General features: G+C 71.5%; 34 protein-coding genes. 16 read left to right on the plus strand and 18 right to left on the minus strand.

The window, feature by feature from the left end; genetic code table 11:
* Nucleotides 1-69: 69 nt before the first annotated feature.
* On the minus strand, nucleotides 70-609 hold the full coding sequence (locus tag Ade02nite_RS05515; protein WP_239168548.1) for a DUF4240 domain-containing protein: 540 nt from the start codon (nucleotides 607-609) through the stop codon (nucleotides 70-72).
* A 344-nt stretch (nucleotides 610-953) separates the two neighbouring features.
* On the minus strand, nucleotides 954-2,144 hold the full coding sequence (locus tag Ade02nite_RS49065) for a PucR family transcriptional regulator (RefSeq protein ID WP_239168549.1): 1,191 nt from the start codon (nucleotides 2,142-2,144) through the stop codon (nucleotides 954-956).
* A gap of 130 nt (nucleotides 2,145-2,274) precedes the next feature.
* Between Ade02nite_RS49065 and Ade02nite_RS05525 the strand changes: the two genes are divergently transcribed.
* Nucleotides 2,275-3,516, plus strand: coding sequence for a YncE family protein (locus Ade02nite_RS05525; protein WP_203760417.1), 1,242 nt, complete (start codon nucleotides 2,275-2,277; stop codon nucleotides 3,514-3,516).
* A 114-nt stretch (nucleotides 3,517-3,630) separates the two neighbouring features.
* Here the strand turns inward: Ade02nite_RS05525 and Ade02nite_RS05530 are convergent, their stop codons facing one another.
* Together Ade02nite_RS05530 and Ade02nite_RS05535 are read right to left on the minus strand one after the other, a co-directional pair.
* Nucleotides 3,631-4,332 carry an SDR family NAD(P)-dependent oxidoreductase gene (locus Ade02nite_RS05530; protein ID WP_203760418.1) on the minus strand — a complete coding sequence of 234 codons (702 nt, stop codon included), beginning with the start codon at nucleotides 4,330-4,332 and terminating at the stop codon, nucleotides 3,631-3,633.
* Between the two features lie 171 nt (nucleotides 4,333-4,503).
* Nucleotides 4,504-6,708, minus strand: a complete 2,205-nt coding sequence (locus tag Ade02nite_RS05535; RefSeq protein WP_203760419.1) for an MMPL family transporter — start codon at nucleotides 6,706-6,708, stop codon at nucleotides 4,504-4,506.
* A gap of 230 nt (nucleotides 6,709-6,938) precedes the next feature.
* On the opposite strand from Ade02nite_RS05535, the gene Ade02nite_RS05540 reads away from it, so the two are divergent.
* The 6 genes from Ade02nite_RS05540 (at nucleotide 6,939) to Ade02nite_RS05565 (ending at nucleotide 16,871) form a co-directional block, all read left to right on the plus strand.
* Nucleotides 6,939-7,694 (plus strand): S1 family peptidase, encoded by a 756-nt coding sequence (locus Ade02nite_RS05540; protein WP_239168551.1) that lies wholly within the window; start codon nucleotides 6,939-6,941, stop codon nucleotides 7,692-7,694.
* Nucleotides 7,695-7,809: 115 nt separating this feature from the next.
* Nucleotides 7,810-8,370 (plus strand): TetR/AcrR family transcriptional regulator, encoded by a 561-nt coding sequence (locus tag Ade02nite_RS05545; protein ID WP_203760420.1) that lies wholly within the window; start codon nucleotides 7,810-7,812, stop codon nucleotides 8,368-8,370.
* Nucleotides 8,371-8,384: 14 nt separating this feature from the next.
* Nucleotides 8,385-10,562: an MMPL family transporter gene (locus Ade02nite_RS05550; RefSeq protein WP_203760421.1), complete on the plus strand. Its 2,178-nt coding sequence runs from the start codon at nucleotides 8,385-8,387 to the stop codon at nucleotides 10,560-10,562.
* A 373-nt stretch (nucleotides 10,563-10,935) separates the two neighbouring features.
* Nucleotides 10,936-11,133, plus strand: a complete 198-nt coding sequence (locus tag Ade02nite_RS05555) for a helix-turn-helix transcriptional regulator (RefSeq protein WP_239168552.1) — start codon at nucleotides 10,936-10,938, stop codon at nucleotides 11,131-11,133.
* An 86-nt stretch (nucleotides 11,134-11,219) separates the two neighbouring features.
* Nucleotides 11,220-16,004: a PDDEXK-like endonuclease domain-containing protein gene (locus tag Ade02nite_RS05560; RefSeq protein ID WP_203760422.1), complete on the plus strand. Its 4,785-nt coding sequence runs from the start codon at nucleotides 11,220-11,222 to the stop codon at nucleotides 16,002-16,004.
* A gap of 48 nt (nucleotides 16,005-16,052) precedes the next feature.
* Entirely contained in the window at nucleotides 16,053-16,871 is an 819-nt protein-coding gene (locus Ade02nite_RS05565) for an ATP-binding protein (RefSeq protein ID WP_203760423.1), read from the plus strand.
* A 5-nt stretch (nucleotides 16,872-16,876) separates the two neighbouring features.
* Here the strand turns inward: Ade02nite_RS05565 and Ade02nite_RS05570 are convergent, their stop codons facing one another.
* From Ade02nite_RS05570 to Ade02nite_RS05595, 6 genes are all read right to left on the minus strand, one after another.
* Nucleotides 16,877-18,304 carry an NAD(P)/FAD-dependent oxidoreductase gene (locus Ade02nite_RS05570; protein WP_203760424.1) on the minus strand — a complete coding sequence of 476 codons (1,428 nt, stop codon included), beginning with the start codon at nucleotides 18,302-18,304 and terminating at the stop codon, nucleotides 16,877-16,879.
* Nucleotides 18,305-18,421: 117 nt separating this feature from the next.
* Nucleotides 18,422-19,513 (minus strand): glycoside hydrolase family 53 protein, encoded by a 1,092-nt coding sequence (locus Ade02nite_RS05575; RefSeq protein WP_203760425.1) that lies wholly within the window; start codon nucleotides 19,511-19,513, stop codon nucleotides 18,422-18,424.
* 84 nt (nucleotides 19,514-19,597) lie between these two features.
* Nucleotides 19,598-20,617 carry a LacI family DNA-binding transcriptional regulator gene (locus Ade02nite_RS05580; RefSeq protein ID WP_239168553.1) on the minus strand — a complete coding sequence of 340 codons (1,020 nt, stop codon included), beginning with the start codon at nucleotides 20,615-20,617 and terminating at the stop codon, nucleotides 19,598-19,600.
* A gap of 14 nt (nucleotides 20,618-20,631) precedes the next feature.
* Complete coding sequence (locus tag Ade02nite_RS05585; protein ID WP_203760427.1) at nucleotides 20,632-21,531, minus strand: carbohydrate ABC transporter permease; 900 nt, start codon at nucleotides 21,529-21,531, stop codon at nucleotides 20,632-20,634.
* Between the two features lie 2 nt (nucleotides 21,532-21,533).
* Nucleotides 21,534-22,445 carry a carbohydrate ABC transporter permease gene (locus tag Ade02nite_RS05590; RefSeq protein ID WP_203760428.1) on the minus strand — a complete coding sequence of 304 codons (912 nt, stop codon included), beginning with the start codon at nucleotides 22,443-22,445 and terminating at the stop codon, nucleotides 21,534-21,536.
* A 50-nt stretch (nucleotides 22,446-22,495) separates the two neighbouring features.
* Nucleotides 22,496-23,800 carry an ABC transporter substrate-binding protein gene (locus Ade02nite_RS05595; protein ID WP_203760429.1) on the minus strand — a complete coding sequence of 435 codons (1,305 nt, stop codon included), beginning with the start codon at nucleotides 23,798-23,800 and terminating at the stop codon, nucleotides 22,496-22,498.
* 175 nt (nucleotides 23,801-23,975) lie between these two features.
* Here Ade02nite_RS05595 and Ade02nite_RS05600 point away from each other — a divergent pair, with 175 nt between their 5' ends.
* Both Ade02nite_RS05600 and Ade02nite_RS05605 read left to right on the plus strand, forming a co-directional pair.
* Nucleotides 23,976-26,177 carry a beta-galactosidase gene (locus Ade02nite_RS05600; RefSeq protein WP_239168554.1) on the plus strand — a complete coding sequence of 734 codons (2,202 nt, stop codon included), beginning with the start codon at nucleotides 23,976-23,978 and terminating at the stop codon, nucleotides 26,175-26,177.
* Between the two features lie 93 nt (nucleotides 26,178-26,270).
* On the plus strand, nucleotides 26,271-26,861 hold the full coding sequence (locus Ade02nite_RS05605; RefSeq protein ID WP_203760430.1) for a winged helix-turn-helix domain-containing protein: 591 nt from the start codon (nucleotides 26,271-26,273) through the stop codon (nucleotides 26,859-26,861).
* Between the two features lie 358 nt (nucleotides 26,862-27,219).
* Here the strand turns inward: Ade02nite_RS05605 and Ade02nite_RS05610 are convergent, their stop codons facing one another.
* Nucleotides 27,220-27,540, minus strand: coding sequence for a putative quinol monooxygenase (locus tag Ade02nite_RS05610; protein WP_203760431.1), 321 nt, complete (start codon nucleotides 27,538-27,540; stop codon nucleotides 27,220-27,222).
* 86 nt (nucleotides 27,541-27,626) lie between these two features.
* Here Ade02nite_RS05610 and Ade02nite_RS05615 point away from each other — a divergent pair, with 86 nt between their 5' ends.
* The 3 genes from Ade02nite_RS05615 (at nucleotide 27,627) to Ade02nite_RS05625 (ending at nucleotide 35,372) form a co-directional block, all read left to right on the plus strand.
* A complete protein-coding gene (locus tag Ade02nite_RS05615) occupies nucleotides 27,627-28,718 on the plus strand; it encodes a DUF3500 domain-containing protein (protein WP_203760432.1) in 1,092 nt (363 codons plus the stop codon).
* A 116-nt stretch (nucleotides 28,719-28,834) separates the two neighbouring features.
* Nucleotides 28,835-34,825: an RHS repeat-associated core domain-containing protein gene (locus tag Ade02nite_RS05620; RefSeq protein WP_203760433.1), complete on the plus strand. Its 5,991-nt coding sequence runs from the start codon at nucleotides 28,835-28,837 to the stop codon at nucleotides 34,823-34,825.
* A 55-nt stretch (nucleotides 34,826-34,880) separates the two neighbouring features.
* A complete protein-coding gene (locus tag Ade02nite_RS05625; RefSeq protein WP_203760434.1) occupies nucleotides 34,881-35,372 on the plus strand; it encodes an SMI1/KNR4 family protein in 492 nt (163 codons plus the stop codon).
* Nucleotides 35,373-35,390: 18 nt separating this feature from the next.
* On the opposite strand, the gene Ade02nite_RS05630 is transcribed toward Ade02nite_RS05625, so the two are convergent.
* The gene (locus Ade02nite_RS05630) at nucleotides 35,391-35,720 is read right to left on the minus strand and encodes a nucleoside triphosphate pyrophosphohydrolase family protein (RefSeq protein ID WP_203760435.1); all 330 of its coding nucleotides are present in this window, start codon (nucleotides 35,718-35,720) and stop codon (nucleotides 35,391-35,393) included.
* 238 nt (nucleotides 35,721-35,958) lie between these two features.
* Between Ade02nite_RS05630 and Ade02nite_RS05635 the strand changes: the two genes are divergently transcribed.
* Complete coding sequence (locus Ade02nite_RS05635) at nucleotides 35,959-36,207, plus strand: hypothetical protein (RefSeq protein ID WP_203760436.1); 249 nt, start codon at nucleotides 35,959-35,961, stop codon at nucleotides 36,205-36,207.
* Between the two features lie 49 nt (nucleotides 36,208-36,256).
* On the opposite strand, the gene Ade02nite_RS05640 is transcribed toward Ade02nite_RS05635, so the two are convergent.
* On the minus strand, nucleotides 36,257-36,916 hold the full coding sequence (locus Ade02nite_RS05640; RefSeq protein ID WP_203760437.1) for a Bax inhibitor-1/YccA family protein: 660 nt from the start codon (nucleotides 36,914-36,916) through the stop codon (nucleotides 36,257-36,259).
* Between the two features lie 58 nt (nucleotides 36,917-36,974).
* A complete protein-coding gene (locus Ade02nite_RS05645; protein WP_203760438.1) occupies nucleotides 36,975-37,343 on the minus strand; it encodes a VOC family protein in 369 nt (122 codons plus the stop codon).
* A gap of 20 nt (nucleotides 37,344-37,363) precedes the next feature.
* Here Ade02nite_RS05645 and Ade02nite_RS05650 point away from each other — a divergent pair, with 20 nt between their 5' ends.
* Nucleotides 37,364-38,530 (plus strand): TetR/AcrR family transcriptional regulator, encoded by a 1,167-nt coding sequence (locus Ade02nite_RS05650; RefSeq protein ID WP_239168555.1) that lies wholly within the window; start codon nucleotides 37,364-37,366, stop codon nucleotides 38,528-38,530.
* Between the two features lie 6 nt (nucleotides 38,531-38,536).
* On the opposite strand, the gene Ade02nite_RS05655 is transcribed toward Ade02nite_RS05650, so the two are convergent.
* Nucleotides 38,537-39,751, minus strand: coding sequence for an oxygenase MpaB family protein (locus Ade02nite_RS05655; protein ID WP_203760439.1), 1,215 nt, complete (start codon nucleotides 39,749-39,751; stop codon nucleotides 38,537-38,539).
* A 211-nt stretch (nucleotides 39,752-39,962) separates the two neighbouring features.
* Here Ade02nite_RS05655 and Ade02nite_RS05660 point away from each other — a divergent pair, with 211 nt between their 5' ends.
* Nucleotides 39,963-45,275: a GH92 family glycosyl hydrolase gene (locus Ade02nite_RS05660; protein ID WP_203760440.1), complete on the plus strand. Its 5,313-nt coding sequence runs from the start codon at nucleotides 39,963-39,965 to the stop codon at nucleotides 45,273-45,275.
* Between the two features lie 72 nt (nucleotides 45,276-45,347).
* On the opposite strand, the gene Ade02nite_RS49070 is transcribed toward Ade02nite_RS05660, so the two are convergent.
* Nucleotides 45,348-45,713, minus strand: a complete 366-nt coding sequence (locus tag Ade02nite_RS49070) for a hypothetical protein (protein WP_239168556.1) — start codon at nucleotides 45,711-45,713, stop codon at nucleotides 45,348-45,350.
* Nucleotides 45,714-45,729: 16 nt separating this feature from the next.
* On the opposite strand from Ade02nite_RS49070, the gene Ade02nite_RS05670 reads away from it, so the two are divergent.
* Nucleotides 45,730-46,710 (plus strand): GntR family transcriptional regulator, encoded by a 981-nt coding sequence (locus tag Ade02nite_RS05670; protein WP_203760441.1) that lies wholly within the window; start codon nucleotides 45,730-45,732, stop codon nucleotides 46,708-46,710.
* On the opposite strand, the gene Ade02nite_RS05675 is transcribed toward Ade02nite_RS05670, so the two are convergent.
* Nucleotides 46,608-47,528 carry a sensor histidine kinase gene (locus Ade02nite_RS05675; RefSeq protein ID WP_203760442.1) on the minus strand — a complete coding sequence of 307 codons (921 nt, stop codon included), beginning with the start codon at nucleotides 47,526-47,528 and terminating at the stop codon, nucleotides 46,608-46,610. The two genes, Ade02nite_RS05670 and Ade02nite_RS05675, sit on opposite strands and share 103 nt — an antisense overlap.
* A 73-nt stretch (nucleotides 47,529-47,601) precedes the next feature.
* On the minus strand, nucleotides 47,602-48,029 hold a 428-nt coding region (locus Ade02nite_RS05680), incomplete at its 5' end, for a hypothetical protein (protein ID WP_203760443.1).

Here is a 48,029-nt window from a genome sequence, read left to right on the forward strand (position 1 = left end):
CAGCCGGGGATGCGGGGTCAGCGCGGTTCTGCGCAGGGACCGGCCGGCGCGAGCATCAGGAGGAGCCGGTCAGGGGGTCCAGCCGGCCAGGTTGTTGCCGGTCTCGCGGGAGATGGCGGAGCCGGTCTCGGGCCACGCGTTGAAGCGGGCCTCGTGCAGGTGGGCGAAGAAGTAGCACATCTCCTCGCAGTCGGCGTCCAGGACGGCTACCGCGGGGTCGTGGCGGACGGCCTCGTAGAAGTCGCGGCCCAGGGCGACGATGAAGCCGCGGGCGTAGAGGAAGCCGTCGTCGGAGCCGTCGGTCACCTCGTGGATGTCGGCGCGGTCGATGTCGTGGAGCTTGCGTTCGAGGACGCGGTCGAGGGCGGTCAGGTCGGCGCTGTTCAGGTCGGTGGTGAGAGCGGTGAGCTCGCGCAGGAAGGCTTCCAGCCAGCCGTCGATGGCGTAGAGCTCGAAGTCCTCGTCGGCGGGGTCGCGCTCGAGCAGGGCCCGGCGCAGGGCGAGCGGCTCGGGGCCCAGGCGCTGCCAGGCGGTCTCTATCAGGCTCCAGAAACGATCCTCGTCCGCCGCCGTCGGCACGCGGCCCGGCTTGTTCAGCGTCTCGTCCACGCGCGGGATGGTAGCGGCCGTCCAATGAGGACGCACAGCGGGTGCCCCGGGGTTGCCGTGCTCAGGGTGTGGAGGGCAGGGCGGAGGTGGCGCGGGAGGTGTGAATGGCGCGGGCCGAGCGGTGGGCGAGTGCGCCCGAGGACGGCGCGGTTGGTGGCGTGCGGCCGGGATTGGTGGGTGGCGGGCGAGGGCGAGGTGGGTGGCGGCAGGCACTGGCGGTGACGGGCGTGGGGGAGGTGGGCGGCGGCAGGCACTGGCGGTGAGGGGCGTGGGGGAGGTGGTGGCGGCGGGCGGTGGCGGGCCGCCGGCGAGGTGGGTGGCGGGTGTGGAGCAGGGCCGCGGTGTCAGGGACGGGGGCGGCTCCAGGTGTGCAGGGCCCACCACCAGCGGACGGTCTCGGGGACGGAAGGGGACTCGGCGAAGCCGGTGAGTTCGGTGAGGCGGCGCAGGCGGTAGCGGACCGTGTTCGGGTGGAGGTGCAGCGCCGTGGCGGTCAGGTCCAGGCGGTGGCTGTGGTCGAGGTAGGCGAGCGCGGTGGTGACCAGCTGACGGTGGAACTCGTCGGCCGGGTCCAGGGCGCTGAGCAGGTCCGCGCCGAGCATGGTGGCCAGGAGGGGCTGGGCGGTCAAGGCTGTCTCGGTGGCCACGTCGGTCACGCGGCACACGCCGGTGGCTCCGCGGGAGCGGGCGGCGCGCAGGGCCTCGGTGCAGAGCCGGTGGGCGGCCGGTGCGTCGGCGAGCGTCACGGGGGGTGTGACGACGATCAGGACCGGGGGGCCGACGGCGCGGCCGGCCGGTAGGCGGGGTGTCAGGCCGGCGATCTGGCCGTTCACGGGGGCGAGCACGCCGCCGGTGCGGGAGACGGCCTCCTCACAGGCGCGCACCCGGGCGGGGTCGGCGACGTCCGAGACCAGGCAGTGGTAGAGGCCGTCCGGGCGCAGGCCGAAGCGGGCCGGGTCGTCCTGAGAGGAGGGGTCGCCGAGCAGGAGCCGGCGCAGGACCCGCATCCGGGTGGCGCGGTCGTCGCGGTCCAGGGTGCGCTCCGCCGTGCGGTGGCCGTCGATGACGTGCTGTTCGAGCGCTCGGCCGTACCGCTCCAGTTTGAGAAGGCCGTGCAGGAGGGCGTCGTCGGGGATGCCCGCCGCCCGGCCCCGGTCCACCGCGATCTCCAGCAGGCGACTGCGGCCGGCGTGCACCCCGGCCAGGAGCCGCACCACCGGTACGCCGAGCGCCGCCTGCTCGGCGCCGAAACGCGCGGCCTGGCTGAAGTCCACCGGAAAGCCGAACTCGGAGTCCACCGTGCCAGAGCCGGCGGTGACGGGCGGAGAGCCGGCGGCGCCGTGTGGGCCCACCGCGTCCGCGGCCCGCAGAAAGGCGTCGAACCCCGCGGCCAGCACGGCCGCCACCTGGCTGCGGGTCGCCGCGCCGGCGTCCGGGGCGCCGGCCTCCACGGTGCCGGCGTTCAAGGCGGCGCGCAGCACCTCGTCCACGAGGTCGTCGTCGGCGGCCAGGTCGCTCACCAACCGCGCGAGCATCGCGACCTCCCTCGGGCCGGTTGTGTGCCGGCCACAACGTGGCCGGTCCGGCTTGGCTGTCGTCCCCTATCGATGCCAGAGATTGTCTTGTTTCGATGTGGTTACCGCAAGGTAACCCCGGGAGGCAGGCATGTTGGCAGGGAGAGCAGCCAGGGCGGCCGCCGCCGTCCTGCTCGGCGCCGTCGCGGTGACGGCAGTGGCGACGCGAGCGGCGGCGCGTGAGGTGGCGGCACCGCAGCAGGTCATGTTCGTCGGCAACAACTGGGAGGGAACCGTCGACGTCATCCGGCCCAGCGGCGACTACGCCAAGCTCGGCCGGCTCGACGTCGTGCCGGACCGGGACCAGCGGATGGCCGAGATCGCGCTCAACCCGGTGCGCCTGGCCTTCTTCCTCGGCATCCGGCTCGGCCCGGGGGAGGGGCACGACCAGCTCGTCGACGACATGTACACGACGCCCGACGGCACCGCCCTCGTCGCCTCGCGGCCCAGCTTCGCCGACGTCGTCTCGATCGACCTGGCGACCGGCGCGATCCGCTGGCGTTTCCCGGTGTCCGGCTATCGCAGCGACCACATGGCCGTGTCGCCGGACGGCCGTTCCGTGGCGGTCTCCGCGTCCACCTCCAACACCGTGCACGTGCTGGACATCGTCACCGGCCGGCAGCTCGGCTCGTTCACGACCGGCGACAAGCCGCACGAGAACATCTACACCGACGGCGGGCGCTATCTCTGGAACTCGTCGATCGGCGAGGTCAACACGTCGCTCGACGACCCCTGGCTCGACTTCACCAAGGGCGACCGGCGCATCACCATCGCCGACACGAGGACCTTCCAAGTGGTACGGACGATCGACATGCGCCAGCGGCTGGACGCGTTCGGGCGGCGTGACCTCTCCGACGCCGTACGGCCCGCCGTTCTCACCCCGGACGAGTCGAAGCTGTACTTCCAGGTCTCGTTCTTCGCGGGCCTGATCGAATACGACGTCGCGAGCGACCGGATCACCCGGGTCAAGCCGCTGCCGCTCAACCCGGCCACCAGCACCGACCGTACGACGTGGGTCAACGACTCCCGCCACCACGGCCTGTCGATCAGCCCCGACGGCGCGAAGCTCTGCGCCGCCGGCACCATGGACGACTACGTGACGGTCGTCGACCGGGCCACCCTGGCCGAGGGCCCGCTGGTCGAGGCGTCCAAGCCCTATTGGGCCACGGTCAGCGCCGACGGCCGCGACTGCGTCATCTCGGAGTCGGGCGCCGACCGGGTCAGCGCCATCAGCTTCGCCACGGGCCGCCGCGTCGCCTCGGTCGCGGTCGGCGACCACCCCCAGCGCGTACGCGTCGGACAGCTCCCCGCGGGCTGGCGGCCCCCGGCTTAGGATCGCGCCCCCGCGTGCCGCCCTCCACGGGATGCCGAGCCGCGGGATGCCGAGCCGCGGGATGCCGAGCCGCGGGATGCCGAGCCGCGGGATGCCGAGCGACTGGACGCCGAGCTATTGAACGCCGAGCAGGCGGTGGCCGACGGCGATGGACTCGCCGGAGATGGCGGCGGCGGGGCCCGAGCAGAGGAACGTCACCAGGGCGGCCACCTGTTCGGGGGTCGACTCGCCGCCGGTCGCGGGCGCGATCGCCGACGACGGCGCGGCCGTGACGACGCCGGGGTTGACGACGTTGACGGTGACGCCGGAACCGGCGTACGCGTCGGCGAGGACCTTGGCGGCGGTGATGACGGCCTGGTTGCGGACGGCGCCGGCGACCGACAGGGTCAGGTGGGCGCCCTGGCCGCTGATGTTGACCACGCGGCCGAAGCCCCGGTCGCGCATGCCGGGCAGGACGGCGTTCATGACGCGCAGATACCCCATGGCCTTGGCGTCGACGGCGGCGAGAACCTCCTGGGGTTCCCCCTGCCGGGCGGGGTCCAGGGTCTGTGCGGGTGGGGCGGCGGCGTTGACCACGATGTCCACTGTGCCGGCTCGCTCGACGGCGGCTTTCACGGACGCCTCGTCGAGTGTGTCGACGATGAGGCAGGCGACGTCGCCGCCGACGCTCTCCGCCGCTTCGGCCAGGCGTGACCGGTCCCGTGCGGCGAGTATCACGCGGACGTCCTCGGCGATCAGGGCGGTGGCCACGGCCCGGCCGAGGAGGCCGCTGCCGCCGATGATGAGGGCGGTGCGGCCGGCGATTCCGAGTTTCATACGAGGGCCTTCTTTCCGGATCGTTCGGTCATGGTGTCGGACAACGTGTCCGATCTTGCCGTAGATGGTGCGGCGGTTGCCAAGTGACGTCCGGCACCTGGGCGACGAGGGAGGGAAAGGGCGAGGCCCCCGGCGCGGTGCCGGGGGCCTCGGGTGGAGCGCCGGTGCGGGTCAGTGGCGGCCGACCAGCTCCGGGGTCGGTGCGGCCGGCGAGACCGGTGCCGCGTGGCGGCCGCGGGGGCGCATGAAGCGGGGCGCCCACCAGTTCTTCGCGCCCAGCAGGGTCATCAGGGACGGCAGGACCACCGCCCGGATGATCGTCGCGTCGAGCAGGATGGCGGCGGCCAGGCCGATGCCGAGCTGCTTCATGTCGATGGTGCTCAGCGTCGCGAAGATGGAGAACACGGCGACCATGACGATCGCGGCGCTGCTCACCGTGCCCGCCGAGCCGGTGATGCCCTCGGCCACCGCCTCGCGGGTCGGCACGCCCCGCTGCACGGCCTCGCGGATGCGGCTCACCACGAAGACGTGGTAGTCCATCGACAGGCCGAAGAGGACCACGAACAGGAACAGCGGCAGCCAGGTGACGATCGCGCCCATCGAGGTGAAGCCGAGCAGCCCCTCGGCCCAGTCGCCCTGGAAGACCAGGACCAGCAGGCCGTACGCGGCGCCGGCGGAGAGCAGGTTGAGCGCGATCGACGTCAGCGCCACCACCACCGAGCGGAACGTCCACGCCATCACCAGGAACGTCAGCACCAGCACGAAGCCGGCCACCAGCGGCAGCGTCCGCCAGACGTGCGCCGCGTAGTCCTCGCTCTCGGCCACGCCGCCGCCCACGGCGTAGGTGGCGCCGGGGATGCCGGAGAGGGCCGCGGGCACCAGGGTCTCCCGGAGCTCGTGCAGCGAGTCGGCGGCCTCGTCGCTGCGGGACGCGTACGGCGTCGCCACGTCCAGGACGGTGATCGTCTTGTCGGCGGAGACCTTGATGTCCGGTCCGGTCTCCTCGATCGGCGCGAACAGCTTGTTGCCCTGCGTGCTCTCGGACAGGCGGGTCAGCGCGGCCTTGACGTCGGCCGCCGCGGACGCGGGCGCCGAGACGACCACGTCGTGCGTCGTGCCGTTGCTGGGATAGGCGGCGGTGAGGCGGTCGTACGCCTGCATGGCCGGGGTGGTGCGGGGCAGGTCCTCGGTGCCGGGGAACTTGAGCTTCATGCCGAGCGCGGGAGCCGCCAGCGCGAGCAGCGCCAGCACGCTGACCAGCAGCGTGGCGGCCGGCCAGCGCAGCGCCGGGCTCAGGATGCGCCGCCACACGCGGCCCTCGGACGACCGGTTGGTGAGGCGCCACAGGAACGGCACCCGCGGGCGGTCGACCCAGCGGCCCAGCTTGGCGAGCAGCGCCGGCAGCACGGTCAGCGAGCCGATCACGGCGACCGCGACCACGAGGATCGAGCCGACGGCGAGCGAGGAGAACACCGCGTCGCGGGCCAGGAAGAGGCCGGCCATGGCGATGATGACGGCGGTGCCGGAGACGACCACCGCGTGCCCGGAGGTCTCGGCGGCGATCTCGACCGCGTCGACGTGGCCGCGGCCCTTGGCGCGTTCCTCGCGTTCGCGGCGGACGTAGAACAGCGAGTAGTCGATGCCGACGGCCATGCCGATCAGCAGGATGACGCTGTTGGTGGTGTCGGTGGACGGGATCAGGTGGGACGCCAGCGTGGACAGGCCCATCGCGGCGGCCACCGACATGAGGGCCAGCAGCACCGGCACGCCGGCGGCGATCAGCGCGCCGAAGACCAGGATCAGGATCGCCAGGGTGACCGGCAGGCTGAGCAGCTCGGCGCGCTGGAAGTCCTTGCCGAGCGTGTCGTCGAGCGCCTTGCCGATGGTCGGGCCGCCGACGGACTCGACGCGCAGCTCCGGGTGCTTGTCCTGCACCGAGGCGACCGCCGTGTGCAGCGGCTCGACCCGGTCGGAGGCGGTGTCGGGGTCGCCGCTCATGGTGATCGGCACGAGCAGCGCCGAGCCGTCGCGCGCCGGGATCGGCTCGCCGACGGCGGAGACGCCGGTCGTGGTGCGCAGGGCCGCGGCGGCGTCGGCGGCCGCGGCGTCGGCGGCCGCCTTGTCGAGCGCGCCGGACCGGGCCGTGATGAGGACGTTGTCCTCGGCGGGCGCCTCGTTGAACTTGCCGCGGTCGATCATCACGTACGCGCGGCCGGCCTCGCCGATCGCGCTGTCCTCGGCGGTCGCCTCCTTGGTGCCGGCGGCGTTGCCGGCCATGAAGCACACCGCCACGAATGCCACCCACAGCGCGATCGCACGCCACGGATGCTCGGCGCTCCACCGCGCCACGCGTACCGTTATCGGCCGCTTGCCCATCGAGATCCCCCTGGAAAAGTTTTCTGTGTCGAAGCTGAAATTAGGCAGCGGGAGAGCTGGGAACATCCGGGCCGAACCCCCGTCGTACCCGGATGGGGCCGGCCCGGGAAAGTGTCGGATGAGCAGCACAGACGGCCCGCCAAAGGTGCCGAATCGGGCGCCGCGCCCGGAAAAGCCTCAGGGCTTTCCCCGGAATGCCCCTGAGGCGGAGATCGGCTACCGTCGGCCGGATGAGACAGCGAATATGGTCGATGGTCGTTGCGGCGGCAACGATCGGCGGTGTCCTCTTCGGACTTTCAGGGCCCGCGAACGCCGTCGCGAACGGCGAGCCCGTGCCCATCGGCAAGTACGCCTTCGCGGTCAAGCTCACCATGACCGGCATCCCGACGGCCGACGGCGGCAAGCGCAACAGCGCCTGCTCCGGCGCCCTGATCTCGGCCCGCTGGGTGATCACCGCGGGCCACTGCTTCCGCGACGCGAACAACGTGCGCGTGGAGTATCCGGTCGCCGACCTGACCACCGCCACGGTCGGCCGCACCGATCTGACGGACACCACCCGCGGTCACGAGATCGAGATCGTGGCCGTGCGCCAGTCGCCCACCGCCGACGTCGCGCTCGCCCGGCTGGCGGAGCCGGTGCGCGACATCCGCCCGCTGCGGGTCGGCCGGACGGCGCCCGAGATCGGCGCGATCGTGCGGCTCACCGGCTACGGCTCCACCACCAGCGTCAACCCGGCGCCGGTCACCCGCCTCCAGACGGGTCAGCTCGAGGTGGTCGAGCTGCGCGACAACGTGACGGGCCTGCGGGGGTACGCTCCCGCGCCGGACACCACGCCGTGCCCGTACGACTCCGGAGCGCCCTTCTTCACCAAGCGCGGCGAGCTCGTGGCCGTGGTGAGCACCGGCCCGTCCTGCCCGCACACGGGGGTCGAGACCGCCGCCCGTACCGACAACATCGCCTCCTGGATCAAGCAGATCGCCCGATAGGCAAGGGTTCGCCGGCCGGTTACGGGGAATGACCCCGTAGCCGGCCTTCGTCATGTGAGGACCACCACGGTCGGTTACCGACCAAGGTGGTCCCTAACCGACTACTCTGGTCCCCATGCCTCGGCCGACGAAGCAGCAGATCGACGACGAGATCCTCGAAGCAGCCGCCTCCCTCTTCGCGCGGCACGGCTTCCGGGAGACGTCCGTGCAGCGCATCGCCGACGCGGTGGGCTACTCCAAGACCGGGCTGCTGCACCGCTATCCGACCAAGGAGGCGCTCCAGCAGGCCGTCATCGACAAGGCCCTGAGCGCCGTGCGCGAGATCGCCGACCAGGTCGAGGGCATGCCGGCCGGTCCCGAGCGCGACCGCGCGGTCCTCACCGAGACCGCCCGCCTCGCCATGAGCCTGCCCGGCACCCTCGCGCTGCTGCTCTCCGCCCTGCAGAGCGAGCCCGACTCCGACGTCGGCCAGGCGCTCACCGAGCTCGGCCACGGCATCTTCGCCGCCTTCGCGCTCGACCCCGAGCGCGACAACGCGCGGGCGATCCGCGTGGTCGGCGCGCTGGGCGCGCTCGTCCTGCTCGGCATCACCATGCGTGACAAGCCCCTGGTCGTCACCCTCGACGACCTCATCGCCGTCAGCTACGACGCGCTCGGCCACAGAAACGCCCACTAATCAAGGGAACCCTCATGGCAACGTTGCTGCATCGCCTAGGACTGGGCTCGGTACGACACAAGGCGATCGTCATGGTCGTCTGGCTGGTGGCGCTGATAGGTCTCGGCGTCGGCGCGGCCACCCTGTCCGGCACAACCGTGAACACGTTCGAGATCCCGGGCCAGGAGTCGACCGTCGCGCTCAAGCTGCTGCGCGAGCGGTTCGGCGCGGCCTCGGCGGGCGCGTCCGCGCAGGTGGTCTTCGAGGCGCCGGCCGGCGGCAAGATCACTGACCAGGCGAACGCGGCACAGGTCGCCGCCACGGTCGAGAAGCTGGGCAAGCTGCCGGGCGTGCTGTCCGCGACCAACCCGCTCAACCCGCAGGCGCCGACGGTCTCGCGCGACCAGAGCACCGCGTACAGCACGGTCAGCTACGGCGTGCAAAACTCCGAGATCACCGTGGAGGAGCGGGAGGCGCTCACCGCGGTCGTCGAGGAGGCCCGGTCCGGCGGGCTGACCGTCGAGGCGCGCGGCGACGCGACCCAGGAGTCCGGGGCGGACATCGGCGGCACCGGCGAGATCCTCGGTGTGGTCGTGGCGCTCGTCGTGCTCGCCGTCACGTACGGCTCCCTGGTCCTCGCCGGGATGAACCTGCTGACGGCCCTGGTGGGCGTGGCCATCGGCGCGCTCGGCATCACGACCCTGAGCGGATTCGTCGACCTCCAGTCGACCACCCCGATCCTCGCGGTCATGCTCGGCCTCGCGGTCGGCATCGACTACGCGCTGTTCATCGTCACCCGGCACCGGCAGGAGCTCAGGCGCGGCCTGCCCCCGGCGGAAGCGGCGGCGCTCGCGGTCGGCACGGCCGGCTCCGCCGTCGTCACCGCCGGCCTGACCGTGGTCATCGCGCTGGCCGGCCTCTCGGTCGCCGGCATCCCGTTCCTCACCGAGATGGGCCTCGCCGCCGCGGCCACCATCGTGGTCGCCGTCCTCGTGGCGATCACCCTGCTCCCGGCGTTCCTGGGCGCGCTCGGCATGCGCGCGCTGCCGAAGAAGGCCCGCTCCCACCCGGCCGGGGCGCCGGTGCGCGACCGCGGCTTCTTCCGCGGCTGGGCCGGCATGGTCACCGGCCGGCGGGTGATCAGCCTGGCCCTCGCGGTGATCGCGCTCGCGGTGATCGCCATCCCGTTCTTCTCGCTGCGCACCACGCTCATCCAGAAGGCCGCCGACGGCAGCAGCGCGGCCAAGGCCGACGCGATCATCGCCGAGCGCTTCGGGCCGGGCTTCGCCGGACCGCTGCTGGTGCTGGTGGACGGCTCCGGCGCCCCGGCGTACGCGGCGACCGTACAGCAAAAGGTCCAGACGCTGCCGGGAGTCGCGGTCGTGGCCGCACCCCAGCCCAACCAGGCGCAGAACGCCGCCCTCATCACCATCATCCCGACGTCGGGCCCGGAGGACGCGGCGACGCTCGACCTGGTCCACTCGATCCGCGACGACGTGGCGGACGGGCCGGACGCCAAGGTGTACGTGACCGGCACGACGGCGGTCAGCATCGACGTGTCGGAGAAGCTCGACCAGGCCCTGCCGCGCTACCTGATCCTCGTGGTCGGCCTCGCGTTCATCCTGCTGGTGCTGGTCTTCCGGTCGCTGCTCGTGCCGGTCGTCGGCGTGCTCGGCTTCCTGCTCACCATCGGCGCGGCGCTCGGCGCGACGGTCGCGGTCTTCCAGTGGGGCTGGCTCTCCGCCCTGGTCAACGCGCAGACCACCGGCCCGCTGCTGAGCCTGGCACCGATCATCATCGTCGGCATCCTGTTCGGCCTGGCGATGGACTACCAGGTCTTCCTGGTCTCGCGCATGCACGAGGCCCACGCGCACGGCGCCGCCCCACGCGACGCGGTGGTCACCGGCTTCAAGCAGGCGGCCCCGGTGGTGGTCGCGGCGGCCACGATCATGTTCTCGGTCTTCGCCGGCTTCGTCCCCGAGGGCAACGACACGATCAAGCCGATCGCCTTCGCCCTGGCCATCGGCATCCTCTTCGACGCCATCGTGGTCCGCATGATCCTCGTCCCGGCCGCGATCGCCCTGCTCGGCCGCTCGGCGTGGTGGCTGCCCCGCTGGCTCGGCTGGCTCCCGGTCGTCGACGTCGAGGGCGCGGCCCTGGAGCGCGAGGCCCCGGCCAGGCGCGACACCCCGGACACCGTCCACGCCTCCTGAGGGCGATTCCCACCCACGTGCCGTCACCCGAGGCCCCCGGCTCCGCGCCGGGGGCCTCGCCCTGCCTGCGGCGTTCGCCCGCCGCGCTCCGGGGCGCGCCGTTCACCCGGTAGGCGCGACAACCGAGGTCTCGAGGATGGCGGCGTCGAGCAATGCGCTGCATCGGGTCGCGGCTCTGGATGCCTGACAAGGTGACCTCCTGCAAGTGGCGCCTGGCTCGCAAGGCGCAAGGTGGGTCGCCACGTGTCGGGCCGGACTGCCGTCCGCGTTGCCCGAACCGAGAGCGTCGTGAGAACGGCGCATGGGGTCGTCTACTAGACAAACCTCCCGGATTGTCAGATCGACAATGCCTGTGATCGGAGTATCGACGTCGATGGACGAAATCATGGCCGCCGCGGAGATCGCTGATTATCTTGGCGTTAGTCGGCAACGTGTGGCTGTGCTGGTGGATCGGGCGGACTTCCCGGAGCCGATCGCGCATCTGTCGGTGGGGCGGATCTGGCGAACCTCCGAGGTGCGGGAGTGGGCGGCTCGGCGGCCGAACCGGATCCAGGAGGACGAGAAGCGGTAGGTGAGCGCCCGACCGATATCGTAAATATCCGAACTAAGCGGCCAAATCTCCAGCGTGACCGCCGTCCGGTTGCTGGAATTGAGGGCATGTGGCCGGATTCTGAAGTCGAGTCGAGCGGGTTACCCGGTGCCGAGGTTCGGCGTGCCCTGGAGACCTGGCGCGAGGGACTGGTCGACCTGACCGGCGCCAACCCGCTTCTCAACTTCGCCCGGATCGCGCAGACCTCGGTCGAGATCACCGGCCCGTCGCCCAAGGCGATCGTCAAGGTCCTGCAGGAGGGCGGCGGCTTCGCCTTCGAGGACGACGGCTCGGCCGCGCACGTCCTCCGCACCGACCTGCCGGCCGAGGTGCTGGGCGCGCTGCTGCACCGGTTCTACCGGCGCTCGCGCCAGGAGCTTCAGGACCGCGGCGTCTCTCCGCTCTACCTCGGCGTGGGGATGCTGCACTGGGCCGACGACGACGGATCCCCGTACGAGAGCCCCATCCTGCTGGTCCCCGTCGAGATCGACCCGGCGGGGCCGCGGCTGGTGGCCCGGCCCGAGGACCCGATCGTCAACCCGGCCCTGGTGATCAGGATGGCCGAGCTCGACGTCGAGATCCCCGAGATCAACTCGCTGGCCGAGCTCGACGTGACGGTGCTCTGGGCCAAGGTCGACGTGGCGATCGGCGAGCGCCGCGGCTGGTACGCCGACGAGACCATCGTGCTCGCCTGCCTCAGCGTGCACCGCGAGGCGATGTACTACGACCTGTACGAGAACGAGCCGCACATCGTCGAGCACCCCGTGGTGCGGGCGCTCGCCACGCACGACGCGGACCGCGCGTTCGCCTTCGAGCCGATCGCGCCCGAGAAGATCGACCAGGCCGCGCCGCCCGAGGACGTGCCGCTGCTGCTCGACGCCGACGCGTCGCAGCGGGTGGCCGTCGCCGCCGCGCTCGCCGGGCGCAGCTTCGTGCTGGACGGGCCGCCCGGCACCGGCAAGTCGCAGACCATCGCGAACATCGTCGGCGGGCTGCTGCACGCCGGCAAGCGGGTGCTGGTCGTCTCGGAGAAGGCCGCCGCCCTCGACACCGTGCAGCGGCGGCTCACCGGCGCGGGCCTCGGCAACTACCTGCTCGCGCTGCACAGCAACCTGGTCGGGCGGCGCGAGGTGGCCACGGCGCTGGCGAGCGCGCTCGAGACCGACCCGCCGGCGCTGGCGACCATGGACCCGATCGACCGGCGCGCGGTGCGCGAGCGGCGGGAGCGGCTCAGCGCGTACGCGGAAGCCCTGAACCGGGTCCGGCAGCCGCTCGGCCGCAGCCTCTTCGACGTGCTCGGGGTCTGCACCCGCCTGCTGGAGGCGCCCGCGGCGCCGGTCGCGACCCTGAACCCGCAGGACCTGACCGCCGAGTCGCTCTACCGCATCCGCGACGCCGTGTCGCGGCTCGGCCGGGTGAGCAGCGAGAGCTACCTGTGGCGCGAGGCCGTCGACCGGGAGCCGCTGGACCCGCGGCTGCGGCTGGCGCTGGCCGCGCTCACCAAGCTCGCCGAGGCGGTGATCGCCAACTCGACGCTGGCCGACGCGTTCGACCTGCACGAGCCCGCCGGCGCCGCCAAGCTCGCCGCGCTCGCCGGGCACGCCGCCAAGCGGCCGCCCAAGGTCGAGGAGGAGTGGCTGACCATCGAGACCCTGGCCCCGGTGCAGAAGGCGGCCACGGACCTCACCCACCATCTGGCCGCGCTGCGCTACGGCGGCATCCCCTGGGCCGAGCTGCCGTCGGCCGACGACCTGACCGGCGTACCGGATCTCTCCGATCTCGTGCCGGAGGCCGTCGACCTGGGGCCGCTGAACGCCGCGCAGGCCGACCACCTGGCCAACAAGTTCGCCGAGGAGGCCGACCGGCTGGAGAGCCGGCAGGAGAGCCTCGACCGGGTCACCGCCCGGCTCGGCCTGCCGAACGTGGTCACCTTCCCCGACTCGGCCCGCGTTATCACGATCGCCGACCTGATCGGACGCGAGCACAAGCCCGAGCCCGAGTGGTTCGAGCCCGGCGGGATGGCGCGGGCGCACGCCGCCGTCCGGGCCCTGCGGCTCGCCGTCGAGGCGGTCGCCGACGCCGAGTCGCAGGCACGCCGGCACTTCAACGAGGAAGTGCTCAACGAGCCGGTCACCGAGATCGCCGACCGGCTCACCCGGCACCGCGGCCCGCGCAAGCTGCTGCGGCCCTACCGGCGGGCCAAGGACGCGGCGGTCGAGGCCGCGAAGCCCGAGGTCAAGCCCGCCGAGGCGATCGCGAACGTGGAGGACGCCGCCGCCTGGAAGCAGGCGCTGGAGGACCTGGCCGACGCCGAGGCCGAGCACGCCGAGATCCTCGGCAGGCACTGGCAGGGCCGCGAGACCGACTTCGCGGCGATCCAGGAGGCGCTGCACAACGCCGACGAGGTGATCCGCGAGGTGCCGGCCGACGCGCTGCCCGCCGTGACCGTGCACGTCTGCGCGCCCCGGCCGAACAGCGCCCTGCTGCGCATCGTCGGCGAGGCCCGCGACGAGTTCACCCGCTTCCGTACGACGCTGCGGCCGGCACCGGCCCGCGCGCCCCGGCCCGAGCTGGGGGAGGGGCCGATCGCGGACGCGGTGAGCTGGCTGCGCGCGCACATCGCCCCGCTGCACGCCGCCGCCGAGATGATCCGCGCCTACAGCGTGCCGACCGGCCGGGACCTGACGCTGGCCGAGGCCCGCGACATCGCCGACCAGCGGCAGGCGGCCACCGACGCCGAGACGGCGATCTGGGCCGACGCCGCCGCGCACGCGGCCGTGCTGGGCTCGGTCTACCGCGGCACCAAGACCGACGACGAGGTGATGAACGAGGTCGTCGCCTGGACCGCGCACGCCCGGCGCGTGCTCACCGGCGAGGACGCCCCGCTCAGCCCCGCGCAGGCGCACGCCCTGATGGAGGCGCACCCCACCGAGGGCCTGCCGGCGGCGGTGGCCGGCTGGGAGTCGGCGCGCGGGCAGGTGCTCGACGCGTTCGGGCCGTCCCGCCACGCCGAGATCGTCGAGCGGCTCGGCGACTACGACAGCGCCCGCGACTTCCTGGTCGAGCTGCTGCACGACACCGAGGGGCAGCACGAGTGGTTCCGCCACCAGGACGCGCGCAGCGTGCTGGTCGAGCACGGGCTCGAGGGCGCGCTCGACTACTGCGGCGACAACGACATCCCGGTCGAGCGCCTGTGGCCCGTACTGGAAAGGGCCTTGCTCCGGGGGTGGGCCGACGCGGTGATCAGGGACGATCCGGGGCTGCACCCGACGACAGCGGAGGAGCGGTCGCACCTCGTCGAGGTGTTCCGGCTGCTGGACAACGAGCTCACCGGCGCGGCCCTCGCAGACATCGTGTACGCGGTGGAGGCGCGCCGCCCGTCCTCGTCGGCGACCGGCGAGCCCGGGATCATCCGGCGCGAGGGCAACAAGCAGAGCGGCCACCTCGCCGTGCAGGAGCTGCTCGCCCAGGCCCGGCACTCGGTGCAGGCGCTCAAGCCGTGCCTGCTCATGTCGCCGCTCGCGGTGAGCCGCTACCTGCCGCCCGAGATGGAGTTCGACATGGTCGTGCTCGACGAGGCGTCGCAGGTGACCACGGCCGACGCGATCAACTGCATCTACCGCGGCGACGCGCTCGTCGTCTCGGGCGACCACCAGCAGCTGCCGCCGACCTCGTACTACGACCGGGTCGAGGACGACGTCGTCGACCATCCGTCGATCCTGGAGCTCGCCCGGGAGACCTTCCCGGTGCTGCACCTCACCTGGCACCACCGCAGCAGCCACGAGGCGCTGTTCGCCTTCGCCGACCTCGCCTACTACCACGGGCGCCTGGTGAGCATGACCCGCGCGTACCCGCAGGAGCCGGACCACGGCGTCGAGATGTACCTGGTCGACGGCGTCTACCGGCGGCAGACCACCTCGGACAACCCGATCGAGGCGGACGCGGTCGCCGAGCGGGTGCTGCACCACTACACGACCCGGCCCGGGCAGACGCTCGGCGTCGTGACGCTCTCGGTGGCGCAGGCCGACGCGATCGACGACGCGGTCCGGCGGGCGGTTGCCGAGCGTCCCGACCTGGAGCACTTCTTCACCGACGACGACCGGCTCACCGGCTTCTTCGTCAAGAGCCTCGAGGCGGTGCAGGGCGACGTCCGCGACGTGATCATCCTGTCCGTCGGCTACGGCTACGACGAGAACGACAAGATCAGTACGAATTTCGGCGCGCTCAACCGGCCGATGGGCTGGCGCCGCCTCAACGTGGCCATCACCCGCGCCTCCCGCCGCATCGAGGTGGTGTCGTCGATCCGCTCCGGCGACGTCCCCGACATGGGCAACGAGAGCGTGCGCCATCTCAAGGCCTATCTGGAGTACGCGGAGCGCTCCGCCGCCACGCTCGGGCGCGAGATCACCGACCGCGAGGACGCGTCGCCCTTCGAGGACGCGGTGTCGGCCGTGCTCGTCGAGTGGGGACATGTCGTACGCCGTCAGGTCGGCGCGGCGGGCCACTGGATCCCGCTGGCGGTGCTCCACCCCGGTCAGGAGAAGGACGTCTTCGCGCTCGGCATCGAGTTCGACGGCCCCGAGTACGCGAAGATCCCGTCGGTCCGCGAGCGCGACCGCCTGCGCCACGAGGAGTTGCGCGAGCTCGGCTGGCACCTCCATCGCATCTGGTCGGTGGCCTGGTATCAGGATCCGGCCGCCGAGCAGGCGCGGCTGCGGGACGCGATCGAGCGGGCGCTGGCCGACCCGGTCGGGGTGGACGAGCTCGCGGCGCCCACGCCGTACCGCGCGATCGCCGGCGAGCTGCTGGGTCCCGTTCACTCGGAAGTAGACGTACCTCAATCGAGTGAATAGCCCTTATTTGCGCATGGTGATCTCTTGCCCGGGTAGGCGTGCCCGTTCATGAACACCCGTCGTTGGCCGGACATGCGCGTCCGCCACCCGTTGCCCCGCCACCACTCCCATACCGGCGGCAGTGTGGAGGTGAGCGCGGATGTCGACTGCGCGCTCACCCTCGTGACCGTCCGTGGCAGCTGGAGCAACGCGCTCCGGCGTGACGTCTTCGTGTGCCTCAAGAAGGCGCTCGGCGAACATCCCACCGGGCTCGTCGTGGACCTGAGCGCCCTCGACGACCCGCACGCGTCCGGCCTGACGACCTGGCTGACGATGTCGCAGGTGGCGGGCGCGATGCAGCCCCCGGTGCGGATCGTGGCCTGCCTGCCGTCGGCGACCGTGCTGGCCGACCGGCTGCACCGGCTCGGCGGCGCGAACTTCCTGCCCACCTTCGAGACGGTCGCCGAGGCGCGGGCGGCCTGCCTGGCAGGGGTGCCGGCGACCGACCGGGTCCGGTTGCAGCTGCCGCCCGACCCGGACACGCCGGCCCTGGCGCGCAACCTGGTGACCGAGGCGTGCGGCGCGTGGCGGCTGCCGGACGTCCTCTACCCGGGCCGGCTGGTGATGAGCGAGCTGGCGGCGAACGCCGTCGAGCACGCCCGCACGCAGATCACCGTGGTGGTGAGCCGCCGCGGCAACGGCCTGCACCTGGTCGTGCGCGACCGCGACCCGCGCCTGCCGCGGATCATCGAGCCGCCCACGCCGCCGGTCGACCGATGGGAGGTGCGGGGTATGGGCCTGCGGGCCGTGCAGGCGGCCTCGGCGGGGTGGGGAGCGCTGCCGTGCGCCGAGGGCAAGATGGTCTGGGCGACCATCCGCCCCCGGTAGCGGCTCTACTTCGTCTTTGCCGGGACCCGGCCGTTCTCGCTGAGCCGGTCGGCGTCGGTCACCGACACCTCGTCCGCGGGCGGGGCGTCGGCGAGCCGTGCCCGCTCGAACGGGTTGCCGTACTCGTACATGGCCTTTCTCGCGAAGGCCTGCTGCTCGGTCGCCACCCGCTCGGACCGGCCCCGGCCGAGGAAGCTGACCGCCCAGTGCAGCACCGTTGTGAACCGGTTCTTGAAGCCGACCAGGTAGAACACGTGCACGACGAGCCACATCACCCAGGCCAAGAACCCGGACAGCCGGATCTTGCTGCCGATGCTGGCGACCGCGGAGAACCGCGAGATCGTCGCCATGCTGCCCTTGTCGAAGTACTTGAACGGCTCGCCGGCCGGCTTGCGCTTGAGCCGGCCCTTGATCGTCTGGGCCGCGTACTTGCCGCCCTGCATGGCGACCTGCGCGACGCCGGGCAGCGGCCGGCCCGTGGACGGGTCGGTCAGGTTCATCATGTCGCCGAGCACGAAGATCTCGGGGTGACCCGGCACCGTCAGGTCGGGGTTGACCATGATGCGCCCGGCCCGGTCGGTCTCGGCGCCCGCGGCCGCGGCGATCTTGCGAGCCAGCGGGGGAGCGGCGACACCGGCCGCCCACACCTTGGTCATCGACGGGATGCGCTGGTGGCCCCGCTCCGACTCGACCTCGATGCCCGTACGGTCGACGTTCACGACCTTGGTGTTGAGCTCGACCTCGACACCCAGCCGGTGCAGCTGCTGAAGCGCCCGGGTCGACAGATGGTCGCCGAACGTGTTGAGCACCGCGCCGACCGCGTCGATCAGGATGATGCGCGCCTTGCGCGGGTCGATGTGCTTGTACTGCCCCGGCAGGTTGCGGTGGGCCAGCTCGGCGATCTGACCGGCCATCTCGACACCGGTCGGGCCGGCGCCGACCACCACGAAGGTGAGCCAGCGCTCCTGCGCCTCGGGATCGGTCTGGAGGTCGGCGATCTCGAACGCGCCGAAGATCTTGGCGCGCAGCTCGAGCGCGTCGTCGATGCTCTTCATGCCCGGCGCGTTGTCCGAGAAGTGGTCGTTGCCGAAGTAGGACTGCGAGGCGCCGGCGGCGACGATCAACGTGTCGTACTCGACCGTGTAGTCGATGCCCGGGCCGGCAACAGTAATGATCTTGTTTTCGGTGTCGACGTCCTGCGCCCAGCCGAGCTTGACGTCGACGTTGTCCTGGTTGCGCAACACCTCGCGGATCGGCGGGGCGATCTCGCCCTCGGACAGGACGCCGGTGGCCACCTGGTACAGCAAAGGCTGGAACAAGTGGTACGCGGTGCCGTTGATGAGCGTGATGTCGACGTTGGCATTGCGCAGCGCCTTGATCGCGAAAAGACCCCCGAAGCCGGCGCCGATCACTGCCACCCGATGCCGCTGCATGGACACTCCCTCGGTGCTCGGTGACTCGTCTAGTAGAGCACCCTGAACAGGCTCAGTATGCCGTGAGAACCGACACTGTGGAGCGCCCGCCGCAAACTGCACGACGGGCACTGATCATCAGCTTGCCCAGCGCAGCGAGGGATTAACCCGCCCGCTCCAGTCGAATATCGCCATGTTGTCCCAGCCGTCTCCGGTACCGTTGATATTGGCGGGGTCCCATCCGTTGCCCTTGATGGCATACCAGGTGGGCTCCCAATAGAAGACGCCCACCGCGCCCGCGTTGCGCGCGGTGTTCTGCACCCAGGTGAACTGCTGCGCCTGCCCGGCCCAGGTCGCCGGGATGTTGTCGCACAGCGTCGTGCCGGGGATCGAGTTGGGCTCGCCGTCGGCGTCCGCGGTGGTGAACATGTACGCGGTCTCGGCGATCACCACCGGCTTGCCGTAGCGGCTGCGGACGTCGGTGATGACGTTGTAGAGGTTCGCCAGCGACCCGTGCCACATACAGTAATAGGACAAAGCGGTCACGTCCCAGGTCACGCCCTGTGCCTTGATGCCGTCGTAGAACCAGCGGGCGTTCGCCATGCTGTCCGCGTCGGCCGTGTGGATCCAGACCTGGGTCGCGCCGTTGCACGCCTTGACCGCGTTGTAGCCCTGCTTGAGCAGCGCGGCCAGCGGGGCGAAGTTGTTGTTGACCACCTGGCCGCGGGGCCACAGCATCCCGACGTTGATCTCGTTGCCGACCTGGACGCTGTCCGGGGTGGTGCCCTGCGCCTTCAGGGCGGTGCAGACGTCGTACGTGTAGGTGTAGACGTCGGACTGGAGCTGGGCCAGGCTGTGCGAGGCCCAGGCCGCCGGCGGATATTGCTTGCCGGGGTCGGCCCACGTGTCGGAGTAGTGGAAGTCGATCAGCAGCTTGAGGCCCTTGGCCTTGATCGACCTGGCCTGCTGGAGCACCTTGGCCTTGTTGTTGTAGCCGCTGGCCGGGTTGTTCCAGATGCGCAGCCGGGCGTAGTTGGCGCCCGCCGACTTCAGGATGTCGTACGGGTCGGCGGCCGCGCCCGACGCGTTGTAGTACTTGCCGCCGAGGTCGAGCGTGCGCTGCAACGACGACACGTCGGCGCCCAGCATGGTGAGGGTGTTGGCCGCCTGGGCCGGGGACGGGGTGAGCACTGCCGCGAGCACCACGACAGCGGCGATCAACCGTTTCATCTATTGCTCCTTCACGACGAAGGACGGGCCGGCGCCGGGGGAGACGCCGGGATGGAGCCCGTGACGCGGGAGACGGTGGAGCCGTTACGCGGGTGAGGAAGCGCGGATGACCAGGGTCGTCGGCACGGTGATGGACAGCGGGGTCCGGCCGGCGATCACGTCGGTGAGGAGGCGGACCATCTCCTCGGCCACGCGGTCGAGGGGGTGGCGGACCGTGGTGAGCGGAGGCTCGGTGGTGGCGGCGAGGCCCGAGTCGTCGAAGCCGACCACCCGCACGTCGCCCGGGACCTCCCGGCCCGCCTCGCGCAGCACGCGCAGCGCCCCGTCGGCCATGGCGTCGGAGGCGGCGAAGACCGCGTCGAGGTCGGGGGCCTGCTCCAGCAGCTGCCGCATGGCGGCGGCTCCGCTCTCGCGGCTCCAGTCGCCCTGGGCTATGCGGGACGGCTCGATGGTGACGCCGTGGGCGATCAGGGCGTCGTGGTAGCCCTGCAAGCGGTCGACGCCGCCGGCCGTGTCCTGGGGGCCGGTGATCGTGGCGATGCGGGTGCAGCCGGCCCTGATGAGGTGGTCGACGGCGGAGCGCCCGCCGTTGCGGTCGTCGGCCATCACCGAGCTGATCACTTGCTCGTAGCCGAGGACGCGGCCGCAGGCGACGATCGGGACCTCGGCCCGCACCAGCTGGCTCAGCAGCGGGTCGCCCGAGTGCGGCGAGACCAGCAGGACGCCGTCGACATGGCCGCCGGAGAGGTAGGCGATCGTGCGGGTGCGCTCCTCCGGGGTCGAGGCGATCATGAGGATGAGGGTGAGCTCGCGGTCGGCGAGGGCCTGTGCCACGCCGCGCAGCAGCACCGAGAAGTTCGGGTCCTCGAAGAGCAGGTGCTGCGGCTCGGTGAGCAGGAACGCGATGGAGCCGGACCGGCCCGTCGCCAGCGAGCGGGCGTGCGGGTTGGCCGTGTAGCCGGTGCGGGCGATCGCCTCGCGCACGGCCCGGGCGGCGTCGGGGCTGACCCACTCGCGGCCGTTGAGCACGCGGGAGACGGTGGCGTAGGAGACCCCGGCCTCGCGAGCGACGTCGCGGATGGTGGGCCGTTTGCGGGTCGGCACGTTGGGGATCATAGCTACGCCTTGACCGCGCCGGCGCCGAGGTCGACCCGCCAGTAGCGCTGGAGGCCGAGGAAGAGCGCCACCAGCGGCACCACCGACAGCAGCGCGCCGGTGACCACCGACGTGTACATGGCCGGCTGGGTGGCGCCCTGGTTGAGCAGGCCGCTCAGGCCCACGGTCACCGGGAAGAGCTTGTCGTCGCCGAGCATGATGAACGGCAGCATGTAGTTGTTCCAGATGGCCACGAACTGGAAGAGGAACACGGTCACCAGCCCGCTGCGCATCATCGGCAGCACCACCCGGACGAAGGACCGCCAGTCGCCGGCGCCGTCCATCCGGGCGGCCTCCAGCACCTCGTTCGGCACGGTCGCGGCCGCGAAGATCCGGCACAGATAGATGCCGTACGGGGAGATCATGCTGGGCAGCAGCACCGACCAGTACGTGTTGGTCATGCCGGCCTTGGCGAGCAGCAGGTACTGCGGCACGGCGAGGATCACCGCGGGCACGAGCACCCCGGCGAGCACCAGGTTGAAGACCAGCGACTTGCCGCGGAAGTCGTACTTGGCCAGGGCGAAACCGGCCATCGCCGAGACCAGCGTTGAGGCGGCCGCGCCGACGCCGGCGAACAGCGCCGAGTTGGCCATCCAGCGCCAGTAGAGCCCGTCGCGGTAGCTGGTGAGGAACGCGATGTTGTCGAACAGGTGGGTGCTCGGGGTGAACGTGAACGTGGTGAACAGCTCGCTCGCGCTCTTGGTCGAGGCGATCAACACCCACAGGACCGGCATCAGGCAGTACGCGGCGCCGAGCAGCAGCAGGATCGTGGCGGTCGGGCTCGTACGGCGATGGCGCTGCACCCGCGGCGCGGTGGTCGCCCCGGTGGTCGTGGGCACCACGGGAACGGTGGTGACAGCCATGATCAGTTCTCCTGACTGAAGGCCCGCGAGCCGACGAGCTTGAGGAAGCCGTAGGAGATCACGAACGTGGCGAGCGCGATGATGACCGAGGTGGCCGCCGCGGCGTAGATGTCGTTGCGCACGAACGCGTCCCGGTAGACCTTCATCAGCGGGGTCCAGGTGGTCGAGATGGTGTTGCTCAGCGGGCGCAGGGTCATCGGCTCGGCGAAGACCTGGAGCGTGGCGATGAGCGAGAAGAGCGTGGTCATCACCAGCGACGGCGCGATGATCGGGATCTTGACGCGCAGCGCGATCTGGATGTCGCCGGCGCCGTCGATGCGGGCGGCCTCGAACAGCTCGGTGGGGATCGCCCGCAGCGCCGTGTAGAGCACGATCATGTTGAAGCCGGTGCCGCCCCAGATCGCGATGTTCGCGACCGCGTAGAGCACCCAGGACGAGCTCAGGGCGTCGGGCGCGGTGATGCCCACCCGGTCGAGCACGTCCACGATGGGGCTCACGCGCGGCAGGTAGAGAAAGCCCCACAGCAGCGAGGCGATGACCGCCGGCACCGCGTACGGGAGGAAGATGGCCGTGCGGGCGAAGGTGCCCACGCGCGTGCGGCCGGCGTCCAGCAGCAGCGCCAGGATCAGGGCCAGCCCGAGCATGCAGGGCACGACGATCAGGCCGTACGCCCCCACGCGCAACACGCTGGGCAGGAACTCCGGATCGGTGAGCGAGCGGGTGTAGTTCTCCAGCCCGGCCCAGATCTCGGTGCGCGAGCCGGAGCCGAGGCCGAGGCCGCTCACCCTGACGCGGCGCAAGCTCAGGTAGCCCGCGTACACGATCGGTGCCGCCAGGAAGAGCCCGAAGAGCACCAGGGCGGGGGCGAGGAAGAGATAAGGTGCGCCGGTTCGGCGGCGGACGGTGGTACTCATCGGGACTCCTTCTCCGGGCCGGGGCTCGGGAAAGCCCCGGCTCGAAAGCCTCAGCCGGCGACCTTGAAACCGGTGTTCTTCAGGTCGTCGAGGGTGGCCTGCTGCATGGTCGCGAGGGCGCCGGCGAACTCGGCCGCCTTCTTCGACTCGGCGGCCTTGCCGAAGGCGTCGTTGTACGAGCTGTACGCGACGTTGACGTTCGGCCCGTACGTGAACGGCTTGGTGATCTTGCTGGCCTCGGCGGCGACCGCGTAGAAGTCGGGCTGGTTGCTGAAGAACGCCGGCGGCTCGGTCAGCGCGGCGGCGGAGTCGACGCTCGCGGGGTAGACGTTGGCGGTGCCGGCGAGCAGCTTGATCGCGGCGGGGTCGCTGTTGAGCCACTTGACGAACTCGGCGGCCTGGGCCTTGTGCTTGCTCTGCGAGGTGACGCTGGTGGCCGAGCCGCCCCAGTTGCCGGTCGCGGGCGCGGCGGCGTCCCACTGCGGGAGCTGCGCGACCTTCCACTTGCCCTTGGTGGAGGCGGCGTTGCCCTCGAGCACACCGGGGCCCCAGACCGCGGAGAGCCAGCCGACCTGGGTGCCGTCGTTGAGGGCGGCGTTCCACTCGGGCGTGTACATCGGCTTGTTGTCGATCACGCCCTCCTGCACGAGGCCGCCCCAGTAGCCGGCGACCTTCTGGGTGGTGGCGTCGTCGATCGCCACGCTCCACGAGTCGCCGTTCACGCCCCACCAGCTCGCGCCGGCCTGCTGGGAGAGGCCGGCGAACCAGCCCGGGTCGTTCGAGGAGAAGGTGCCGAGGTACTGCTTCGCGTCGGCCTTGTGGATCGTGCGCGCCGCGTCGGCGTACTCGTCCCAGGTCGCCGGGGCCTTGATCTTGAGCTTGTCGAAGACGTCGGAGCGGTAGTAGAACATCATCGGCCCGGAGTCCTGTGGCACGCCGTAGACCGCCTCGGAGCCGAGGGTGACGGCGGCCCAGGCACCCTCGGGGAACTTCGCCTTGAGGTCGCCGGCCTCCTTGGCGATGTCGGCGAGCGCGTCGGCGGAGACCAGCGTCGGGATCTTCTGGTACTCGGCCTGCATGATGTCGGGGGCGCCGCTGCCGGCCTTGATCGCGGTGAGCAGCTTGGCGACGGCCGGGTCGCCGCCGTCCTGCTTGTTGACCGTGACCTGGATGTTCGGGTGCGCCGCGTTCCAGGCCGCGACGACCTTGTCCATGTTCGGCGCCCAGCTCCAGTAGGTGAGCGCGACCTTCTCGTTCGGGTCCGCCGTGCTGTCGCTGTCGTCGCCGGAGCTGCACGCGCTGGTCATCAGAAGCGCCGCGACCAGCGCCCCGGCGAGCAAGGGGATCTTCTTCATGGGGGTCCTCCTCTTTTCCGGAGACGTGCGTCACCGGACGAGCCCTGTGACCGGTTACAGTGCTGCTCCGTTGCGCGGATGTCAAGGTCTTGATTCCATCCCGTTTCTTCGAGGTATCGTGCGTGCTCACCTGGCTGTGACCGGTTACAGATCGCATCGCTCTCGAGGAGTCGCCGTGCTGTTCGTCGCGCACCAACCCTGGTCGTCACCGCTGCGGCGGCCGCGGATGAGCAACGAGGTCGACCGGCGGCCGGGCGTCGCGCTGACCAGCCGCTCCCTGCTGCGCGACGGGGTGCCGGTCATCCCGGTGTCGGGGGAGTTGCACTACAGCCGGGTGCCGCGGTCGCGGTGGGTCACCCGGCTCCGGCAGATGCGCGCGGGCGGGGTGACCGTCGTGGCCTCGTACGTCTTCTGGCTGCACCACGCCCCGCGGCGCGACGCGGTGTCGTTCACCGGCAACCTCGATGTCGCCGGGTTCGTCCGGACGTGCCGTGCCGAGGGGCTCGACGTGGTGCTGCGGATCGGGCCGTGGGTGCACGGCGAGAGCCGCAACGGGGGCTTCCCCGACTGGGTGCAGCAGGCTCCGGTGCGGCACCGCACGGACGATCCCGCCTACCTGGCGCTCGTGCAGGAGTGGTTCGGGCAGCTGGGCACGCAGGTCGCCGGGCTGGACCTGCTCGGCGTCCAGCTCGAGAACGAGCTCTACGACCAGCCCGGCCACCTGGTCACGCTGAAGCGCCTGGCCCGCGCGGCCGGCCTGTCCGCGCCGCTCTGGACGGCCACCGCGTGGGGCGGCGCCGACCTGCCCGCCGGCGAGGTGCTGCCGCTGTACGGCGGCTACGGCGACGGCTTCTGGGTGGACGCCGACGCGCCGTGGGACCCCACGTTCCGCGACCACTACTTCTTCTCGCACGTCTGGGACGACCCGGGCATCGGCGCCGACCTGCGCCGCGCCCAGCAGATCGGCGCGGCGCAGCCCCGTACCCCCTCGCCGTGGTTCCCGCCCGCGACCTGCGAGCTCGGCGGCGGCATGGCCACGGCCTACCACCGCCGGCCCCGCCCGAGCGCCCTGGACATCGCGGCGATCGCCCACTGCAAGATCGGCAACGGCTCGGCCTGGCAGGGTTACTACATGTACGCGGGCGGCACCAACCCCGGCCCCGGCCTCCAGGAGTCGCACGCGACCGGCTACCCGAACGACATGCCCCCGCTCGGCTACGACTTCCACGCGCCGATCGGCGAGGCCGGCCTGCTCTCCGAGACCCACGCCCTGCTCCGCCACCAGCACGCGTTCCTGGCGGCCTTCGGCCCCGCGCTGGCCGACATGCCGTCCAGCCTGCCCGCCGTGCGCCCGTCCGGTGTGGAGGACTCGTCGACGATGCGCTTCGCCCTGCGCAGCGACGGCTCGTCGGGCTTCCTGTTCCTGTCATGGCACCAGCCGCACGTCCCGCTGCCCGTCCACGAGGCCGCCCAGTTCCGCGTCGCCCTGGACGGCGCCGAGCTGGTGCTTCCCGCGTCGCCGATCGACATCCCGCCCGGCACGCTGGCCCGCTGGCCGCTGCGCCTGCCGGTCGGCGACGGCCGCCTCGACTGGGCCACGGCCTCGGCGCTGACGATCCTCCCCGGCGACGTGCCCACCCTCGTCCTCCTGGAGTCGGCGGGCGTCCCGGTCTCGTACGCCGTCGACGGCGAGGTCTCCGCGGTGGCCCCGTCGCTGTCCCCGATCCGCCTCGGCACCTTCGACCTGCTCGTGCTGCCCGCGGCCGCCGCCTCCGCCGTGTGGGTCGACGGCGACCGTCTGCTCCTCTCGGAGGCCGAGCTGCGCTGGGGCCCCGACGGCCGCGTGGAGGCCCTGAGCCCTTCGGTCCAGGTCTACGACCCCACGGCCGGCGGCTTCGCCGACCTTCCCCTGCATGCTTCCGGCGGTGCCTCTCTCACGCACACGATCACCCCCGAGGCGGTACGCCCGGCAGCGGTCACCGTCCCCGTCGCCTACGGAAAGTTCGACGGCCGCCAGTCCGCCCCCAGCCCCCAGGTCTTCGACGACCTGGCCGCCGTCCACCGCCTGCCCGTGCCGGCCGTGCCCTCCGGCGCCGACCCGTTCCTGCGCATCGACTGGGCGGGCGACATCGGCCAGCTCCGCGTCGACGGCCGCCCCGTGACGGACCGCTTCTGGGACGGCTCACCCTGGACCGTCAACCTGCGCGACGTCGGCTGGACCCCGGGGGCGGCGCTCACCCTGCACCTCCTGCCCCTGGCCGCGGGCTCGACGATCTCGCTGCCGGCCGACGCCCGCGATCGCCTCCTGGCGGCCGACGGTCAGCTCTCCGCCATCGACGCCGTAACGCTCTTCGCCCACACGACCTGGCGTGAGTAACCCGGTCGAGGGAGCGCACCCTGGCGCCTGACCCCCTTGCCTTGCCCTTCGTGAACTGGCAACTTGCAGGTCATGCAAGATACTGTGCAGGATGTGCAAGCTCGATCGCGGCTGTTGCCGCTGCTGCGCTCCCCGGTGCTGGGCGAGTTGCTGGCGTGGATCTACCTACACCCGGAACAGACCTACTCGGTCTCCGAGCTGGCTCACCGGTTGCGCGTGTCCCAGTCCACCGTCAGCCGGGAAGCGGACCGTCTCACGGAAGCCGGCCTGGTCACGCAGGAGCGACGGGGCAACCTGCGGCTCCTGCGCGCCGACCTGGACAACGTCCTGGCCCGCCCGCTCACCGAGTTGCTGGCCCTGACCTACGGCCCGGTGGCAGTCCTGGCCGACGTGCTCACCCCGATAACGGCCGTCGAGGCGGCCTATATCTACGGATCGTGGGCCGCCCGCCACGCCGGCGCGCCGGGGCCACCCCCAAGAGACGTCGATGTGCTGGTGATCGGTGACGCGGACGACGACGACCTGGCCGACGCCGCCAGAGCCGCCGAACACCGGCTGGGCCGCGAAGTGAACATCCACCGTGTCTCCCCGTCCCGCTGGCGCGCGGCCACCGACGACCCGTTCCTCGCCTCGGTGCGCTCCCGTCCGCTGTACCCGCTCATCGAGCAGGGGCGCCCCGCATGAGGTGGGGCCAAGGCCGAGAGGCCATCGACGGCATGCTGACCCGTGGTGAACTGGAGCGCGTCCCCGCCAGTCGCGCCCACGCCGACGTCCTTCTGACTCAGGCGCGCCGCCACCTGGCTTCGGCCGGCGCCATTGCCGCGACCGACCCCGCCGGCGCGTACCAGCTCCTGTACGACGCCGCTCGCAAGGCGCTCGCCGCAGTGTTGGAGAACGAGGGCATGCGAGCCACCAGCAGAGGCGGCCACATTGCGGTCCGGGACGCCGTGTCGTCGCAACTGGACCCGCCGCTCGGCGCCGTGCTCCGCCCGTTCGACCGCCTGCGCCGGCCGGGTCGAGGACTGGCCCTCTCCGGGCGCGGTCAGGCGATGCGGCGGACGCGGTTGATGGTCAGGCCGTCCTCGTCGAGGAGGCCGGCCATGATGTCGGCGAAGTGGGTCAGGTGCGGGGTGGCCAGGTGGGCGTCCAGGTGCGCGGGCGTCTCCCAGTTCTCGTAGAAGAAGAACTTGCCGGGGTCCTCGACGCTCTGGTGCAGGTCGTAGTTGACGTAGCCGGGCTCCTTGCTGGTGGGCTCGATCAGGGCCTCCAGCGCGGCCCGCAACTCCTGCTCCTTGCCGGGGGCCGCCTTCATGTAGGCGATGACCGTGAGGAGGTCGCGGCGGTCGTCGGTGGGTGTGGGCATGGTGGCCTCCGGTGGTGGACTGTCCCTGACGTGGACGCTAGGGCTTGCGTGTGATCGGCGCCACAGAACGGGCATAGGTTGGGGTCATGAGTGAGTCTGCGCGGCGCGAGGTCGCGGGTGTGATGGCCGAGGCGGCGGCGAGCTGGCTGGGCATGCTGGACGACGGGCAGCGGCGGGTGGCCGTGGGGGACGTCGGCGGGGGTGAGCGGCTGCGCTGGTTCTACACGCCGACCGATCACGGTGGGCTGACCGTGCACCAGCAGCGGCCGGCGCAGCAGCGGGCGGCCATGCGGCTGGTGGCCTCGGGGCTGTCGCGGGCCGGCTACGTCACCGTGGCGACGACGATGGGGCTGGAGAACATCCTCGACCACACCGAGGGGTTCGTGGCCCGCTTCGACCGGGAGCGGGGCCGCGATCCGGGGCTTTACTACCTGCGGGTCTTCGGGGAGCCGGGCGGCGAGGGCACGTGGGGGTGGCGGTTCGGCGGGCATCACGTCTCGCTCAACAACCTGATCGTGGACGGTGAGCTGGTCTCGACCACGCCGTGCTTCATGGGGGCCGACCCGGCGACGTCCGAGTTTCTCGGTGGCGCCACCAACCGGCCGCTCGGGCGGGTGGAGGATCTGGCGCGGGAGCTGGCCCGGTCGCTCGGGCCGCGGGCGATCCTGTCGGCCAAGGCGCCGTCCGATCTGGTGACCGGCAACCGCAGCGAGATCGCCGACGGGGACCGGGTCATCCCGCTCGCGGGGATCTGGCGCGACGAGCGCTTCCCCGACCCGGCGGAGTGGGCGAAGCTTCAGGCGGCGAGCGACGCGATCGACGAGCGGGCCGGCTACGGCGAGGGCGAGCACCGGGCGCTGGAGTACACGGCCCGGCCGAAGGGTGTGTCCGCGCTCGAGTTCGGCGTGGAGCAGCGCGATCTGCTGGCGCGGCTGGTCGGGACGTACGTCGAGCGGGTGCCGGTGCCGACGGCGTACGACCTCGACGCCCTGTATTTCGCCTGGGCCGGGTCGACGGAACCGGGGGCGCCGCACTATTACCGCGTGCAAGGGCCGCGGATGCTGCTCGAATGGGACAACACGCAGCGCGACGCGAACCATGCTCACTCGGTGTGGCGTGACCCCTCGAACGACTTCGGGCGGGATGTGCTGCGCGCGCACCGCCAGGCGCACCACTAATTTCAAATACCGCAAATATCGACTGGTTTAGATGGAAGGTCTGACGCTTAGGGACCTCCGAACATCGATGCGTGTGGTTGTCTGCCCCCGGCTATCCACGGGGGAGGTAAGCATCGATGTCCGTTCCTGCCGTCATCAGCACGCGCGCCCGCCGGACGGCGGCGTTCTGCGCGTTTCTCCTGATCTTGACCCTCGCACCACCGCTCGCCTGGCACCCCGCCAGAGCGGAGCCGGGCGACACCCCGCAGGTCACCGCGGGTGCCGCCCCGGAGCAGCGCGGGCTGCCGGCCAACGCCGCGCCCAACGAGCCGGTCGCCGAGAACGAGCGGCCGCCCGTCGTCCCGCCGGTCGTGCGGGCCGGCGGCGCACCCGAGAAGATCAGCGCGCGCGGCCTGGCGCAGGCCCGGCAGGCCGCGCCCGGCGAGGCGGCCAAGGACCTGCTGCTGCGCCCCGGCTACGTGGTCGGCGACACCTCGCTGGTCGTGCTCTTCAACCTCGCCGACGAGTCCTTCGACACGTGGCGGGTCGACCTGTTCGACGTCGGCACGGGCACCCGGCAGGAGTCGGTGACGCTCGGCAAGGACGCGCTGGCCACCAGCAAGTGCCAGCAGCCGCGGACGTACTGCAAGTCGCTCGGCACGGCCGAGGGCTGGACGCTCGACACCGGGCGGCAGTACTTCGCGACGATCACCGCGATCTACCCGGACGGCGAGGTGCCCTCGGCCGCCTCGGACCAGGCCACGCCGCGCGCCACGATCGACCCGCCGTCGGTGCCGGCGCGGCAGGCGGCCGGCTGCAACTGCTCCGGCGCGCTCGGGCAGACCGACGCCAGCCAGGCCATCCGCGCCATCGGCGTGAACACCGGCACCGGCGCCTTCACCCGCATCGAGAAGGACCTGTCGCTCACGTCGTTCGGCGTCGCCTTCGACTCGGCGCGCGCCTACTCGTCGGCCAACACCGGTCCCTCCGCGTTCGGCCCGGGCTGGGCCTGGGCGTACGACATGAAGGTCACCGCGGCCGAGGGCGGCGCCGTGGTGCGCGCGGAGGACGGCTCGGACGTCCTGTTCGCCGCGGACGGTGACACCTTCGTCCGGCCGGCCGGGGTCCGCTCGAACCTGCGGCGCGCCGGCGACGGCTGGGAGCTGGTCACCCGCAACAACATCGTCTACGCCTTCGACGCGCAGGGGCGGCTCGCCTCGGTGCTCAACCCGCGCCAGCAGGGCCTGCGGTTCGCGTACGGCACCGACACGATCACCGTCACCGACGCGTCCGGCCACAAGGCGCTCGTGCGGCTGAAGAGCGGGCTGATCTCCTCGGTGGCGCTCGAGGACGGCCGCAACGTCCAGTACGAGTACACGAACGGGCTGCTCACCAAGGTGCGCGACGCGCGCGGCGAGATCTGGCAGTACCGCTACGACGGGGCCGCGCGGCTGACCAAGGTCGTCGACCCGTACAAGGTCGTCACGCTGACCAACGAGTACGGCACGGACGGCCGCGTCGCCCGCCAGCTCGACGCGCTCAACTCGCCCACCGCCTTCGTGTGGAACGCGGAGAAGCAGGAGGCCAAGACCACCGACGCGGACAACGTCGTGGTCTGGGACGGCTACAAGGGCAACGTCCTGCTCTACTCGCAGCGCGGCAACGGCGGCGTCGACACCCACCGCTACGACGGCAAGCTCAACCGCAACCTGGTCGTCAACGCCGGTCAGAACCAGCACGAGACCGAGTACGACGCGGCCGGCAACCCGATCACCCGGTGGGCGCCGCAGAAGCGGTTCAACGAGAAGGTCACGTACGACGCCCGCAACAACCCGACCACCCACGTGGACGCCAACGGCGAGACGTGGCGCGACGAGTACAACCAGTTCGACGAGCTGGTCAAGACCACCGACCCCGAGGGTCACTCGATCACCTACGCGTACGACGACCGGGGCCTGCCCACCACGCAGACCGACCAGCGCGGCAAGGTCACCCGCTTCGAGACGATCCCGGCGGGGGAGCGCAACTCCGGTCTCATCGCGGCGACCGTCAGCCCCGAGGGCCGGCGCACCGAGAACGTCTACGACAGGACCGGCCGGCGGACCATCGCGATCGACGGGCGGCGCAACAGCGAGAAGTACACGTACGACGAGCAGGACCGCAACGTCGCCGTCTTCTCGCCGGAGAAGCTGCACCCGGTGCTGTCGGTCTTCGACGCGGCGGGACGGCTCGCCAAGCTGACCAGCCCCGAGGGCGTGTCCACCACGTACAGCTACTACCCGACCGGGCAGATCAAGGTCCAGGCGACCGAGCGGGTGACGACGAAGTACACCTACACGGCGGCCGGGCGGCGGCTCACCTCGGCGATCGACATGAAGGACTCGCCGGACCTGGTGACCAGCTGGGCGTACAACCCCAAGGGCCTGGTCGAGTCGGTCACCTCGCCGCGCGGCAACGTGCCGGGCGCGAACAAGGCCGACTTCACCACCACGTACGTCTACGACGCCAACGACAACCCGATCCAGATCCGCCGGCCCTATCCGGACGGCAAGGTGGCCGTGAAGGACATCGCGGTCGACGACCTGGACCGCACCGTCGCCACCAAGGACGAGCTCGGCAAGACGTCCTCGTTCGGCCGCGCCAACAACGGCGAGGTCACCGAGGCGACCGACGCCCTCGGCCGCAAGATCTCGCTGTCGTACGACAAGGCCGGGCGGCAGACCGGGATCACCGACGCCAAGGGCGGGCAGGTCAAGACCGAGTACGACCCGGCCGGCAACAAGATCAAGGAGACCTCGGCGACCGGCGGCGTCACCACGTACGAGTACGACGGCGACGGCCTGCTGATCGCGACCACCGAGCCGCGCGGCAACGTGGCCGGCGCCGACAAGGAGCGGTTCACCACCCACTACGAGTACGACGCGAACGGCAACCAGACGAAGGTCGTCGACGCGCTCGACCAGGAGACCCTCTACAAGTACGACGACGCGGACCGGCTGATCGCGAAGGTCGACGCGAACAAGCACACCACCCGCTACTCGTACAACGAGGACGACCAGCAGCGCACCGTCACCGGCGCCGACGCCACGCTGGGTCAGTCGACCCTCTACACGTACGGTCCGGACGGCGCCATCCAATCGGTGACCGACGCGCGCGGCAACACCACGCGGGTCGATTACGACGAGGCCGGGCGCATCGTCAAGTCCACCGATCCGCTGGGCCGCAGCACGTACGCGGGCTACGACGCCGACGGCAACAAGGTCAGCACGCTGTCGCTGAACACGCTCGAGGTGCCCTGGCTGATCAGCGACGAGAAGAAGGCCGAGCGCACGGTCGTCGACACGTACGACATCGTCGGCCGCCGCACGCAGAGCGCGCTCGGCTCCAAGGGCCCGGTCTACAAGTGGGGCTACGACGCCAAGGACCGCATCACCTCGTACGGCGATCCGCTCGGTGTGCGGGAGGTCGCCTACGACGACGAGGACCAGATCACCTCGGTGGTCCGCAAGGAGGCGGGCCGGCCGGACGAGACGTTCACGTACGGCTACGACGAGCGCGGCAACATCACCTCCCGGCAGTACCCGAACGGCACGAACGTCACGTTCGGCTACGACGCCGACAGCCAGATCACCTCGCAGACCGCCGGCGGGGCGAGCTGGAGCTTCGGGTACGACGTGGCCGGCCGCCGGACCAGCACCACGCTGCCGTCGGCGACCGGGCTGGTGGAGAACCGCTCCTACGACCCCGCGGGCCGGCTCACCGCGGTCGGCACCGAGCGCACCGGCGACCCGGTGCCGGGCGTGCAGGACCCGGTCTCGCGCTACGACCTGACCCTCGACGCGGTCGGCAACCCGACCCGGGTGATCACGACCCGGGGTGGCGTCGCCGAGTCGGTGGCCTACGCCTACGACGAGGCCGATCGGGTCACGTCCGCCTGCTACGCGGTGGCCTCGTGCTCCGGCACGGCCAAGCCCGCCGGGCGCATCGACTACACGTACGACCTGGTCGGCAACCGCACGAGCCAGAAGCGCTCGGGCACGGCGGGCAGCGACCTGACGACGTACCTCTACGACGACGCCGACCAGTTGCGGACCGAGACGCTGCTCGCCGCCGGTCACAGCCGGTTGACGACCTACGACTACGACGAGCGCGGCAACCAGGTCAAGGCCGGCGGTGACAAGTTCACCTACAACCTGGACAACTCGGTCGCCACGGCCACGATCAACAACAACAAGACCAGCTTCGCGTACGACGCCACGGGCCTGCGCCTCGCGTCGACCTCCGCCGCCGGCACGCAGCGCTGGTCGTGGGACGTGGCCGGCACGTTGCCGCAGATCGCTGTCGACGCCGTGGAGGGCGGCGCGACCCGGTCGTTCGCCTACGGGCCCGACGACGAGCCGCTCGCGCTGCTCGACTCGGCCGGCGCTCACAGCTACACGCACGACTGGCTCGGCGGTGTCGCGAACATGCTGACCCCGTCCGGCACCGTCGAGCAGGGCTACGACTACGACCCGTTCGGCAACCCGCGGGTCGGCGAGTCGCTGGCCGGGCAGCAGGTCCCGGAGGGCGGCACCGCCAACCCGATGCAGTTCCACGGCGCCTACCAGGACAACAGCACCGGCTCCGGGAACTACTTCATGCGGGCCCGCAACTACGACCCCGGCACCGGGCGGTTCGCCACCCGCGACCCGATGCCGGTCGGGCAGGCGGCGGCGTCCGCCTACCCGTACGCGGCGAGCAACCCGCTCGCGTTCACCGACCCCACCGGCCTCATGCCGGCCGAGGGCGACACCGCCTCGACGGCCACGCCGGCCGAGGGCACGACCGTCGACCCCGGACCGTCGCCCGAGGACATCGCCAAGGCCAAGCAGCTGCAGTCCAAGAGCACGCTCGACGTGATCCTGGAGGCCGGCGGCCAGATCCTGATGGAGTTCCTCGGGATCAACGACATCATCAACTGCCTCAAGGGCGACCTGGGCGCCTGCGTCTCGATGGTGATCGGCGCGCTGCCCTGGGGCAAGATCTTCAAGGCCAAGAAGATCGGTGAGGCGATCTTCCGCGCGGGCAAGGCCGTCGTCACGTTCTTCCAGGAACTGAAGTGGGCCAAGGCCATCATCGCCGGAGCCGAGAAGGCGGCCGAGGCGGCGAAGGCGGCGGCGGCAGCCGCGGCCAAGGCGGCGGCCGAGAAGGCGGCGAGAGCCAAGGCGGCGGCCGAGGCGGCGGCGAAGAAGGCCGCGGCCGAGGCGGCCGAACGGGCCAAGGCGCTCGCCGCGAAGGCCAAGGCCAAGACGAAGAAGGGCGCCGGCGACGCGCAGGACGGGCCGAGCTGCCCGATCCCGCGGCGGCACAGCTTCACCGCCGAGACCCGGGTGCTGCTCGCCGACGGCAGCAGCAAGCCGATCGCCGAGCTCAAGCCCGGCGACACGGTGGCGGCCTCGTCGACGTCGCCCTCCTCGCACGCGGAGGCCCGCCAGGTCGCCGCGACCATCCGCACCGACTCCGACAAGGAGTTCGTCGACCTCAAGGTCGGCTCCGGCGAGATCACCACGACCGGCACGCACCCGTTCTGGTCCGAGACCCGCAAGGCGTGGGTCGAGGCCGGCGAGCTGCGCAAGGGCGAGGTGCTGCGCACGTCCACCGGCGACCTCGTGCAGATCAGCGGCATCAGGACGTACGAGGACGAGAAGCGCACGTACGACCTGACGGTCGACGGCCTGCACACCTACTACGTGTACTCCGGCGACACCGCGGTGCTCGTGCACAACTGCGGCGGCTCCGTCGGCGGCCACGACGCCACCTGCGCCTGCGCCACCGGTGGCCCCGTCTCCGGCCCGCGCAACGCGCACCTGGCCGGCGGCACCCACCCGAACACCGGGGTGCCCTTCGACAACCAGGGCTTCCCGGACTTCTCCGCCCACGTCGACCCGAGCGTCCCCGACGTGTTCATCACGCTGACGGGCGACTCGAAGAAGGACTTCCGATTGGCGGACAAGGCGGCAGGGATCAAGGCGAAATACCGGAAGGGCAAATGGACGTGGCATCATCACCAGGACTGCGGGCGCATGCAGCTGGTCGACATGACGATCCACGCACAGACCGGCCATACCGGCGGCGCCTCGATCTGCTGACCCTTCCGGCCCCGCTGGCGGAGACCCTGCTGGGGGAGACCCTTCTGGGAGAGACATGACGAACCCGTTCGAGCCCGGTCCCTCACACTGGACCGGGCCGGCGGTCGACGACGACATGGTCCGGCGCGCCGAGCAGACGCTCGGCTACCGCCTGCCCACCGCCTACGTCGACCTGCTGCGCCGCCAGAACGGCGGCATCCTCGAGGACAACTGCTACCCGACCGAGTTCCCCACGTCGTGGGCCGAGGACCACTTCCAGATGGACGTGCTGCTGGGCATCGGCCACCCGGAGGGCGCCGACGCCCAGTCCGCCACGCTCATCAAGGAGTGGGGCTACCCGCCCGTCGGGGTGGTCATCGGCATCACGGCCTCGGCCGGCCCCGACACGGTCATGCTCGACTACACCGACAACGGCCCCACCGGCGAGCCCAGCGTCGTCTACGTCGGCGCCGACCACGTCAAGCACCGCGTCGCCGACACCTTCGAGGAGTTCATCGCCGGCTTCGTCCCCGAGGAGGAATACGAGGAGGACGACGAGGACGAGTAGCGGCGGGCGGGCGGGAGCTCAGCGGTTGTCGCCGCTCCCGCCCAGCACGCCGCGGCTCTGCCGGGCGGCCAGCTTGGCCAGGTTGCCGGCGGCGATGCCGTCCAGCGACAGGCCGAGGTAGTCGGCGAGCACGGCCACATACCAGAGCACGTCGCCGAGCTCCTTGGCGATGTCGTCCCGGTCGATCAGTGCCTCGTCGCTGCCCTGGTCGCGGATCCACTTCTTGAACTTCTCGGCGACCTCGCCGGACTCCCCGGCCAGCCCGAGCACCAGATGCAGCAGCTCGTTCTTCTTGTCCCGCGGCGCCGCCGTCCGCAGGGCGCCACGCTGATAGTCGTCCAGCTCCATGACCGACCATTGTCGGGCCCACGCCCCGGCCGGCCGTCGCCGCCCCAGCACGTCGGACACGACGCTGGTTGGCGGCATATGCCTCGCAGCGCTGCGGTGAGCGTTCTCGGTGGCAGCGCGACGACAGCCCGCAAGTCACCACCGTCCTGGAAGGTATCCGGGTGCCTCGTGCTGTCGGCCGGCCGCGGACACGTCCGCTCGCCGGTTTCTGTCGTACCCCCGCCTTACCGTGATGGCCATGGATGCGACCCAGAGCAACGACACGATGGCGGATAGTGCTCCCCTCGGCAGGATCGCTGCGGTGAAGGCGCAGTACCCGAACGCGTACGAACCCTGGTCGGCTCTCGACGACACCCGTCTGGCGGCGGGCTACAAGTCGGGCCTCGACTTCGATGCGCTCGGCGCGCAGTTCGGTCGGCAGCCGTCGGCGGTCAAATCCCGCTTGCAGAAGATCGCGTTGGAGAGGCTTCGCAACGGTGAGATCTGATTGAGGGGGCCCATGGCCCCTGCCGATCCGGCCAACCGGAGGCCTCCGGTCAGCGGTTGCCGCCGCGGAAGATGCGCAGGAAGAACAGGAAGACGTTGAGGATGTCGAGGAAGATGGAGGCGGCCAGCAGCGGCGCCGACTCGACGGCGGAGGAGCGCCGCAGGCGCTGGAAGTCGACCATGATGAAGCCGGCGAAGATGATCAGGCCGAGGACCGAGTAGATCAGCGAGCCGTTCGGGATGTTGACGAAGATCAGCACGATGCCGAAGACGAGCAGGGCGAGCAGCGCCCAGAAGCAGAGGCGCGCCAGGGCCGTCAGGTCGCGCCGGGTGGCGTAGCCGGCCGCGCCGAAGGCGGCGACGAAGAGCGCCGTCGCCGAGCCGGCCTGCCACAGCGCTTGCGGGTCGGTGTCGGCGTAGTAGACCAGCGTGGGGGCGACGGCGACACCCATCAGCAGGCCGAAGCCGGCCAGCAGCACGACCGTCGTCTGCCGCGAGCGGCGCACGGCGAACTGCATGGCGATCAGCGCGGCGAACGCGCCGAGGTAGGCGACGAAGGCCGCGGCGCCCGGCAGGTCGCGGCCCAGGTACGCGCCGAGGGCGAACAGGCCGGTGGTCGCCGCGACGTAGCCCATGGTCCTGGCGAACAGGGTGTGGCCACGGTCGCGGGTGGCGATCCCGGCCGCGCGGTAGGCGTAGGTGTCGTCCATGGTCGCCACTGTGAACCGGGCGGCCCGGCCGGGCACCCTCCGCCAGGGGTGAGATGGCTCAGGGCGCGCGGTGCTCGATCAGGCCGACCAGGTTGCCCTCGGTGTCGCGTACGAAGGCCTGGACCTCGTCGGTGCCCGCGGGCCCCAGCCTGTCGTCGTCGTGGGTGAAGATGACGTGCGGCTCGGTCTCGACCGTGGCGCCGGCCGCGCGGAGGCGCTCGACGGCGGCGCCGGCGTCGTCGACCAGGTAGTAGTGCAGGGCGGACGGCGCGGCCGTGTCGAGCAGCAGCCGCTGGCCGTCGAGGTCGAAGAAGACCAGCCCGGGCGGGTCGAAGGTGGCGACCGGCGGCGCGCCGAGCAGGGCGGTGTAGAAGGCGGTGGCGCGCGGCAGGTCCGCGGCGTACTGGGCTATCTGCGCAGCTCTCATACTGTGATTGACTAGCACACATGGTGAGCGCGGGGGCGGCTGCGGGCACACGGCCGCGCAATCGGCGGCAGCTCATCGTCGAGGCGGCCGGGCAGGTCTTCAGCGAGCGCGGCTATCACGCGGCGTCCATGGAGGAGATCGCGGCCAAGGTGGGCATCAGCGCGGCGGCGCTCTACCGGCATTTCCCCAACAAGTACGCGTTGTTCGCCGAGTGCGCCGACGTCATGGTGGACCGGCTGGTCGCCGCGGTGGACGAGGCGCCGGCCGAGGCGGGGCTGGCCGACGTGCTGGCGACGGTCACCCGGGTGACGGTGGCGCATCGGGCGTCGGGCGGGCTCTACCGGTGGGAGGCCCGCTACCTCGGGCCGGCGGACCGGCGGCTGCTGCGCGCGAAGTTCGCCCACGTGGTCGAGCGGGTGACCGACCTGGTGCGCCGGGAGCGCCCGCCGGGTGACGAGCGGCTGCGGGCGGTGGCGGCCCTCGGCGCGATCGGGTCGGTGACGATGCACCACACCTCGATGGCCGAGCGCCGCATGGAGGAGCTGCTGCTCGCGGCGGCGGCCCAGGTGGTGGCGAGCGATCCGGGCGCGGCCGCCGGCAGCGCGGGCTCGGTCGAGCTGCCCGCGCAGCCCGTGCCGCGCACCCGGCGCGCCGAGATCCTGGCGGCCGCGGTGCCGTTGTTCGCGCGGGACGGCTTCGCCACCGTCACCAACGCGCAGATCGCCCAGGCGGTCGGGCTCGCGCCGTCCGCGATCTACCGGCACTATCCGGGCAAGGTGGACATCCTGGTGGCCGCCTGCCTCCAGGCGGCGGGGCTGCTGGAGCTGGCCGCCGAGCGCAGCCTGCGCCGGGCGCCCGGCCCGCGGGATGCCGTGGTCGCGCTGACCGCGGCGTACGTGGCCTACAGCTTCGAGCACAACGCGCTGAACAGCGTCGCCGAGGCGGAGATCCGCGGGCTGCCGGCCGACCTGCGCCGGCCGCTGATCACCGCGCAGCGCGAGCACATCGCGGTCTGGGAGCAGCAGTTGCGCGCGGCGCGGCCCGAGCTGGACGCGCGCCAGGCGCGGCTGCTGGTGCACGCGGGCTTCGGTGTGGTGGTGGAGGCCGGGCGGGCCCTGCGCTGGCAGGACACGCCCGGCCACCGGGACGCGGTGACCGCGCTGGCCACCGGCGCCCTCATCCCCTGATCGGTCTCACGTGCCGGGCCGGTTGTGGGTCGGGATCGTGATCGGGGTCTGCGTCGCCGAGGTGCCGTTGTTGAGGAAGAGCATCGCCAGGCCGCGCACGAAGCGGTCGAACAGCGAGAAGCTGTTCGGCATGACCGGGGACAAACCCTCGCGGAACAGGACGTACGCCGGCCAGCCGACCTCGATCAGCGTGCGGGACGCGTAGTCGCGGGGCAGCCGCAGCCAGTCGCCGATCTCGTCGCTGAGCAGGTAGCGCGCGAACTCGCGCTGGAAGCCCCGGGTGACGCCGAGGTCGACCTGCGAGGTGAGCCCGAGCAGGATGTCGGCGAGGTCGATGCCCTCGGGCGTCGGGGCGAGCAGCGGCGTCAGCGCGTAGTGGGACTGCTGCTCCGCGGCGGCCCAGGTGGCCGGGATGAAATCGTCGCGCACGCCGAGCAGGTGCAGCGCGACCTGCCACATGTGCAGGAAGGCCGCGTCCTCGGCGGACGAGATGCGGATGCCCCAGGACTTCATCGTGCGGCGCACGAAGGTGCCGAGGCTGTGGAAGGTGATCAGGATGTCGCCGTTGCTGATCGGGATGAAGTCCTGGTCGTCGGTGACCGCCCGCCACGCCGCCGACTGGGGCAGCAGGTGCCGCACGGCGGCGTGGGTGAGGCGGGTCTTGGTGGACGTGACGACGAAGTGCCCGCTGGGCTGGAACGCGTCGGGCGCGCTCAGGTCGTACCCGTAGGTGAACGTCTTGGCGGCGCGCGCCTTCATGTCCGAGCCGCCCTCGGACCAGTAGACGTTGCGGGCCTCGCGCGGGATGACGGTGCTCATGATGCCGCTGCCCAGGCCGTACAGCAGGAAGAGGTACATGCTCATGCGCTTGTTGAACTGCGCGGCGCGGGTGAGCTTGGTCTGGTCGGCCCAGGAGGGCAGGGTGTTTACCTGCTGGAGGTACGAGGTGAGCGCGGCCGGCACGCCGGCGGGCAGGGGGTCGCCGTTGCGCACCCAGGCCCCGAACGCGGTGTTGACCGCCGGGATCTGGCCGTTGTCGAGGAGCGAGGCGACGAGCGGGTCGGTGGCGTCGTCCCAGACGCCCCACGGGTCGGTGACCTCGTCGATCCCGGTGATCGAACCGGCCGACGACCACGCCCACGCGGCGGAGGGTGCCGCCACGCCCGTAAGGCCCAGCGCGGCGCCGAGGGTCAGGACGCGTCTTCTGCTGAGATTCTGCATTCTCTTACCTCATTCCAGCGAGGGCTCCAGCAGGCACAACGATCTTGTGTTGACGATCATCAATGTGTGATTTCTCATTAACATAGCGGCTTGCCGCCGCGCGGGCCAGCTTTGTTTCGGGCCGATTTCCGGATCTTTTCTTGACAACGTTGTCAGGGTGGGGTGAAGCTGGCGATCTTCGATGCAGACTGGGATACACAGTGGAGTGGGTATGAATCCTGTCCTGCCCCGACGGTGGGTGGCCGTCGCCGGCGCGCTTCTGTTACCGATAGGCCTGTTCGGCATCCCGTCCGCGGCGGGCGCCGCGGTCAAGCCGGGCGACTTCGGCTCCTCGTTCGAGACCGGCGAGCAGCAGCCCGCGGTCAGCACGGCCGAGGTCGCGGGCGGCAAGCCGGTGCAGGGCAACCTCACCGGCTCGATCCGGAGCCTGCTGCCCGGCAGCGTGCTCGACCAGGTCACCGCGGTGACCGCGAGCGCCGAGAACCCGCCGAACGAGACGGCGGCCAAGCTCACGGACGGCGACACGTCGACCAAGTGGCTGGCGTTCAACCCGACCGGCACGGTCACCTACCGGCTGGCCCAGCCGGTCACCGTCGTGAAGTACTCGCTGACCTCGGCGAACGACGCGCCCGGCCGCGATCCCAAGGACTTCACGCTCCAGGGCTCCGCCGACGGCTCGGCCTGGACCGACCTCGACAAGCGCGCCGGCCAGAGCTTCGGCGGGCGGTACGCGACCAACACGTACACCTTCACCAACACGACGTCGTACGCGTACTACCGGCTCGCCATCACCGCCAACTCCGGTGACTCCCTCGTGCAGCTCGCCGACTGGGACATCAGCGACGGCTCGGACGTGCGGCCCCCGGCCACGCCGATGGTCAGCGAGGTCGGCGCGGGACCGGTGCGCGGCGCCAACATGCTGCCCAAGGCCGGGTTCACCGGTGTCGCGTCGCTGCGGTACGCCGGCGGCGCCGAGGCGGACGGGCGCTCGTACGCGACCAACAAGCTCTTCGACGTGAACATCCCGGTCGGGCCGAAGTCGCGGCTCAGCTACAAGATCTTCCCCGAGCTCACCGGGGAGAACCTCCAGTACCCGTCCACGTACGCGGCCATCGACCTGCACTTCACCGACGGCACCTACCTGAGCCGCCGCTCGCCGGTCGACCAGCACGGCAACGCCCTCACGGCGGCCGGGCAGGGCGCGGCCAAGGCGCTGTTCGCCGACGAGTGGAACGCCGTGCAGTCGGACCTCGGCGCGGTCGCGAACGGCAAGACGATCGACCGGATTCTGCTCGCCTACGACAACCCGGGCGCCACCGCGTCCACCCGGTTCCAGGGCTGGATCGACGACGTCACCGTCACCGGCACGCCGGCGCCGATCAACGGCTCGGTCCTCACCAACTACGTCGACACCCGCCGCGGCACCAACGCGACCGGCGGCTTCTCGCGCGGCAACAACCTGCCGATCTCGGCGCTGCCGAACGGCTTCAACTTCCTGACGCCGGTCACCAACGCCACGTCGGACTCCTGGGAGTACGAGTACCAGCGCGCCAACAACGCCGCGAACCTGCCGATGCTCCAGGGCCTCGCCGTCTCGCACGAGCCCAGCCCCTGGATGGGCGACCGCAACCAGATGTCGATCATGCCGGTGCCGGCCGGGGGCAACCTCACCGGGCAGCCGAGCACCCGGGCGCTCGCCTTCAGCCACAACGACGAGATCGCCCGGCCCGACTTCTACAGCGTCGAGCTGCAGAACGGCCAGACCGCGCGGATGTCGCCCACCGACCACGGCGCGATCATGCAGTTCGCCTTCCCGGCGGGCTCGGCCACCGGCAGCCTCGCCTTCTACAACGGCAATTTCGCCTTCGCCGCGGACGGCACCTTCACCGGCTGGGTCGACAACGGCAGCGGCCTCTCCGCCGGGCGCAGCCGCATGTTCGTCTACGGCGCCTTCGACCGCGCCCCGGCCGGCACGGCGGCCACCTCGGCCACGTTCGATCTGGCGGCGAGCACCGAGGTGACGGTGCGCTTCGCGACCTCGTTCCTCTCGGTCGACCAGGCGCACAAGAACCTCGACCTCGAGGTCGCCGGCAAGAGCTTCGACCAGATCCACGCCGCCGCGACCGCCGCCTGGCAGGACCGGCTGGACCGGATCTCGGTGCGGGGCGCGACCGAGACGCAGCTGGTCACGCTCTACTCCAACCTCTACCGGCTCAACCTCTACCCGAACTCGCAGTCGGAGAACACCGGCACCGCCGCCCGGCCGCGCTGGCAGTACGCGAGCCCGGTGTCGGCCCCGGCCGGCACGTCGACAGCGACCACGACCGGCGCGAAGATCGTCGACGGGCAGATCTACGTCAACAACGGCTTCTGGGACACCTACCGCACGGTGTGGCCGGCGTACACGCTGCTCTACCCGGAGATCGCCGGCAAGATCGCCGACGGTTTCGTGCAGCAGTACCGCGACGGCGGCTGGGTCGCCCGGTGGTCGTCGCCCGGCTACGCCGACCTGATGACCGGCACGAGCGCGAATGTGGCGCTCGCGGAGGCGTACACCAATCATGTGAAGCTCCCCGACCCGCTGGCCGCCTACGACTCCGCGGTGAAGGACGCGACGGTGGCCTCCGGTCGCAGCGCCGTCGGCCGCAAGGGCATCGAGACCTCGCTCTTCCTCGGCTACACGCCGACCACCACGGGCGAGTCGGTGTCCTGGGCCCTTGAGGGCTTCATCAACGACTACGGCATCGGCACCATGGCGTACGGCCTGTCGCGTGACCCGGCCACCCCGAAGGCGCGACGGGCGCAGCTCGCCGAGGAGTCGAAGTACTTCCTCTCCCGGGCCCGCAACTACGTCAACCTGTTCGACCCGAAGTCGAAGCTCTTCCAGGGACGCGACGCCGCGGGCACCTTCGAAGACGGCGACCCGCTCGACTGGGGCGGCGTCTACACCGAGACCAACGGCTGGAACTTCGCCTTCACCGCCCCGCACGACGGCCAGGGCCTGGCCAACCTGTACGGCGGCCGCGCGGCCCTGGAGAACAAGCTCGACGAGTTCTTCGCCACCCCGGAGAAGGCCGACCACCCCGGCGGCTACAACGGCATCATCCACGAGATGCTCGAGGCCCGCGCGGTCCGGATGGGCCAGCTCGGCATGAGCAACCAGCCCTCACACCACATTCCCTACATGTACGACTACGTCGGCGCCCCGGCGAAGACGCAGTCGCTGGTCCGCGAGATCCTGCGGCGGCTCTACGTCGGCAGCGAGATCGGGCAGGGCTACCTCGGCGACGAGGACAACGGCGAGATGTCGTCCTGGTACATCCTGAGCTCGCTGGGCCTCTACCCGCTCCAGGTCGGCTCGTCCGGCTGGGTGATCGGCTCGCCGCAGTTCAGCCAGATGACGGTGCACCGCCCGGGCGGCGACCTCACCGTCAAGGCCAGGAACAACAGCACCAAGAACGTGTACGTGCAGAGCGTCAAGGTCGACGGCCACAAGCAGACCAGCACCACCATCGACTCGTCGGTCTTCCGCAAGGGCAGCACCATCGAGTTCACGATGGGCCCGAACCCGTCGTCGTGGGGCTCCGCGGCCAAGGACGCGCCGCCGTCGCTGACCAAGGGCACCGAGGTGCCGAAGCCGTTGCAGGACACCACCGGCCCCGGCCTCGGCACCACCAACGCGGCGCAGCTGTTCGACGACTCGTCGGCCACGCAGCTGACCTTCGACACGGCCACCCCGACGGTCACCTGGGCCTACCGGGGCGGCAGGCAGACGCCGACCTACTACACCCTCACCTCGGCCGCGGTTGCGGGCGACCCGGCGGACTGGAAGCTGCAAGGGTCGAAGGACGGGATCACCTGGACCACTGTCGACTCCCGCAAGGGCGAGGTCTTCACGTGGCGCAACCAGACCCGGCCGTTCGAGATCGACAAGCCGGGCCGCTTCGCCCACTTCCGCCTCGTCGTCACCAGGACCACCGGCGCCGCCGCTCCTTCTCTCGCCGAGATCGAGCTGCTCGCCGGCGGCGACGTCGAGCTCGGCGGGGGAGCGGTCACCGTGGACGCCGCCGCGACGGTGCCCGCGACGTCCGGCACCACGGTGTCGGCCCCGCTGGCCACGGTCACGGGCGGCACGGCGAGCGGATACCGGGCGACGATCGACTGGGGTGACGGCACGCCGGCCACCACCGGCACGACGGCGCTCAGCTCGCGGGCCGTCTACAGCGTCAGCGGCTCGCACACGTACGACAAGCCCGGCTACTACCAGGCCGCGGTCACGGTGACCGACGGCAGCAGCCAGAGCTCGGCCACGGTCGGCGTCGACGTGGCGTACGCGCCGGCGGGTGGTCTCGTCCGTTCCTTCGACACCGTCTGCATCGGTGACGACGGGGCGCGGGCGGCCAACTGCGACGCGAAGAACTGGGCCTACTCCCGGCAGGCCCTCGCGGCGGCGGGCGTCTCCGCCGGGCAGCCGCTCACGGTTCCGGGCACCGCGCTGCGGTTCACGCTGCCGTCGACGCCGGCCGGCCAGCCCGACAACGCGACGGGCAACGGCAAGACGATCACGCTGAACCTGCCCGCCGACGCCAAGAGCATCTCGTTCATCGGCGCCGGCACCCAGGGCAACCAGAGCACGACGGGCGTCTTCCGGTTCAGCGACGGCACCACGGCGAACGTCCCGATCCAGATGAGCGACTGGACCCTCGGGGGCAACCCCAACGGCACCCCGTCGTACGGGAACATCGTCGTCGCCAAGTCGGGGTACCGGCTGCTGGGCACGAGCCGGGACAACGCGCAGCCGTTCCTGTTCGCCACCGCCCCGTACCAGATCCCCGCGGGCAAGACGCTGGTCTCGGTGACCCTGCCGGCCCAGACCGGTGACCCCGGCTCGGCCGGCCGGATCCACGTGTTCGCGGTGGCCGACGACGGCACGGCGCCCGCCGCGCTCGAGCTGACGGCACCGGCCGACCAGAAGACGACCGCCGGCACCGCGCTCACCGCCCCGCTCGGCACGACGACCGGCACGAACGCGCGGGTCCAGTGGGGCGACGGCACGGCTCCGGCGGACGCCACGATCACCTCCGGCGCGATCAGCGGGACCCACACCTACGCCCAGGCGGGCACCTACACGGTGCACGTGACGGCGTGGGACACGCTGTCGAGCAAGACGGTCACGTTCACCGTGACGGTGGCGTCCTCGGCGAAGGCGACGGCAACGACGCTCGAGCCGGCCGCCCCCGCCGCCCGGCCCGCCTACGACCCGCAGGTCTCCCTGTCGGTCGCGTCGGGTCCGCGCGGCACGGCGATCACCGTCGACGGCTCGGGCTTCGCCCCGAACGAGACGGTGACCGGCACCTTCGGTGACGGCCTGACCAGGACGACGTTGCGGGCGAACGCCGACGGCATCGTCACCGGCGAGACCGTCAGCGTCCCCGGCACCGCGACCCCGGGCCCGGCCGGCGTCACCCTGTCCGGCGCCGCCTCGGCGGCCAAGGCGGAGGCGCCCTTCACGGTCACCCGCTGAGAGATCCCGCTGGCGAGCCGGCCCTGCCCCCGGGCCGGCTCGCCGGCGGTCCCCGGCGCCCGCGGCGTGGGATCAGCTCGTCCAGCGGAGGAAGCGCTCGAACAGCTCGCTGACCGGCCCGCGCGGCATGTCGAGGGCGGCCGCCTCCAGCCTGGCCCACATCTGGGTGCGCAGCATGATCGGGGACAGTGCCGTGGCCAGCCGCTCCCGCGCCGGGCCGCACGGCCACGGCTCGCCGCAGGTCCGGCAGCGCCAGCTCGGCCGCTCCTCGACGTGCTCACCGTTCACCGCGCGGCCCGCGCCGGCGGTCGCGCGCACCGACAGCTCTCCTACGTTCGCTCCCACCATTTCGCCCTCCCCGGGCACGAGGAGCAGCACCCTCACCCCCATCAGACCATCGAGGGTCGTGAACACCGAAGAAGTGTCCACGATGAACATCGAGTAATGTGAACACATGGGTGAGCCGGCGTACCGAGACATCGCCAACGCCATCCGCGCCGACATCGAGGCGCGCCGGCTGGTCGAGGGCGACCGGCTGCCGACCGTGCGCGAGCTGGCCCAGCGCTACGGCGTGCCCACCGGCACCGTCTCCAAGGCCGTGGACGTCCTGCGCGCCGACGGGGTGCTCGTCGCCAGGCACGGCCGTGGCCTCTACGTCCGAGCCTTCAAGCGGCTGCTCCGCTCGTCGCCCGGGCGGCTTTCGCGGACCTGGTGGGCCGGGGGCAAGGCCATCCAGGACCACGACACCGCCGACCGGCTGCGCAGCGTCGACGTGACGGTCCAGGAGGCTCCCGCGTCCGAGGGCATCGCCGAGGCGCTTTCCGTGCCCGCGGGCGCGGCCGTGCTCACCCGGGCGCGCCGCTTCGTCGTCGACGACCGCATCGTCATGACCGCGACCAGCCACCTGCCGCTGGACGTGGTGGCCGCGGTGCCGGCGGTCGCCTACACCGGCCCCGGGCCGGGCGGCATCTACGCCCGCATGGCCGAGGCCGGTCTCGGACCGGAGACGTTCCGGGAGGCGCTGGTCTGCCGGATGCCGACCTCCGCCGAGGCCGAGGCGCTGGCGCTGCCCCCGGGGGACGCCGGTCATCCAGATCACCCGGTTCGCCTACACCGGCACCGGGCGCTGCGTCGAGGTCAACGAGATGGTGCTGGACTCCAGCGCCTACGAACTGGAGTACGTCTTCGGTGCCTGATCATCGAGGCCGGCCGGGTCGCGCACCTGGACGATGCGCTGCTCTTCGAGCTCCATGGTGGCCTCCGGACCGCACGCTATCCGCGCCGGCCGCGCCGGGAACAGGCGGACCGCGTGCTGGATCTCGGACAGGGCTGTCAGCGCTGCTTGTGCAGCCGGATGGTGGTGCCGGACGGGCTCGTGTGGATGCGGACCAGGTCGCACAGGTTGTTGGTGAGGACCAGCCCGAAACCGCGGTAGCGGATGTCCGGCGGCACGATGCGGCCGGCGAGCGGGTCCGTCAGGTGGCCGTTGTCGTGCAGCTGGCAGACGACCAGGCCGGGTTCGGTCCAGTACGAGACCGTGCCGCGCCCGCCGGCGTGCCGGACCGTGTTCGCGGCCACCTCGCTCACGGCCAGCACCAGCTCCTCCGCCCGGTCCTCGGGCAGGTGCGCGGTGGCGTGCCGCCGGACGAAGCAGCGGACGGCGGCCGGTGTCTCGCCGTACACCAGCGTCGCCGCGTGCGCCGGGGGTACCGGCAGCGGCTGGTTGAAGGCGGCGGCCGTCACCACCGGATCGGCGTACCGGTCGCTGTCGCGCGAGACGCCGTTCTCGATCATCGTGGGATGGGTGGCCCACGCGTCCGCGACCACGGACGGATCGAGCCGGCGCACGTCGTACGGGCACAGGATGGTGGCGTCCCGGCCGTCGAACGCCTCGTTGATCAGCGCCTCGTGCGCGGCGCAGGCCGGGTACTCCATCGCCGACCGGCCCCGCCAGATCGGCTCGCCGACGATCGAGACCCGGCGGCCGGGATGGTCGGCGGCGAACCGGAGCAGGACACCCGGGATGATCCAGCCCGGGTTCCGGCCGGCCACCGCCATGTCGGCGAAGGCGACACGGTCACCGAGGTCCGCCAGCGCGCCGCGCAGGAGCTCCAGGTTCGTCCCGGGGACGGCGATCAGGACCGGATCGCCGTTCGCCACGGCGGCCCGGGCGAATCCGCTGACGGCCGCCACGTACTCCTCGCTGCGCGCATACAGCAGAGCCGGATGGTGGAAGCCGATGACGGTTCGCATCCGACAACTCGACCTGGGGGGACGGCGGCGGCAGCGCACGCTCTGTGCGACTGCCGGAAAATCGTGCTTTGCCTCAATGCACCGACAGCAGGGCCGACAAGCGTTCGGCGGCCAGAGGCGTACCGGCGTGCATCTCGGCGCGCAGCGCGTCGAGGTCGCCGACGCGGGTCAGCCCGTCGACGAGGTGGCGAGCCGCGCCGGGCCGCCCGGCGTCGGAGCGCTCCCGCAACTCGGCCCAGTGGCCGCGGCCCGCCAGCAGGGCGTTGAGCCGGTCGTCGGCGTCGGCGAGGCCGTCGCGGATCACGGCGGTGACCAGCGTGCGATGGCACGCCCCGTGGACGGCGTGACGCAGCCGCTCGGCGGGCGGGAGCCGGGCGTGCAAGCTGCTGGCGATGTCCGGGCGGCCCCGCCGCGCGGCGCTGTCGGCCAGCTCGAGCGTGTCCTCCGGATGATGGTCGACCAGCGCCCGCCACACCCCGTCCGGCAGCGGCTCCCCCCCCC

It is taken from the genome of Paractinoplanes deccanensis, assembly GCF_016862115.1.
Taxonomy (GTDB): Bacteria; Actinomycetota; Actinomycetes; order Mycobacteriales; family Micromonosporaceae; genus Actinoplanes; species Actinoplanes deccanensis.

What these genes read in the sequence shown, in the direction of transcription:
- Ade02nite_RS05575 (WP_203760425.1), bottom strand. Translation starts at nt 19,513, where the DNA reads ATGAAACGGTTGATCGCCGCTGTCGTGGTGCTCGCGGCAGTGCTCACC.
- Ade02nite_RS05530 (WP_203760418.1), bottom strand. Translation starts at nt 4,332, where the DNA reads ATGAAACTCGGAATCGCCGGCCGCACCGCCCTCATCATCGGCGGCAGC.
- Ade02nite_RS05630 (WP_203760435.1), bottom strand. Translation starts at nt 35,720, where the DNA reads ATGGAGCTGGACGACTATCAGCGTGGCGCCCTGCGGACGGCGGCGCCG.
- Ade02nite_RS05635 (WP_203760436.1), top strand. Translation starts at nt 35,959, where the DNA reads ATGGATGCGACCCAGAGCAACGACACGATGGCGGATAGTGCTCCCCTC.
- Ade02nite_RS05610 (WP_203760431.1), bottom strand. Translation starts at nt 27,540, where the DNA reads ATGCCCACACCCACCGACGACCGCCGCGACCTCCTCACGGTCATCGCC.
- Ade02nite_RS05655 (WP_203760439.1), bottom strand. Translation starts at nt 39,751, where the DNA reads ATGCAGAATCTCAGCAGAAGACGCGTCCTGACCCTCGGCGCCGCGCTG.
- Ade02nite_RS05645 (WP_203760438.1), bottom strand. Translation starts at nt 37,343, where the DNA reads ATGAGAGCTGCGCAGATAGCCCAGTACGCCGCGGACCTGCCGCGCGCC.
- Ade02nite_RS05550 (WP_203760421.1), top strand. Translation starts at nt 8,385, where the DNA reads ATGGCAACGTTGCTGCATCGCCTAGGACTGGGCTCGGTACGACACAAG.
- Ade02nite_RS05590 (WP_203760428.1), bottom strand. Translation starts at nt 22,445, where the DNA reads ATGAGTACCACCGTCCGCCGCCGAACCGGCGCACCTTATCTCTTCCTC.
- Ade02nite_RS05540 (WP_239168551.1), top strand. Translation starts at nt 6,939, where the DNA reads ATGAGACAGCGAATATGGTCGATGGTCGTTGCGGCGGCAACGATCGGC.
- Ade02nite_RS05640 (WP_203760437.1), bottom strand. Translation starts at nt 36,916, where the DNA reads ATGGACGACACCTACGCCTACCGCGCGGCCGGGATCGCCACCCGCGAC.
- Ade02nite_RS49070 (WP_239168556.1), bottom strand. Translation starts at nt 45,713, where the DNA reads ATGTTCATCGTGGACACTTCTTCGGTGTTCACGACCCTCGATGGTCTG.
- Ade02nite_RS05525 (WP_203760417.1), top strand. Translation starts at nt 2,275, where the DNA reads ATGTTGGCAGGGAGAGCAGCCAGGGCGGCCGCCGCCGTCCTGCTCGGC.
- Ade02nite_RS05595 (WP_203760429.1), bottom strand. Translation starts at nt 23,800, where the DNA reads ATGAAGAAGATCCCCTTGCTCGCCGGGGCGCTGGTCGCGGCGCTTCTG.
- Ade02nite_RS49065 (WP_239168549.1), bottom strand. Translation starts at nt 2,144, where the DNA reads ATGCTCGCGCGGTTGGTGAGCGACCTGGCCGCCGACGACGACCTCGTG.
- Ade02nite_RS05565 (WP_203760423.1), top strand. Translation starts at nt 16,053, where the DNA reads ATGAACACCCGTCGTTGGCCGGACATGCGCGTCCGCCACCCGTTGCCC.
- Ade02nite_RS05545 (WP_203760420.1), top strand. Translation starts at nt 7,810, where the DNA reads ATGCCTCGGCCGACGAAGCAGCAGATCGACGACGAGATCCTCGAAGCA.
- Ade02nite_RS05660 (WP_203760440.1), top strand. Translation starts at nt 39,963, where the DNA reads ATGAATCCTGTCCTGCCCCGACGGTGGGTGGCCGTCGCCGGCGCGCTT.
- Ade02nite_RS05650 (WP_239168555.1), top strand. Translation starts at nt 37,364, where the DNA reads ATGGTGAGCGCGGGGGCGGCTGCGGGCACACGGCCGCGCAATCGGCGG.
- Ade02nite_RS05560 (WP_203760422.1), top strand. Translation starts at nt 11,220, where the DNA reads ATGTGGCCGGATTCTGAAGTCGAGTCGAGCGGGTTACCCGGTGCCGAG.
- Ade02nite_RS05625 (WP_203760434.1), top strand. Translation starts at nt 34,881, where the DNA reads ATGACGAACCCGTTCGAGCCCGGTCCCTCACACTGGACCGGGCCGGCG.
- Ade02nite_RS05620 (WP_203760433.1), top strand. Translation starts at nt 28,835, where the DNA reads ATGTCCGTTCCTGCCGTCATCAGCACGCGCGCCCGCCGGACGGCGGCG.
- Ade02nite_RS05585 (WP_203760427.1), bottom strand. Translation starts at nt 21,531, where the DNA reads ATGGCTGTCACCACCGTTCCCGTGGTGCCCACGACCACCGGGGCGACC.
- Ade02nite_RS05615 (WP_203760432.1), top strand. Translation starts at nt 27,627, where the DNA reads ATGAGTGAGTCTGCGCGGCGCGAGGTCGCGGGTGTGATGGCCGAGGCG.
- Ade02nite_RS05555 (WP_239168552.1), top strand. Translation starts at nt 10,936, where the DNA reads ATGGACGAAATCATGGCCGCCGCGGAGATCGCTGATTATCTTGGCGTT.
- Ade02nite_RS05535 (WP_203760419.1), bottom strand. Translation starts at nt 6,708, where the DNA reads ATGGGCAAGCGGCCGATAACGGTACGCGTGGCGCGGTGGAGCGCCGAG.
- Ade02nite_RS05570 (WP_203760424.1), bottom strand. Translation starts at nt 18,304, where the DNA reads ATGCAGCGGCATCGGGTGGCAGTGATCGGCGCCGGCTTCGGGGGTCTT.
- Ade02nite_RS05670 (WP_203760441.1), top strand. Translation starts at nt 45,730, where the DNA reads ATGGGTGAGCCGGCGTACCGAGACATCGCCAACGCCATCCGCGCCGAC.
- Ade02nite_RS05675 (WP_203760442.1), bottom strand. Translation starts at nt 47,528, where the DNA reads ATGCGAACCGTCATCGGCTTCCACCATCCGGCTCTGCTGTATGCGCGC.